We start from the raw sequence: 46,555 nt of genomic DNA on the forward strand, positions 1-46,555 counted from the left end.
GGCGGAGATCTGGGCTGCTCAGGAGGTCCTACACTGGTTGGAAGCATATCAGGAAGCTTTGGGGAAAATTTAAGACTTGGGATTTTGGCAGGTACTGCTTTTCCGGTACTGCTTTTGGCGGGGATATTGCTTTGCAGCCAGTGCAGTTCACGCTCTTAAAAACAGGTGCCCATCAGAAAATGTGAAAGCGGCGATGGATGCAGCGCTGAGGGATTAGGGGTAACAGAAATTTTTAAGTGGAAAAGGGCTGCTCTTCTGTATGAGTTAGAAGAGCAGCCCTTTCATTTTTTATACCTGTGACATACGAAGCCCTTGCAAAAGAACCATAGGCTTAGCCTCTTCAATCAATGCTTCTATGGGCGGAATTTCCCCTTCCACATTATCCAAAAGCCAATCCATAGTAATAATTTCCTCAGGAGAAAGGCTTTGTCCGGTCTGACTTCGCAAGGTACCATCCTGAGAATAGAGGTCGCCAAAGAATGGATTAAAGCCGGAATCAGAAAACTCCCGTTTGATGAGATCGAGAAGCCATCCGGAACCAGCAGGAAGCTCTTTGGAACAGATTACATCAATCATGCCGGAAGAAATGCCCCACCAGTAATGGACAGCCTTCGTCTGAGCCTCTTTTTTCTTCCAGGAACTATTTAAAATTTCCCGAACAATGCGTTCGTAGAACTTTCCCCAATGCCAGATAGGAGAAGCTACGTTTATCATGTGCCCGTTCCGGATGTCGTATAGTCCGAATTTTCGGGAAGCATATTTGGGAGTAATCAAATCCTGGCCGGATATATAGGAGATATTTTTGGCCCGGAAGATCTCATCCGGATTCCTCTCCTTGACAGTAGACCATTCCAGGTGGATTTTTGCTTCCGGATTGGTCATTTTTACACCCAGAGCAAAGGCATTGATGTTGGCTGTCATACCATAGATGGGATAATCGGCCAGATAGCCTACATGGGGAGTATCTGTCAGAATACCGGCTAAAGCTCCTGTCAGGAATTTTGCTTCATAGAGACGGCCATAATAAGTCCGCAGATGTCCGCTGTAGGTGTGAAGAGAGCAGTTTAAAAGCTTTACCTCCGGATAGTGGATGGCGGCTTTGATGCTTGCTCCCAGGAGTTTCGGGGTAGTGGTAAAGATAACCTTACACCCTTTGACAACTGCTTCCTCTATAGCTTTCAATCCCAATTCTTCTGAGTTGATATTGTCATAGCACAGAGTTTCCGCCTGAGCGCCGAACACTTGGTTCAGATGCTGCCGGCCCAGTTCATGTCCGTAAGTCCAGCTTGAGGTTTCCGCTGTTTTATCGTGGAGAAATGCAATTTTTAAGGGAGCAGGAGCAACTGGAATCAGACGGCTGATTACAGGCTTTCCGGTCTCGGCATCAGGCTGCATACTAAACTCCAAAGGTACTTTGCCAGGATAAAGCTGAAAATCTTTCCAGAGCTTGGTTATTTCACTTCGGATCTGGCTGTGAGATTTATCCCACAGGTTTTCATATCCATAGAATTCCAGATAGAGAAGGAAAGCATCGCCGGAGGTAAGAGACAGCTTTCGTCCTCCTTTTTCTTCAAATACATCTGTAAAATGAATATAAGCAGAATGAAAATCCAGCTTTTCATCATCACTCCAGACATGATCCGATTGTTTTCCCATAAGCTTTAAGAGCTTCGGAAAGCTTCCTTCCTGACTGAACCAGAGATAGTTGATGGCAGTCAGCTTGTAGAAGTCCAGGAATTCATAGTAGATACAAACTTCTTTGGAATCATTTTTTTCAGGAAGAATTCGAGTTACCTGTCCGCTAACGCTGACAGCGCCGGAATATTTCAGGACACTGACACGTTTGTTTCCTTCGATGACGTAGAAACGATTCATAAATTCACAGGCTTTAATGGGATCCCGAATTCCTTCTTCCAGGTGGGAGTGGTAGAGTGAGCTCCATTTGGATGCAAATTCGGAATCTTCAGGTAGAAGAGGCATAAAGTTGCCGGCAAATGCCTGAGTTCTTCCGGCAGTTTTTGTACCTGCAATTTGATCCAGAGGAATTTCCACCAAGCCCAGATCCACCTCTGAGCTGGTTTTGGTAAAGGAGAGGATTTCATCCAATACCTGCAGATAGGGATAGCTGCCCTTTAGCAGAGAAGTCCGGTATGCTTTTTGCGCTAATTTTCTTGCTTTTGCGTATTCTTCCATATTATTTAAGATTCTCCTTTCCTTATCTATGGGGTATTTCGAGGAAATTCAAAAACAGTCCGTTCATAAGCGTTGATCACTGTAGTATTTTGATAAGTGCAGGTTCGAGGAACACGATAATTGTAGGACAAATGCACATGTCCATGAACGAAATAGGAGGGGGAATAACGCTCCATAAGTCCTAAAAACCCCTGAAATCCCTGATGGGGCAGATTTTCCTCATCATTGAGATGATATGCAGGGGCATGAGCCAGCAGAATATCAAATCCTTTGTGACGCTTCAGAGAGTACCACAGACGCCGGATGCGGGCATTCATCTGCCTTTGCGTATACTGGTGAGGACCGTCCTTATAGCGCATGGAACCGCCAAGGCCCAGAATGCGGATACCCTCATGTACATAGATTTGATCCTCCACACAAATGCAGCCATAAGGAGGAGAAACCTCATATACGGCATCGTGATTCCCATGAACATACAACACGGGTCCTTTAAAAAAGGTGGCCAGAAAGGAGAGATAGAGAGGGCTGAGATCGCCGCAGGAGAGGATAAGATCAATCTTCGAGAGCTTCTCCTTACTGAAATCATCCCATAGATATTTGGATTCCGTGTCTGAAATTGCTAAAATTTTCATAGAGCTTCTTCCTTTGTCCAAGGGATTAAAAACAGAGCTGCGCAAGACAAGCCCCTGGCCTTTCATACTTTAGAAATTTTATTGGAAAAGCCTATTATCTTACCTTGCGACAGCCCTGTTCCCTAAGAGTTCTTCTATTAACCGCTGCTGCTTAATTCCTGAACAGTAACTATTAACCTTTCCCGAATTTCCATCCGGATTTTGGAAGGCTATTTTGATCATGAGTACTGAAGTATCGGCTTACCGTGACTGCTTCGCAATCAGCTTGCGGATTTTCTCGGTAGGCGTATTAATGCTGTCTGCGGAAAAATCATGATTCAAAGTATCAATGATTCTCGCTAAAAATTTTGTCATATCTGCCTCAGTGTAATAAGGCTTGGAAAGAAGCTCCGGAGAGCGGTAATTCAGATTCGTAGTCACAATACGGGTAATAAACCCTTTTTCATAATAATCATCGAATTTTTCAAAACCATCCGTAAACAAACCGAAGGTACAGCACACGTACACATGCTCTGCCCCCCGTTCTTTCATCTGCTTTGCCACATCCAGCATACTTCCGCCGGAGGAAATCATATCATCAATAATGATAACATCCTTGCCGACAAGGGAATCGCCCAAGAACTCATGTGCCACAATGGGATTCTTGCCATTGATAATCGTGGAGTAGTCCCGGCGTTTGTAGAACATCCCCAGATCAATCCCCAGTACATTGGAAAAGTAAACGGCACGCTCCATGGCACCTTCATCGGGGGCAATAATCATCAGATGCTCATTGTCAACCTTTAATTCCGGCTCCGTGCGAAGAAGTGCCTTGATAAACTGGTAAGGCGGCTGGAAATTGTCAAAGCCATTTAAGGGAATCGCATTCTGTACTCTTGGATCGTGGGCATCAAAGGTAATGATATTATTCACACCCATATTGCGCAGCTCCTGAAGAGCGATAGCGCAGTCTAAGGATTCCCGGTTGCTGCGTTTGTGCTGACGGCCTTCATAGAGGAAGGGGACTACCACATTGATCCGGTGAGCTTTCCCGGTAGCGGCGGAAATCATACGCTTTAAATCCTGGTAGTGATCATCCGGTGACATGTGGTTCTCGTGGCCGCAGACCTTATAGGTGATGCTGTAATTGCATACATCCACCATGATAAAAAGGTCGCTTCCCCGGACAGACTCTTCATAGCGCCCCTTGGCTTCGCCTGTTCCGAAACGAGGGCAGGAGCATTTGACCAGATAAGAATCTTGGGCATATTCCTGAAAATAGATATTATCCCGATGCTGCTTGTTGGCTGTTCTACGGAACTTTACCAGATGCTTGTTCACCTTTTTTGCAAAATCTATGCAGCTGTCCAAAGCTGCAATTTTCAAAGGGGCTACTGGTAAAATATTATCAAACTGATTGGTTTCCGACATATTGATCCTCCGAATAGGGGGTATCCGACTGGCACGATATCCCGGCTGATATAATTGTGTAAAATATTCTAATAATTTTATAACATCTTTCAGGGGGGAACGTCAAGATAATCAGAAAATTTTTACGGCAAAACACAATTGATTCGGTGAAATGGAAATGATATACTGCTTGTAGATGAAAGGAAACGGAGGAGGTTTCGAAACGATATTCCTGACAAGATTAACATGGTATTCGGATACCGGACAAGCATGTCTATGAAAAATAAGAATACTTTGGAAATTGCACATAAGTATTGCTAAAAGCTGCGGCATGAGAGGAAAGCGGAATTATGGATTACAATTCGAATATTAAGTATATCATACGACAGATGCACCGGGAAGAATATCCATTGCTAAATGACTTCCTGTACGAAGCAATTTATATTTCGGACGGAATGGAACCGCCGCCCAAAAGGATCAGAAATACTCCGGAATTACAAGAATATGTTGTTGATTTTGGAACAAGGGAGCATGACAAGGCTTTTGCTGCGGAGATCGAGGGAATGATTGCGGGCGGTGCCTGGGTGCGGATTATGCATGATTACGGACATATTGATGACGACGCGCATTCCATTGCAATAGCGGTACGCAAAGCATACAGAGGCTTGGGAATCGGGACGACAATGCTGAAAGAATTGTTTGAATCATGAAAAAGAATGCGGAAAAAACAAATGTTATGAGAATACTGGAACAAAAGAAAATAAATTATGTAAGCCATTGCTACGCAGATACCGGGGTCATTAGCGGCATTGAGGTTGCCGCCGTTCTTAAGCAGGATCCGAACCAGGTGTTTAAAACGCTGGTGACTATTGGAAGTTCCAATAACAATTATGTGTTCTTAGTTCCTGTTCAAAAAGAGCTGAACTTAAAAAAGGCGGCGAAATCCGTAGGTGAAAAAAGTATCGGCATGCTTAAATCAAAGGATTTACTGCCACTCACAGGATACATTCATGGCGGCTGTTCGCCCATTGGAATGAAAAAGCAGTTTCGAACAGTCATTGATGCATCAGCAAAGAACCTTGACACCATTATTTTCAGCGGAGGAAAGATAGGCTATCAGGTGGAAATGTCTTTGGATGAGCTTAAAAAGGCTTTAAGATTTGAAGTGGAAGACATTGTTGAGACTACCTAGTCGGATGAGGTACTTAAGCTTTAGATGAGTGAGTATTTTAGAGATTCTTGCAGTAAAGGAGTATGAGATGACAATCGAAGAAATTGTTCATGGTGAATCTAAAAATATCGAGTTTAAGGTAATGCTTCCAAAGGATTCGGAAAAATATACAAAGACGATTGTGGCGTTTGCCAATACCCAGGGGGGCCGCCTGATTATAGGCATTGATGATGAGACACATGAAGTGGCGGGGGTGGACGGTGATGCTGCTTTTCAGATTATGGACAAAATTGCCAATGCGGTTTCCGACTCCTGTATACCGCAGATTGTTCCGGATATAGAACTTCAGACAGTGGACAATCGAACGGTTGTTGTTGCCACGGTCATACCTGGTCCGAACAGGCCGTATTATCTGAAATCGAAGGGAAAAGAAAATGGGACGTTTATTCGGGTCGCAGGTACATCCAGGCCTGCACATCCTGAAAAGATTAAAGAGCTTGAAATGGAGGGTGCTCGAATTTCCTGGGATGAATTGACCTGTGTGGGCTATGAGGCGACAGAAAAGGAAATAAGAAAGCTTTGCAGAGATATTATGAAGTATCGGGAGAGGGCAGGTCTGCCGGGACATAAGGTGACACGCACTCAGCTTGTTAATTGGAAGCTTTTGAAAAATGGGGAAGATTCTTTTCTTGCGTCAAATGCCTTTGTTTTGCTGACATCTGATTATTTTCCTTTTTCCAAAACCCAGTGTGCCGTATTTAAGGGGAAGGAGAGAAGGGTTTTTCTTGATAAGCGTGAATTTACGGGACCCATTTATGAGCAAATTGAAAATGCAGCGGCATTTGTTTTACGAAATATTCAGTTGGGTGCAAGGATTGAAGGTCTAATCAGGAAAGAGGATTATGAGCTTCCGGTGGAAGCGATTCGTGAAATGATCATCAATGCACACTGTCACCGCAACCTGTCTGATTCTTCTTGTGTGCAGGTGGCGGTATATGATGACCGGCTGGAGGTTACATCTCCGGGCGGGCTTTATAATGGCATTACTTATGAAGAGGTAATGAATGGACGTTCAAAGCTTCGGAATAGGGTGATTGCACATATTTTTAATCAGATGGGGCTTGTGGAAGCTTGGGGAACCGGTATAAAGAGAATTATGGAAGCCGCAGAAGAATACGAACTTCCGACTCCCAAAGTACAGGTTTTTGACGATATGTTTCGAATTAATCTTTATCGCAGACGTTTATCGGAGGCTTGGGTGAGCTACAGTGATTTGCTGCGGGATCGTCCGTCTGGCATCAGAGAGTTCGGCGAAAGAATCGAGGAAAGTTCGGAGAAAGTTCGGAGAAAGTTCGGAGAAAGTTCGGAGAAAGTTCGGAGAAAAAAGGGAGAAAATTCGGAAGAGAATGTGGTTTTGTTAAATGAGACCCAGAGTAAGATACTGGAATTGATTCGGAAAAACAGCAGAATATCAGCTAAGGCACTGGCGGAATTGCTTTCTGTCTCTTCACGAGCTGTTGAGAAGAACATAAAATTACTAAAGAATCAGGGATTTTTGATTCGGCATGGTTCCCCCAAAAGCGGATACTGGGAAGTTATAAACAAATAGCAGATTAGTCAATGCGGTAAGAAGTGAAGTCGTAAAGGAGTATACGAATCCATGATAAAAAGGAAAGAGCACATCATCCATCAAATAGAACCAGGAAGTATTGCAGAGGAATTGGAGTTAGAGCCGGGGGACGTTCTGGTATCGGTAAACGGCCAGAATATACATGATATTTTTGACTATCATTACCTTATTAATGAGGAATATTTAGAACTTTTGATCCGCAAACCAGACGGGGAAGAGTGGGAGCTGGAGATTGAAAAAGAATATGAGGACGATTTAGGTATTGTGTTTGAAAATGGTCTGATGGACGAATACCGTTCCTGCCGAAATAAGTGCATGTTCTGTTTTATTGATCAGCTTCCCAAGGGGATGCGTGATACTCTTTATTTTAAAGATGATGATTCCCGCCTTTCCTTTTTACAGGGGAATTATGTAACTCTGACAAATATGAGTGATGAGGATGTGGAGCGTATTATCCGCTACCATCTGTCGCCTATCAATATTTCCTTTCACACGATGAACCCAGAGCTTCGCTGCAAGATGCTGAATAATCGTTTTGCCGGGGATGCTCTTGAAAAAGTGGAGAAGTTTTACGAAGCCGGGATTTCCATGAACGGTCAGGTTGTGCTCTGCAAAGGTATAAATGACGGGGCGGAGCTGGAATACAGTATAGAGCAGCTTACAAAGTATCTTCCCCATCTTCAAAGCGTTTCCATTGTACCGGTGGGTCTGACGGATCACAGGGAGGGCCTGTATCCCTTGGAGCCATTTGACAAGGAGGATGCCTGTAAGGTGCTGGAACTGATTCACAGATGGCAGGAACGGCTTTATGCCAGGCACGGAACTCATTTTGTACATGCAGGGGATGAGTGGTATCTTCTGGCGGGGCAGGAGGTTGCCAAAGAAGAAACCTATGACGGATACCTCCAGTTGGAAAATGGTGTAGGCATGGTGCGGCTTCTCCATGAGGAGATAGGCCGTGAGCTCATGCTAAAGACAGGAGATGACAGGAAGCGTAAGGTTTCCATAGCCACCGGAGCATTGGCAGCACCTCTGCTTAAAAAGGAAGCGGAAAAAATCCGCAGGAAGTATCCCAATGTAGAGATTCAGGTATATTCCATTGAAAATGACTTTTTTGGCAGACGTATTACCGTGGCGGGACTTCTCACCGGTCAGGATTTGGAGAGGCAGCTAAAGAACCGGGAGTTGGGCGATGCGCTTCTGCTTACGGAGCATATGATGAAAAGCGGCGAGCGGATTTTTTTGGACGATATGACCGTAGAAGAGCTTTCAAGGTCTTTACAAGTTCCCGTAATTATTGTAGAATCAGACGGAAAAGCTTTGTTGGAGGCAGTGCTTGGAGATAGTTAAAAACAGTAATATCCTGGCAGTGCACAGAACAATTTACGGACGAATTTTTTACGGCCGGAAATTGTTCTATATAGAGGTATACTGGCAGGATATTACAGGACTTTAAATAGGAGAAAAAATATGAGTAAACCAATCGTAGCCATTGTAGGGCGGCCGAACGTGGGAAAGTCCACCCTGTTCAACGCTCTGGCAGGAGAGGAAATTTCCATTGTAAAGGACACGCCGGGCGTGACGAGGGATCGAATCTATGCAGATGTCACCTGGCTGGATCATTCCTTTACGCTGATTGATACAGGAGGCATTGAGCCGGACAGCAGCGATGTGATTCTGTCCCAGATGAGGGAGCAGGCCCAGATCGCCATCGACACGGCGGATGTGATTATTTTTTTGACAGATGTACGCCAGGGGCTGGTGGATGCGGATTCCAAAGTAGCCGATATGCTGCGCCGTTCCATGAAGCCGGTAGTTCTGGTGGTAAATAAAGTGGACAGCTTTCAGAAGCTGATGCCGGATGTATATGAATTTTACAACTTAGGTCTGGGAGATCCCGTTCCCATTTCATCTGCGTCCCGTCTGGGCTTAGGAGATATGCTGGATGAGGTCATCGGGCATTTCTCAAAGGATTTGGAGGAAGAAGATGAGGATGACCGCCCCAAGATTGCCATTGTGGGCAAGCCCAATGTGGGAAAATCATCTATTATAAATAAGCTGACTGGTGAAAACAGGGTAATTGTGTCGGATATTGCGGGAACTACCAGGGATGCCATTGACACCAATGTAGTTCGGGGTGAGCAGGAATACGTGTTTATCGACACGGCAGGACTGCGCCGCAAAAGCAAGGTGAAAGAAGAGCTGGAGCGCTTCAGCATTATCCGCACCGTGACAGCCGTGGAACGTGCGGATGTGGTGGTGCTGGTGATTGATGCAGTGGAGGGCGTTACGGAGCAGGACGCCAAGATTGCAGGCATCGCCCATGAACGGGGCAAGGGCGTGATTATTGCAGTCAATAAATGGGATGCCATTGAGAAAAATGACAAGACGATCTATGAGTATACCAACCGGATCCGCACCACACTGTCTTATATGCCTTATGCGGAAATTCTGTTTCTCTCGGCGCTTACGGGACAGAGACTTCCCAAGCTGTTTGATATGATTGACATGGTGATTCAAAATCAAAATCTGCGGATTGCAACGGGCGTTCTCAATGAGATTGTGACAGAAGCCGTGGCTCTGCAGCAGCCGCCATCAGACAAGGGGAAACGCCTGAAGATTTTCTATGTAACCCAGGTGGCAGTAAAGCCGCCTACCTTTGTGATTTTTGTAAATGACAAGGAGCTGATGCATTTTTCCTATACCCGGTATCTGGAAAATAAGATTCGGGAGGCATTTGGCTTTAAGGGTACGGCGCTTAAATTTTTTATACGGGAAAGAAAGGGGCAATAGAATATGGTACGCCTTGCTTGTGTACTGATTGGATATGTATTCGGATTGTTTCAGACCAGCTATTTGTATGGACGAATGAAAGGAATTGACATTCGGGAGCATGGAAGCGGCAATGCGGGGGCCACCAATGCACTTCGGACGCTGGGAAAAAAGGCCGGAGCCATTACCTTTTTCGGAGACTGCTTTAAATGTGTTTTTGCGGTGGTGGCGGTAAGACTTCTTTTTGCGGATTATGGTGATCCAAAGGAAAATATGGGAGTGCTTCTTGGCATGTATGCTTCCATGGGTGTAATTTTGGGACATAATTTTCCTTTTTATCTTGGTTTTAAGGGCGGCAAGGGAATTGCGGCTACGGCAGGCTTGTTTGTGAGCTTAGACCCGGTTTTGATGCTGATTGGAGCCACAAGCTTTGTGGTTTGTGTGGCAGTGACCAAGTATGTGTCTGCGGGATCGATTCTCGTTGTGATTGAGCTGCTGGCCGGGGTACTTATTTATGGGGGGCTTGGAAAATGGGGATTATCCCAGCCCTATCTGTATGAGCTGTACGGGATTACGGCGTTTTTAACCTTGCTGGCTCTTTATCGGCATAAGAAGAATATCAAAGGGCTTCTGCATGGGACAGAGCGAAAGCTTGGAGAGAAAGCGGATTAAAAATAAAAGGAATCTGAAAAAGGAGATGATGCTATGGCAAAGGTGAGTGTGATTGGTGCAGGAAGCTGGGGAACGGCACTGTCCATATTGCTGCACAAGAACGGACATGAGGTAACGCTCTGGTCAATTATGGAGGCAGAGGTTGCCATGTTAAATGAGCTTCATGAACATAAGGATAAGCTTCCCGGCGTGAAGCTGCCGGAGGATATGCGGATTACAACGGATTTGGAAAGCAGCGTGAAAGGGGCGGAGCTTCTTGTACTGGCAGTTCCCTCGCCGTTTACCAGAAGTACGGCCCACAGTATGGCCCCCTTTGCGGAGGACGGACAGATTATTGTAAATGTGGCTAAGGGGATTGAGGAAAGCACATTGATGACTTTGACGGATATTATTGAGGAAGAGATCCCGAACTGCCGTGCGGCGGTAATGTCCGGGCCGAGCCATGCGGAGGAAGTAGGCAGAGGGCTTCCCACTACGGTGGTGGCAGGAGCCCATGACCGGAAGACTGCGGAGTTTATTCAGAATATATTTATGAATCAGGTGTTCCGTGTATATACTAGCCCTGATATGCTTGGAATTGAGTTGGGCGGCGCTTTAAAAAATGTGATTGCTTTGGCGGCAGGTATTGCGGATGGACTGGGATATGGAGACAACACCAAGGCGGCATTGATTACCAGAGGCATTGCGGAGATGAGCCGTATCGGACTTGCCATGGGCGGACGGATAGAGACCTTTAACGGGCTGTCGGGTATTGGCGATCTGATTGTAACTTGTGCTTCCGTACACAGCCGGAACCGGAAAGCCGGGTATCTTATGGGTCAGGGTAAGACCATGAAGGAAGCTATGGATGAGGTGAAAATGGTTGTAGAGGGCGTTTACTCTGCCAAGGCAGCCGTGGCATTGGCAAGAAAATATCAGGTGGAGATTCCCATTATTGAGCAGGTGAATGCGGTTCTTTTTGAGGATAAGCCTGCCAGGGAAGCGGTGAATGAATTGATGCTGAGGGATAAGAAGATTGAGAATCCGCTTTTGCCTTGGGAATAAGCGGCAGGTTGTGTTCGCCCAAAGAAGGGCAGTAGGGCGCTTTGGATAGCAGGGCGTTTTCAGATAAGAACAAGTAAGGCCCGAGACTTTTGCTTGGGACGGAAGCACCGACGGCAAACTCGACGAGTTTTTCGATAAAAACTCGTCTCAAACAGTGCCGTCTTGCGTTCAAAGAACGCATGCTTCCTGATCGCAAAAGTCTCGGGCCAACATGTTCTAATCTGAAAACGCAGGCAATCCAAAGAGCCCTACTGCCCTTCTTTGGGCGGGATTTACGTTGCTGATGATCGTGTGTTGACAAAATCCGATCTTTTTTGTATACTGATGATAGAAAAAAATAAAAATCCAATCATTGGATGTGAAGGGAGATATTTTGAAAATTGAATTGAAGGATATTGAATTATATCTTTCTCAAGTGAAAGAGGCAGTTAGAAATAATAGGTATAGAATATCCGGAAATACAAAGCGTAAGGATAACATAGACCTTTTTTGAATTATGTTTTGGATGAGGCTAAGGCGAAAGAAATTTTGCTGAGCCTGACACCGACAGATTTTTCCGAAATTCTGCACAATGAACACAAGGGATTTGAGCATGAGTTACTGTATGTTTTTGGTAAGGATGTTTCCCTTTTGGAGAGGTATGGTTCAGAAGAAAGAATCGTTTCCCTGTATATCAAGTTTAACAAGTTGGACAACTGTTTCGTGATTGTAATTTCTTTCCACGAACAGAAGCACCCGCTTACATATTATTTTAAATAATAAGGAAAAGAAGATGGAGGCAGCATTATGATGGGGAAAGAAAGAATGGATTTTTGTGGGGAATGCAAAAGAGAGACCGAATATACATTGCAGAAGACATTTATTACAAAAACGATTAAGGATAAGGAATATCAATTTACAATAACAACAGCGGAGTGTACGGAATGCGGCGAAGAAATGAGTATTCCGGGGCTTATTGATAAGAATATCCGTGAGATTGATGAACAATTCCGGGCGGCAGAGGGGCTTGTTGCAGTAGACGATATTGAGAGATTGATGAAAATTTATAAGTTTGGCAAAGCCCCCATGTCTCTGGCTCTTGGGTTTGGCGAAGTGACAATTTCCAGATATCTGGCTGGCCAGGTGCCCTCTAAGGAATACTCGGACATTATACGTGCGGCTTTAAGCTCACCAGCCTATATGAAAAGGCTGTTGACAGAAAACAGGGAAAAGATAGCAGACACCGCATATAATAAGGCCATGGCTGCGGCAGTAAGCTTGGAGAAGCTTTTTTCCGTGTCCAAAAAGATGCTCCGGGTGATTGCATATGTGTTTGAAAGATTGGAAGAGGTTACACCTTTAATGCTGCAGAAGCTGCTTTATTTTATTCAGGGAATCTATTTGGGCCTGTATGGCATTCCTATATTTACGGAGGATTGCAGGGCCTGGGTTCATGGGCCTGTTTATCCGGAGGTTTACGATCTTTTTAGAGATTTCAAATATAATCCCATTGAGGATGCCCGCTTTGCAGTTCTTGAAAAATCTGCGGCTGAACTGACCAAAGAGGAGAAAAGGGTGATTGATCTGGTGGTAAATACCTTTGGAATCTATGGAGGAAAGGTTCTGGAAAAAATTACGCACAATGAAGAACCTTGGCGTAGTGCACGAAGAGGTTATGGGGATGGCATCTCATCTAATGTGATGCTGGGAAAAGATGATATCAGGATATACTATGAAGCTGTGAATAAAAAATATGGAGTTTCCACGGAAGAGGGAATTAGGAAATATATTCAGGATATGTTAAAGAAAACTTCTTAATCAGATAGACGAATAAAGTAATAGCAATTTTGGGGCTGTCGGGAAATAAGACATCAGCCATTTCTATACCCTGTGTTCGGACGGTTTGTGTACATTCTGTCTGCTCTGTACGGACATTAAAAAGCAATATCCGTACATATCAGACAGTCTATACACAAACAGCCGGACACTGGGTATTAGAAAAGTCTTCTGTCTTATTTCCCGACAGCCCCTTATAGTAATCTATATATTTCCCTTGTACCCATAGGGTATAGAACATTGGAACTTCCCAATTTTTTAAATTCCATTCCTGGTTCGATTCCTATATTCCTGAGGATTCATCCCGTAATACCTTTTAAACTTCTTATAAAAAAATCCAAGATTTTCATAACCAATACCATTCGCAATTTCATAGATTGGCAGATCCGTATTGGTTAATTGGAAACAGGCCTGAGACATTTTTTGAGCCATAATCAGCTCCGTAAATGTTTTGCCTGTTTTCTTTTTCAGATATGTACTCAAATAGGCAGTGCTGAAGCCAAAAGTCTCCGCCGTTGTCAGCAGGGTGGCAGTCTTAAAATTATCCTCCAGATATTGAAGAATTTTAATAGTAAGGTTCATTTTATTCAAAGAATAACGGTTCAGAGTGTTCTTTTGAAATAGTGTGGCAAGATGTGTGAAAATGATGACCATATAAGCATCAATAATCTCAGAACGGCGATACTGCAGCTCATAATATTCACACATCAGTTGCTGTATGTAAGTACGCAGCAGTAAATCATTTTCCGTATGAAAGATCAGATAGTGCTTGGAATTTGTCTGATCGGAAAGGATATGGCTGATAAACTGTGCAACAATACCCTGAGAAGACAGATTAGATAAAAAATGTGTCGTAAAAAAACATTTTCTCATAACAATATCCATATTGATATCATCTTCTCCTATATACCGGACTTCATGAGGGGTATTCGTATCCAGAATCAGTACATCTCCGGTGTTCAGATGTATTTCTTCCCCATTGATAACATGGGTAATAGCTCCCCGATACACATAATTAAATTCAATGATCGTATGCAGATGAAGGGGAATGCTTGTATAACGGGAATCTTTATTAATGCAGATATTATGGTTTTGGAGAAGATCTTCACAACGAAACAGATAAATTTCTTCGCTATTGTATGTAGTTTTGGCAATCTTTTGATAGCGTATGGATAAAACATCAGGGTGAGCGAGATGATATTTTTCACTTTCTGTTGTGGTATACAATAATTCTTCCAGTTCATTAACTGTCATAAACGGCCTCCCACATAAAAAGATATTGACTGTACTAATATTAAAATATTTAAATTGGTAAGTCAAATGAAAAAGAGGGGACATTGTTGAAAGTAATATGCCCCGGTATAATGTGGATATCAGAAGAGAAAACGAAGGAAAAAGAATATCATGGGAATTAAATGGAAAAAGAAAGATTTCGTCAGTCTGATATGTGTTATAACGGCAAGCTTTCTGATAGCTGTGAATCTGAATACATTTGTGGAACAAGGCGGTTTAATTCCTGGAGGCTTTAATGGAATCACCAAGCTGATTCAACGTGTTGCACTTGCCTTTTTGGGGATACGGATTCCATTTTCACTTATCAATTTTTGGCTGAATGCTTTTCCGGCTATTGTTTGTCTTCGGTGTGTAGGAAAAAAGTTTACAATATTTTCTATTGTTATGGTGCTTATGACGGGCTTTTGGACAGATATCCTACCGGTATACCATGTGACAGGTGATTTGCTTCTGATTTCTGTTTTTGGCGGAATACTGAATGGCTTTGCCAATAGCATTGCTTTGAATGGTGGAAGCAGCAGCGGCGGTACGGATTTTATCGCCATGTTTCTTTCAGAGAAATATAATATTGCAACCTGGAATTATGTACTGGTCCTTAATGCAGCAGTTATTGTTATATCGGGAATACTGTTTGGTTTTGACATAGCATTATATTCCATTATTTTTCTGTTTTGCCACACTCAGGTATTAAACCTGCTGGATAAGCGTTATCAGCGGAAAACCATATTTATTATAACAAAGCATCCCAAGACCCTGGCGAGAGAACTGATGACATTAACAAACCATGGAGTGACCCGATTTGAAGGGGTTGGATGCTACAGCGATGAAACGAAACATATGCTCTATACGGTCATTGGAGAGCGGGATGTGAAAGCCGTGCGAAAATTTATTCATGAGATAGATCCAAAGGCATTTGTTAATATTACGAATTCGGAGCAGCTGGAAGGAAACTTTTACATAAAACCACTAGAGTAGGAGAAAGATATGCTGAAACAATGGATTGAGGAACATCAAGAGCTGGAACGGGAGATTATAGAACACCGCCATTATCTTCACCAGCATCCGGAGATTGGCTCAAAGCTGCCTTTAACCAGTAAATATGTATATGATACATTGGTGTCCTATGGATATCAGCCAATTAAAATGGCAGTCAGCGGAATGTATGTTTTAGTAGGAAAGCCGTCAGAAAAAACATTGCTTCTCAGGGCGGATATGGACGGACTTCCGATGAAGGAGGAAACCAATGAGCCTTTTAAAAGTAAAAATCAGAATATGCATTCCTGTGGTCATGATATGCACACCGGCATGATGCTGGGAGTGGCAAAACTGTTAAAGGAACAGGAAAGTCAATTGAAAGGCTGTATTAAGATTATGTTTCAGCCCCACGAAGAGGGTCTGGTGGGAGCCGCAAACATGATAAAAGAAGGGATTCTGGAGAATCCCAAGGTAGATGCAGCCTTGGCTGTCCATGTGGAGGCAGGGATGGACGACAGCGGGATTCTCCGTTATCGGAAAAAAGAAACAACAGCAGCCTCCACAATTTTTGAAATTACGGTTACAGGTAAGAGTGCACATGGAGCACAGCCCCATTTGGGAATAGACCCTATCAATGTGGCGGTAAGAATTTATCTGGGATTTCAGGAGCTGATCGCCCGTGAGCTGCCTGCCTCATCTACCAATGTTTTGACCGTGGGAATGCTTCATGCAGGAAGCAGTCATAACATTGTTCCGGAGACGGCATTTATGAAATGTTCTCTTCGCTCATTTTGCGAAGAAGAGCAGCGGTATATTTTGAAAAGAGCGGAAGAGATCAGCAGCGGAATAGCTGCTGCATACGGTGCAAAGGTAAAGATAGAAGAAGTGAATTCCGCACCATGCACTTATAACGATCCGGCTCTGACAGAAGAAATTATCGGATACAGCAAGGAGATTTTTAAGGAAAGCTTACAATACAGGGAAAAACCATTGCCTGTATCTGAGGATTTTTCCAGAATCAGTGAACAGGTTCCCAGTTGCTTTGTTACCTTGGCAGCCGGATCGCCCCAAGAGGGCTACTGTTATCCGCAGCATAATCCGAAAGTCACTTTTGACGAAGGAGTTATGATAAAAGGCTGCTTTTTTCTATATCACAGTGCCGTACAGTGGCTTTTGCATCATAATCCTTAAATTGGAGAAGCAAGCAATGTGCTTTAAATAAAAATAAAAGAAAGGCAGGTATGAAAAGGTATGAAAAAAATTGTTTTACTGTGTTCCGCAGGCATGTCCACAGGGATGCTGGTGAAAAAGATGGAGGAGGCAGCGGCAGAAATGGGGTATGAAGCCGATATTCATGCATGGCCGGTTGCGGAGGCGGAAAGAGTGACAAAGGATGCGGATATTGTTCTTTTAGGACCGCAGATTCGCTTTCAGCTAAATCGGATGAAAGGAATTGCATCTTGTCCGGTGGAGGCTATTGATATGACTGCTTATGGGCTGATGAACGGCGAGAAGGTTATGAAGCGTGTAAAGGAAGTACTTGGAGAGTAATTTACAGGAGGGAAGGTTTGAAAATGAAAAAAGAAGAAATGCTTGATAAGGCGATGCTGGTGGCAGATAAAATACAGACGAATAAATATTTGATGTCCGTGTCGAACGGATTGATGGCAACACTTCCTCTTTTGATGGTAGGTTCCATCTGTATGGTCATCAACATTTTTCCGCTGGATGTCTGGAAAAATTTCCTCACTAATATTGGCATAAGTCCCATTCTGTCTCTGGGATCTACTCTGACAACCAGTATGATTTCATTGTTTGCAGCTTTTACGATTGCCTATCGCTTCGCAGAACTGGATGGAAAAAAAGCTGTTACGGGCGGCTTGATTGGCCTGCTGGGATTTTTAATTGTGACACCGATTTTTAATCTGAAAAATGAAGGAATTGATTTTAATGGATTAACCAATGTGCTGCCCTTTACATGGCTGGGAGCAAAGGGACTGTTTACAGCTATTATTGTAGCTCTATTGGGGGCTAAGGTCTACTGTGTATTGGTTGATAAAAATATTACCATCAAAATGCCGGAGGGTGTACCGGCCAATGTGTCCAGTACATTTGCAGGCTTGCTTCCTACTATTATTGCCTCCGCTATGTTTTTGGTGATTCATGGGATTTTTAATTTAACTCCATGGGGGAGCTTTGCAGATTTTATATATGATGTAATTTCTATGCCGTTAAATAATCTGTCAGACAGTGTTTGGTCTCTATGCTTTATTGTGCTGGTACAGATGCTTTTATGGTGCTTCGGACTGCATGGCTCTATTGTAGTATCAAGCTTTATCAATGCTTTATATATGCCAATGGATATGATAAATCAGGAAGCGGCTATGGCTGGAGCAGAGCTTCCAAATATTCTGGGCAAAACCTTTTATTCCATTTATTCAGGTATTGGTGGAGCAGGCGGAACCTTATCCCTGGCATTGCTGCTGTTTTTTGTAGCTAAATCAAAGAAGCACAGGATGCTGGGTAAGTTAACGCTGCCTCCGGGACTGTTTACAATTAATGAACCATTGGTTTTCGGACTTCCATTGATTTTGAATCCGGTTATGGCAATTCCTTTTATCGCCGTACCGTTAGTTCAGACATTGCTGGCTTATATGGCCACGTTGCTGCATTTGGTTCCTCGTTTAAATGGCGTTCAGATTACCTTTGGCGTTCCGGTTCTGTTTAATGGTTTTGTGGCCGGAGGATTCCGGGTTGTGCTTTTGCAGATTGTATTAGTACTGGTAGGGGTTGTAATATATTATCCTTTCTTTAAAGTGATTGAGAAACGGGCTCTGGAGGAAGAGAAAGCATTTGAAGAAAAACAGATAACACAGGGGTAGGATATGGCGATTTCAGTAAGCAGTGATAACAGAACATTTCAAAGAAACGGAAAACATTTTTTCTATCTGGCAGATACCTGTTGGAGTGCTTTTACAAATATCACATTGGAGGAATGGGAGTACTATCTGGAACTACGCAGGCAGCAGGGATTTAATGTCATTCAGATAAATGCTCTTCCTCAATGGGATGCCAGCGGGACGGAGCTGAACTGCTATCCGTTTCCAACAGAAAATAAGCAGAAATTTCATTTTACAGAATTAAAAAATGAGTATTTTATCCATGGGGCAAAAATGTGTGAAATGGCAAAGGCAAAAGGCTTTGAACTGGCCCTGGTAGTGCTTTGGTGCAACTATGTGCCGGATACCTGGGCCAGTGAAAAGGTGCCGGACAATATCATGCCTTATGACTTCCTGGATGGATACATAAAAAAGCTGCATGAAACATTCACCGGTTTTGATCCGATCTATGTAATCAGCGGAGACACGGATTTTGCTACGGAACGTGCAAAATCTTATTATAAAAAGGCCAGCGATATGTTAAAGCAGTTAGCTCCGCAGTGCTTACAGACATTCCATATCCGGGGACGTCTGGATTCCGTTCCGGAAGAGTTTCTGGGGAACATGGATTTTTATATGTACCAGTCCGGGCATAATGCACAGCCGGAGAATATGAGTATGCCCTATACATTGGCACAGACTTTTTACAAGAATTATCCGGAAAAGCCGATTTTAAACAGTGAGCCATGCTATGAGCAAATGGGGTATTCCCACCGTATGTACGGAAGATTTTATCCCTATGATATCCGCAGGGCGGGCTGGATGAGCCTGCTGTCAGGCGGATGTGCCGGGATTGCATACGGTGCTCATGGAATTTACAGCTGGCATCGGGTAGGGCAGAGATTCGGAGCCGGTTTGGGAGAGGGCTTTGATGCTCCTAATTCATGGAATGATGCAGTCAAATATCCGGGAGCGTGGGATTATGGATATATGAAATACATATTCCGAATATATGGAATTCAGTCTTTGATACCGGCAGATATTATTGCAAATCCAAGCAGGGACATCCGATGTGCCATGACGCCGGAACAGGAAAAATATCTGATCTATGTTCCGAATAATACTTGTGTCAGGCTGACAATGAATCCGAAAGATTTTGAAATCGTAACAATTGACCTGATGACCAGACAGGTGGCCTATCCGGAGGTTGGGGAGAAAAAGGGGCTGCATTTCATTGGAATGCATCGATTTGAACAGGACGCACTTGTTATTTTAACCAAAAAGAAAAAGGAGATCTGACAGATGGAAGGGATGGAACTGATTTGTTTTCAGATTATAACAGCTAACGGAAGTGCAAAGTCCTGCTATATTGAGGCACTGCAGGAGGTAAAAAAGGGAAATTATGCACGGGCCGATGAATTGATTGCGGAAGGCGATAAGATGGTCATAGAGGGGCACGATATTCATTTAAGCCTTTTAGCAAAGGAATCAGAGGGGAAAAAGACGGAAATCAGTCTGCTTCTGCTGCATGCGGAAGATCAGGCGATGAGTACGGAAGTAATAAAGATCATGGTATTGGAGCTGATAGAATTGTACAAAGAAAGGGATAGAAAGGGAACGAAATCATGAGAAAGGGATTTCCAAAGGACTTTCTCTGGGGAGGGGCTACGGCCGCTTCCCAGGTGGAAGGCGGATTTGATCGGGGTGGAAAAGGACTTGATACACAGGACTGCCGCCCGAATAATGCTCATCTGAGCAGAACAGAGAGAAATTTAAAAATAAATAAACAGATGACTACGGAAAAATTTCAGAAAGCAATTGCCTGTAGGGACAAAGGTGATTATCCTTTTCGCTGGGGAGCTGAGCAATACAGTCACTATAAGGAAGATATTGCTTTGTTTGCGGAAATGGGAATGAAGCTGTACCGGCTGTCCATAAGCTGGGCCAGAATCTTTCCAAATGGAGATGAGGAAACGCCCAATGAGGAAGGCTTGCAGTATTACAGGGATGTATTTGCCGAATGTAAAAAATATGGAATGAAGATTTTGGTAACTATGCTTCATTATGCGGTTCCGGTACATTTGGTGACGGAATATGGCGGATGGAAAAATCGAAAAATGATTGATTTCTTCTGCAGGTATGCGGAAACCCTGTTCGCTAATTTTGGAGATGTGGTTGATTATTGGCTTCCGTTTAATGAGATCAACGCAGGAAAATTTAATCCTTATAATGGCGTGGCATTGCTCAAAGATCAGGAGGAGCATTATGAAGAGGCGATCCAGCAGGCCCTCCATCATCAGTTTATTGCAAATGCAAGAACAGTGAAGCTGGCTCATGAGATGCTTCCGGGGAGCAAGGTGGGATGTATGATTGCCCGTTTCTGTCATTATCCGGCAACCTGTCATCCGGAGGATGTCATGCAGCAGATACATGATGAGCAGTATAGTAACTGGTATTTTACGGATGTTATGGTAAGAGGCTATTACCCGGAATATATGGATCGCTACTTTGAAAATAAGAATATCCATATACGGATGGAGGATGGTGACACAGAGCTGCTGAAGCAATACACTGTGGATTTTGTTTCCTTTTCTTATTATTTTACCCAGGTATCTACAACAGATTCCGCATGGGAAAAAACAGACGGCAACTTGATTGTGGCAGCAAAGAATCCATATCTGCAGGCCAGTGAATGGGGGTGGCAGAAAGATGCCATGGGACTTCGCATTACGTTAAATCAGGTTTACGACCGATACCATATTCCCATTTTTATTGCGGAAAACGGACTGGGAGCAGTTGATCAGGTGGAAGAGGATGGTTCCATTCATGATCCCTACCGAATTGAATATTTGAGGGATCACATTAAGGCAATGAGGGATGCTGTGGAGGATGGCGTTGATTTATTTGGTTATACTCCATGGGGGATCATCGACCTGGTTTCCTGCGGTTCCATTGAGATGAGTAAGCGTTACGGCGTGATTTATGTGGATTGTGATGATTTTGGCAATGGAACTTTTAAGCGGAGTAAAAAGGATAGTTTTTATTGGTATCAACGGTGCATTCGAACGAACGGAGAAGAGCTGGAATAAGGAAATTCCCATAGGGACTTGTATTGCGGTGTGCTCTTGGGTGTAATACATATACTTATAAGTGGAAATTTTAAGGGGATGTCATACATAACGGATTCTTAGTTATGGAAAGGCATCTCTTTTCCATATGCTTTAAAATTGGGAGACGCAGTAACGGAGCTTGCGAATGCAAAATATAGTTGAATTTTTACATAATTTACCATATAATGAATAACATCCCTAATATTTACAGCAGGGAATTTCTAATTCACAGCCAATTCGGCTAAATTTCCAGATGGAGCCATAACAGAGACAAAGGAGGCTTGAGACAAAGGCAGTTCTATGATTGCAAAAGATAAGAAATTTAACTATAATAGAAAGGAAATCATATATGACAGAAACAAGACAACTGAATAAGCGGATGCCAAAAGAGGAAAGTGCCTATAAGCCTTTAAAAGAGCTGAATCTAATGGATGACTTTCTCTTTGATGTAACCACAATGGATCTGGAGGCCTGCAAGATCATCATTGAGCTTTCCCTTGGGATGAACTTAAAAAGCATCCGATGGAAAGAGGGCCAGAAAGTAGTCCACAACCTGCCTGGAAAGCGTGGGATTCGAATGGACTTCTGCGTGGAGGATGGGGAGGGAAACTTCATAGACGTGGAAATGCAGAAGCGCAATGAAGGAAATCTACCCAAGCGCACCCGGTTTTACCAGGCACTCACAGATGCCCCCATTTTAAAAAGCGGGGAGAAGGGTTTTGACAATCTGCCGCCCTCATATCTGGTTATTATCTGCGGTTTTGACCTGTATCATCGTGGAAAGTACCGTTATACCTTTGAACATAGCTGCAAAGAGGTTCCGGGACTTCATCTGGGGGATGAATGCCTGAAAATTTTTCTGAATACCAAGGGAACAAACGATGACGAGGTAGACCGTACCCTGATTGATTTTCTTCATTACGTGGAAAACAGCAGTGAAGAGGAGCTTCCTGAGGATTGTGATGAGCGCCTTAGGCATCTGCATAGCAAGGTAACGCAAATTAAGCTGAGCGGAGAAATGGAGGCGGCATACATGCGGACAGAAGAGAGAGAACGTCTGATACGGGAAAAGGGAGAAATGGCAGGTATAAAGAAGGGAGAAAAAATAGGAATATAAAAGAAAGAGATTCAGATTATCTGCAGCAATCTTCAAAAAGGCAGAACCCCAGAGGAAATAGCTGACTTCCTGTGCAAAAATCTGACAGAAGTTCTGGAAATCTGTCGTATAGTAAAAGCATCTGCCCCGGAATATGACCTTGAGAAAATCTACAAAGAATTAGAAAGTGTTCAAAAATAGTAGAATAATAGTGGAAGAATAGCTTACATAAAGCGGCTATGGGAAAATAGACAGCAGATTTTTCCCATAGCCCTTTTTGATGCATCCGTTTTCTCAAAGACCACCTCAAAATTTTCTTTATTTCTGCGAGCAACGAGCCAAGCGGACATGCTGGCATGTCCATTTGGCGACTGCAGCAAGGATCAAATACTCCGCAGCTTGCTGCGTTACAAGCTTGATGCCCTGTCAGCTTGCTGTGGGGTATTTGACTAAATGAGGAACAAAGAAAAGGCAGCATATTTAAATTGACACTTGACATATGAGACTACTTATAGTAGTCTGTAATTGAATATATGAGACTACATAGAGTAGTATGAAAGAAAGGAAAAGCTATGGCAGAGATACAGTTAGGCGTGATTGAGGCACAGTTTGCAGATATGATTTGGGAACGAGAGCCGGTTACTTCTTCAGAGCTGGTAAAGCTGGCAGCAGAGGCGTTTACCTGGAAACGGACAACAACCCACACAGTCCTAAAGCGGCTCTGCGAAAAAGGATTGTTTGAAAACAATAAGGGAACAGTGACCAGCCTGATTTCCCGTTCGCAGTTCTATTCCATCCAGAGCAGACGGTTTGTGGAGGATACCTTTGAAGGTTCCCTGCCTGCGTTTATTGCGGCCTTTACGAAAAACAGCAGGCTGACTTCTGAGGAAGCGGACAAGATCAGAAAGATGATTGATGAAGCGGAGAGTGCGGAACTGGAATAGTCCAGCTAAGAAATGTCAAGTGTTTTAAGAAATATTTTATGCTGGACGGTAAAGTCGCAAAGGCACACGAGAGGAACTTTCATGAGTGCCCTTTCGAATGAAAGTTTCTCTCATTATAGGTGTGCCGAAGTGACTTTACCCTTTCGTACCGCCCGGTAGCAACTTAAGATAGGAGGTCTATAGATGGACAGGATATTTTTAAGCTTGTTAAATCGAAGCATTGCCGCAGGTTGGCTGATTCTGGCAGTGCTGATGCTTCGGCTGCTGCTGAAAAAGGCACCCAAATGGATCCCTTGCATCCTTTGGGGAATTGCAGCTGTCCGCCTGATCTGTCCTTTTTCCCCGGTAAGCGCATTCAGCCTGATTCCCAGTGGGGAAACGTTAAGCCGCACGACTGTCATGTATGCCCAGAGCCCGGAGATTACCAGCGGCGTTTCCGTTCTTAACCGTGCACTGAATCCTGTTATCCGTGGGACCTTTGCGCCGGCCCCCGGCGCCAGTGTCAATCCTCTGCAAGTCTGGATGTTCCTTGGCGGAATCCTGTGGGCGGTTGGATTGACAGCCCTGCTTTTGTACGCTTTGGAAAGCTTTTTACGCCTACATATCCGGCTTCGGGAATCAGTGCCCCTAGAGAGAAACATCCGCCTTTGCGATGCGATAGAATCCCCGTTTATTCTGGGAATTGTGCGTCCGAGGATTTATCTGCCATCCGGCATTAAGGAAGAGGAAATGAAGTATGTTCTGGCCCATGAGCATGCGCATTTGAAGAGGAAGGATCACTGGTGGAAGTTCCTGGGCTACTTTCTGGCGGCAATATACTGGTTTCATCCCCTTGTGTGGGCAGCTTACATTCTGTTTTGCCGTGACATGGAGCTTGCCTGTGATGAAAGGGTGATTAAAGGGCTGGATATTGAAGGGAAAAAAGCTTATTCTCATGCCCTGGTTACATGCAGTGTGTCAAAGAGGACCGTTATGGTCTGCCCAGTGGCCTTTGGCGAGGTTGGGGTAAAAAAACGGGTAAAGGCAGTTTTACATTATCAAAAACCTGCTTTCTGGGTGATACTTGCCGCCATTTTTGCCTGTGTTATAGTTGCCGTATGCTTTTTAACCAATCCCAGAAAAGACACCTACGAGGTGAGGATTGTAATTCCCGCAGGCAGCGAGGGAGAAATCTACTATTCAGATGCAGAGATTTCACCCTATGGAAATAAGATTACGCTCTGGGCAGGGGAGGGCTTAAGCGACACAGAGGTTGTCCTGATGCCATTGAATTCCGACGGAGAGTGGGCTCCGGTGCCTGTTTATATGACGCCGGGAATGCCTGTGAGTATGGAAGCTGCAAAAGACGTATGGTACCGTATCGGCGTAAACGTGAGCAATCCCTCCACGGAAGAGAAGGATGTGTATGTAAAGGCAGAGGGCATAAAGATACGGATTGCTTCCGGCATAGAGGATAATGTAACATATGATATCATCCCCATGGTTATGGTAAATGGCAAATATTATTATGATACCGGCCGGACGAGCAGCAAGACAGAGCACAGTACGGAAATGGATGGAGAGATCACTTCCGCCGTAGACGGCTCCCAAAAGCCAACGGAAAATAATCAGTCCAATTTTGGCACAGGATATGGCTATCAATGGGGAGAGGATGATACCATTGAAGTTCATATAGATGGAAAATGGGTGATTTTTGAATACCGCAGCGGGGATGGAAGCCTGATTCGCTATGGGGATCAGTGGTACAGTCAGGGTGATTTGTCCAAGGAAACCATAGAGTGGCTTTATTGGTATAACGGTCTTACCAAAGAAGAGCAGATGGCTGTAAGTGCTGTCCCCTCTGATCTATATGATTTAATTTATACCGGAAATGAATCTGATCTGCCGGCAAAGACGGAGGATGCAAATGGAGATCCTCTAAACGAAGCCATTCAAAAGGCAATTCTTGAGGAAAATGCTTCCTCCTACGGCGATACGTATGATTTGGCATGCTGTGATTTCCTTGCATTGGCAACAGAGGTTATGGGGCCTGCGGCAGAAGATACAAAAAGCAGCATTGTTGCCCACTATGGCTGGGCCTTGTATCAGGAATATCAGATTACCAATGAGGGAATAAAGGACGTAGGCGGCAGCCATATTCCGGTTGTATTGACCTTTGAAGAAAAGGACGGAAACTATGAATTAAAGGAATACTGGAAGCCCCGTGAGGGAAGCTATTTTGTCTCTGATATCCGCAGCAAATTTCCGGCGGAAATTGCGGAAGACGGAATTGACAGTCAGAAATTCGGCATTTCACAGATCCAAAGCTGCTACAGACAGGCAGTGGAATTTTCCGGCCTTGACACGGATAAAGTGATTGAAAGATTATTGGACGCCATTTGTTCGGGGCCAAATGCTTCCTCCAATCCCCGGGACTATATGGAGGCTCATTTTATAGAATACCGGGAGCTTTTGTATTATGGAGAGTACACCCTCCGTTATTGCCTGAACCGTTTTCGGCAGGGAAATGAAACAGGCTTGGAAGGGAAGATAATGGCTCTTATATGTGAGGAGCTTATGCAGACAAAGGGAACCATTCCGGCGGACGCCCAGACAGCGGAAACAGGGCAGTTTTGGTATGATACCCTCTACGCCCATGGGAGTAATCGGGTAGATCCGTATCTGGAATGAGTTTACGCCAGGCACTGAATTCGATTATCCGAATTCTAAGGCCCTGTTACACAAAGCACAAACACAAAACAGTATCCTCTTCCCTGCTTGAATTGCTCAAAATATAGTGCTATACTTTCAATAGAAAGATATTCTGGTGGTGAGATTTATGTGTATAAACAAGAAAAGAAAGAATAAAGCCTGGCTCCATGCAAAGCCAGTATAAGCGACGCTTGCATGGAGTAAATATTAGTCGCTGACATATATTGCTGGCTTTGCTGCTTGACTAAATCAATCAAGGAGAAAGCCGCATATGAAATACATGAATGCAAATGAGATTCTCCCTGCCTGGCTGGTTGAAGAATTGCAAAGGTATATGCAGGCAGGTTATATCTATATTCCTGCAAAAACTGAACAACATAAATCTTGGGGAGAATTATCCGGCTACCGGAAAGAGCTTGAAAAGCGTAATAAAAAGATTATTTCAGAATATAAGCAAGGGGTATCTATGGAGGAGCTTGCTGAATATTACCATCTTTCGGTTTATGCCATTCGAAAAATAATATATCAAAGATAATTATAGGGAGCTGCTTAAAAAAGTGGCTCTCTCTTTTTATACACATTACGTCTGTAATGTTTGGTGTATGGAAAATACCGCAGCAGATGAATAAAATTGTGTTATACACGAACAACAGGAGGGAAAAAATGGCTGATTCAAAGAAAATATACCCACGTACAGGAGATACGCAGACAGTTTATCTTAAAAATGTGATTACAAAACCCAATATTGAAGTCGGCGATTATACAATGTACAACGATTTTACAAATGACCCTGCAGGGTTTGAAGAAAATAATGTATTGTATCATTATCCAATCAATCATGACAAGCTTATAATCGGAAAGTTCTGTTCAATTGCCTGCAAAGCGAAATTTCTTTTCAATAGTGCCAATCATACGTTGTCTTCACTAAGTACATATCCCTTTCCGCTCTTTTTTGAAGAATGGGGGCTGGAAAAAAAGAACGTGGCAGAGAGCTGGGATAATAAAGGCGACATTATAATCGGCAATGATGTATGGATTGGCTTTGAAGCTGTTATCTTAGCAGGAGTTACCATTGGCGATGGGGCAATCATCGGCACCCATGCCGTTGTCACAAAAGATGTGCCGCCATATACCATTGTAGGAGGCATTCCGGCAAAGCCAATTAAAAAACGGTTTGATGAAGATACTATTTCTGATTTGCTTCGTATCAAATGGTGGGACTGGTCAAGTGAAAAAATCTCCCGAAATATAGCGGCAATACGGTCGGGAAATATCAAAGAGCTTATGGAGGATTAAATATGTGCACGAGATTTGTATATAACGGAGACAATACCGTTGTCGGATTTAATTTTGACATTGACCTTTCCGTATGGACACATACGGTTATTGCAGAAAAGGACAGATTTTTTATTGGCATTAAAATGCCGGATAATAAATATCACTCTTTTCATGGAATCAACAGAAACGGAAATGTCGGGACTTTGCTTTATGTACATGGAAATAAGAACGGTGAATATTGTGACGGTGAGGGATGTATTACAGTTGCTGATTTGACAGAGAGCTACATTAAGGGTGAAATTTTATTCGATGATGCGCTCAATATTGTCCAAAACAAAAAAATTGTATATGCAAAAGACGCTGCCATGCAGACGATGCTTTCTGATAAGAACGGACGTGTCCTTATTATTGAACCGGGGATAGGATACCGTTTGGAGCATACAAAGTATTCACTGATTACCAACTATTCGATATTGAATCCCGAAATAACCAGACCCTACATTGTATCCGGAGATGACAGATTTGAGCGGGCTGATGAACAGTTAAAAAAGCAGAATGATCATTTTTCAGCTGCTGATGCGTTTGGCATATTGAACGCAGTAAGGCAGGAGGGACTTTGGGCAACACGGGTTTCTTTTGTATATTCTGTGGAAGAGAATCGGGTTTATTATGCTTTAAATAATGATTTTAAAAATATTAAGGAATACGGGTTTGACAGGAATCAGAAATAAAAAAGCGGGTTGATTTGGTGAGTGATTCTTATGCCTGTATGACGGATTGACATTCCTAACCTCAAGTTTGGAGTGATTTTATTATTCTTCGTAGTAAAAAGAAAGGGGATGAGGGCTGACGGCAACCCAAATCCCCGATCCTTGTTTTGCATGTTTTGAACCGGCAGTATGACAGAACCGGCTGCGATTTATCAAATGATCCGCTTATTTGGCCGGAATAATCTCTATCCAATAGCCGTCCGGATCTTCGATAAAATAGATCCCCATATCCGGATTTTCATAACAGATGCAGTCCATATCCTGATGTTTTTTGTGGGCGGCATCCATATCGTCCGTGGTAAAGGCCAAGTGGATCTCATTGTCACCCAGATTATAGTGATCCGCCTCCCAATCACGAAGCCAGGTAAGCTCCAGCTGAAAGCCGGTCTGGCCGTCCGTAAGGTAAGAAAGGATAAAGCTGCCGTCCCCGGCCTCCTTTCTCCGTGCTTCCTTAAGCCCTAAGGCTTTCTCATAGAAGCGTAAGGATTTCTCCAGATTGATAACATTGTAGTTGTAGTGTGCAAATTGAAAATTCATGGTTATTTCTCCTTTTTAAGTTGCTGCGCAACGGTACTAAAGGGTAAAGTTACTTCAGCACACACCTATGAGAGAAACTTTCATTCGAAAGTACACTCATGAAAGTTTCTCTCATGCGCTTTCGCAACTTTACCGTCCAGCGGAAAGTATTTCTTTTAAGCACTTGACATTTCTTAGCTGGACTTCTATTGTCTGAACATCTCTCCACGTCCCTGAATCCGTACAATTCTATCCCGATCCGGATGTTCGGGATGTTCCCTGAGCCAGCGGTCAATAATGCTGTAATCCTCCCAGCAGTGCATGGGATAGATCCGTTCATATTCCCCTCTGCTGGTATTCAAAGACAGAAAATAATCCATTCCCAAAGCGTAATAATCCTCCTGTCTTGGGTCCAGAGGGATAAAGGCGGCGTCTATCTGCATATCTCGAAGAGGCTCAATATAGCTTCGATAATTCTCCGCCATCTGCCGGTTCCAATTCTCAGGCTCCCCCATCCAACGCCAATCATTCAAATCCCCGGCATGGTAAATGGTTTTTCCCTCACATTCCACCAGAAAAGCCACGCCCTCATCCGTGGATTTGAACGTCCGAACGGTTATATTTTCGGGAGAATAGCTTTCATTTGGCTTCAGTCGTACAGTATGGGCCCGCAGTTCCTTTGGAACCCGGCATTCCCAGATATCATCGGACAGAATAAAGAAAATACTTTCTGTCTCCTGTGACAGAGAAAAAATTTCCGGATTAAAATGATCCGGATGGCGGTGGCTTGCAAATACATAAAGCCTTTTTCCATGAGGAAATTTGGGCAGTGAGCCTTCGTAATAGTCAAATAGCAGCAGAGTTTCTTTAAGCTCCACCAGAAAACTGCTGTGTCCAATGTAAGTGATTTGCATAAATGCTCATTCCTTTCCTGCATTTTACTATATCGTTTTCAGGATAATTGTGCAAGCTTAAAAATAATTTGTATATTGTTATAAAGTGCAGTGCTCTATAATTCATATATGGAAATAAAATGAAAGCTTTGAAATAGAACTTTCAAACTGTCATTTTCATATTTCGGTAGGAATATTACTGCTGCTATGGTAAGATATAAGCAGTGGAGGAATGAAGGATGAAGTGTTTCAATTGCGGTAAAAATTTTGACTACGAAAAATATTACGGAATCTGTCCCAAATGCGGAAGCTTTAACAAGACGGAGACGGCCCAGGAACAGCATCAGAGGTATCACGATGCTTATGACGGAGGCTATCAGCATTTGGAGCATACATATTCCAGCTATGAGCAGCAGGAGAATACTCAGGAGACTCACTCCTATGGGACATTCGATGATTTTACCGGCTCTGTCTATGCACGACCGACAGAGGAAAAAAAGAAAAGCGGCAGAGGAAGCACCATTTTTCTGATTGTATCGATTGTGATTTGCGTTTTGATTTCCTTCGGCGGAACGTCTATGAGCGTGTTTTACAGCAAAAGCCAGGTGAGGAAGCTTCAAATGGAGGTTGTGGAGGCTCCGGCAGACTGGGAGGAACATGTGCTGGGAGTGACATTTTCTTTTCAGGGCATGGAGCTGACCGTAGATGAGGCGTGGACGCTGGATGCAGACTGGGAGACGAATCCGGAGCTTTTGGAAGGAGAAAAGCTGGTGGCAGTGAGGCTTTCCGGAAAAAGTGACGGGGAATGGGCAGATAGAAATCAGCTGTCAAATGCTTATATTCACTGTGATGGCCGCTTTTACTGGCAGATTCCGGCCTATGAATTTCGTGAATATACGGAACAGTATGGAATCCGGCAGTTTGAGCGGTATGATCTCTGCGGCGCTGCAGAAAGCGAAGGGTGCCTGGTATTTTGCCTGGATGAAAGCGCACAGGAATTTACCCTGTGCCTGGAGGAACGGGTGGATGAAAATCTTATATTTATTCAAACGATTCATTCTATTGATATTCATCTAGACGGAGGGCAGGCAGATGAGCAGAATCATTAAAATTATAATTGGAACCATTTTACTGGGAATATCGGCCTTTTATTTTTTGGGGATTTGTCTTGTAGTGGCAGATGCAAAAGAGGATGCGGTTTACGGTCTGCGGTCTTATATACGGCTGGAGCAGGCAGATTGTGAATATCTGGGGCAGAATACAGTGATAGACGGTGAGGAGCATACTGCCATAGAGGGGTACGGATTTTATAAAATAGCCTTTAAGGCTGAGAATCTAAGCAGCCAGCCCCATTACGGGGAGATTGTGTATTTGCTTGATATAGACAGGGGCAGGGATGCTCGGGAGGTGAGGACGGTGATACTGCCGTCCAATAAGGACTACAGCCAGACCGGATTTTCTGCGGCAGCAGATTCCGGGCTTCCGGGGAAAAGAGATACGGAGGTTGTCTGTTATATAGAGGTACAAGAAGGCGTAGACATGGTTCGTGCCAGTTATCAGCCGACTTGGGATGAGAAGCAGATAGAGTTGGAGATTGTTTTAAACGAAAGGTGATGTCACTGTTCACTTACAATGTCATTAAGTTAAGCTTCAACAAATGTTCGGCGTAGGGGAGGAGGGCCGCCCCGGCCAGGGGTGGCGGTTCTTGCCCGAAGCCTTCACAAGCTTTTAGGTGCTTAACTTAATGACATTGGTTCACTTATCAAGGTGATTTTTGGATATAAATTTTTTTCATGGATGGATTGACAAAAAAGTCTCTTTGTTATACAATCTTTAAGGTGGGTTAACACTTTAACGCGCTACAGCGTTGTGGCGAAAAAGTGGAAACCGCTGTAAATTGTAAGCAGGAGGAAAAAAGTATGAAAAAGTTATTGGCAATGATGCTGGTGCTGACTATGGCAGTATCCATGGCGGCATGCGGCAGTAAGAGTGAAGATCCGGCGTCAGCCCCATCAGAATCAGGGGAAGAGGCTTCCGGTGAGGAAGCGGAAGGTGAGACCGAAGCAGCGGCTCCGGCAGGAGATGGAGAATATGTGGTAGGTATCTGCCAGCTGGTACAGCATGACGCTCTGGATGCTGCTACAAAGGGCTTTATGGACGCCCTGAAGGAAGAACTGGGCGATCAGGTAAGCTTTGATGAGCAGAATGCATCCGGTGATCCGGCAACCTGTTCTACGATTGTAAATCAGTTTGTATCGGATGAAGTGGATCTGATCCTTGCGAATGCAACTCCGGCGCTCCAGGCAGCGCAGGCAGGAACCGGAACGATTCCGATTCTGGGAACCTCTGTAACCGAGTACGGCGTGGCTCTGAATATCAGCGATTTTGACGGAACCGTGGGAGGCAATATCTCCGGCACATCCGACCTGGCTCCCCTGGACCAACAGGCACAGATGGTGAAGGAGCTTTTCCCGGATGCAAAGAATGTAGGACTTGTATATTGTTCCGCAGAGGCCAATTCCCAGTACCAGGTTGATACGGTTCAGGGCTTCTTAGAGGAACTTGGATATACTTGTAAGCAGTATTCCTTTGCGGATTCCAATGATTTGTCATCCGTAACGCAGACAGCCGTAGATGAAAATGATGTTCTCTACATCCCTACGGATAATACGGCCGCAAACAATACGGAAGTTATCCGGAATATCTGCGAGCCGGCTAAAATGCCTGTTGTAGTAGGAGAGGAAGGCATCTGCGCAGGCTGCGGTGTTGCTACACTGTCCATCAGCTACTATGATCTGGGTGTTGCTACCGGTAAGATGGCAGCAAAGATTTTGACGGGTGAGTCCGATATCTCAACTATGCCCATCGAATATGCTCCGCAGTTCACTAAGAAGTATAATGCGGAGATCTGTGATTCCCTTGGCATTACCATTCCGGAGGGATATGAGGCTATAGAGTAAGCAAAGAAGCAGTTTTTAGGAAACTGCGGTTAAAAGACTTGGTTCTCCTTGAGAAAATTATATAGAAAGCGGCAAAAAAAGACTTTCCTTTTTTGCCGCTTTTTGTTATACTTATGAAAGCTGTGTGCCTTTTGATGGGACATGGAACTGGAGTCAGTAATATTCTGCCGGTACGCAAATCAATTTGCAGACGCATAGCCTTGCGGCTGGGAATTGATTTAGATAAAGGTGTATCGGAAGAATATTACGGAACTGGAATAGAGGAGGAATGGTTATGGAGATTTTGAAGCTTTTAAATGCTCTGCCAGGAGCCTGTGCCCAGGGCCTTATCTGGGGGATTATGGCGATTGGAGTCTATATTACCTACAAGGTTTTGGATTTGGCGGATCTGACGGTGGACGGAACTATGGCGACCGGAGGGGCGGTCTGTGTCATGCTGATGCTGCAGGGACATTCCGCCGGTTTTTCTCTGCTGATTGCAACGGGTGCAGGAATGCTTGCGGGACTGACAACAGGAATTTTACATACGGTAATGGGAATTCCTGCGATTTTGGCAGGCATTTTGACACAGCTTGGACTTTATTCCGTCAATCTGCGGATTATGGGAGGAAGAGCGAACCAGTCCATTGGCGTGGATCAGTATGAATTGTGGGTTTCTCTGCGTTGGGTAAAGGATGTGCCTTTTTATAAAAATCCTATCTTTGTGGTTGGAATTTTTGTAATTCTTCTGATTGCGGTTCTCTACTGGTTCTTTGGAACGGAGCTTGGATGTTCCATCCGGGCTACGGGCTGCAATGCAAGTATGTCCCGTGCTCAGGGAATTAATACGGATATCAGCAAGATTTTGGGCTTGGTGCTTTCAAACGGCATTGTGGCTTTTTCAAGCGGACTGTTTGCCCAGTATCAGGGGTTTGCGGATGTGAATGCGGGCCGTGGCGCTATTGTAATCGGTCTGGCGGCTGTAATTATCGGGCAAGTGGTATTTGGAAAGATTCGAGGGAATTTTGCCTTTAAGCTTTTGTCGGTGGTGTTCGGATCCATTATTTACTACCTGGTACTTCAGGTTGTGCTGAAGATGGGGCTCGAACCGAATGATTTGAAACTGCTGGCAGCAGTTGTGGTTGCGATTTTCCTGGCGATTCCTTACCTGAAAGGAAAATATTTTGCAAAACCGGTGAAAAGAGGAGGTGCATCCAATGCTTAGGATTGAACACATTTGGAAGACCTTTAATGTTGGTACGGTAAATGAGAAGACGGCTCTTAAGGATTTGTCGCTGGAACTGAACGAGGGAGATTTTGTAACGGTTATCGGCGGAAACGGAGCAGGAAAGTCTACGATGCTCAATGCGGTGGCCGGGGTTTGGCCGGTAGATGAGGGAAAGATTTTTATTGATGATATTGACGTGACGAAGCTTCCGGAGCATAAGCGTGCGGCTTACCTGGGGCGGGTATTCCAGGATCCCATGACGGGGACAGCGGCGAATATGCAGATTCAGGAGAATCTGGCTCTGGCTTTAAGGAGAGGCTCTTTTCGGTTTTTGAAGTCCGGAATTACCAGGGAGGAACGGGAGGATTATCAGGAAAAACTTAAGGTTTTGGATCTGGGTCTTGAGGATCGGATGACCAGTAAGGTGGGTCTCCTTTCCGGCGGACAGCGTCAGGCTTTGACGCTTTTGATGGCTACCTTGAAGAAGCCGAAGCTGCTGCTTTTGGATGAGCATACGGCGGCCCTTGACCCGAAGACAGCGGCGAAGGTACTGGATGCTACGGAGCGGATTGTGGGACGGGATAATCTGACCACCCTTATGATTACACATAATATGAAGGATGCCATTGCTCACGGAAATCGGTTGATAATGATGTATGAGGGAAACGTTATTTATGATGTGTCCGGAGAAGAGAAGAAGAAGCTTAAGGTTGCGGATCTGCTTGCCAAGTTTGAGCAGGCCAGCGGCGGAGCTTTTGCAAATGATCGGATGATGCTTACTTAAAGGATATGATTATGCGGACGCCCTTCAGACAGAAACAATAGTTTATGTCTGCATCCGCTTTGCTGACACATCTGCCGGGAACTATTGTTTTTATTTGGCGGCCGGCATTGAGAAGCGGCAGTTTGCAGGTTCCTTATGTGCGTGTTAAGCAGATTATTTGGTTTTGGACTTCATTGGATTGACAAGGACAGGGGAAGTTGCTAAAATTGAAAAAGCGGAAAATGCAGAAAGGTGAGTAATTATGAGAAAAGTAGTTTTTTCTATGCTGGTGGACAATACCTCCGGTGTTTTGAGCCGGATTGCCGGGCTGTTCAGCCGGCGAGGCTATAATATTGACAGCCTGACCGTAGGCGTGACGGCGGATCCCCGATATTCCAGAGCGACGGTTGTGGCCAAAGGTGATCGGATTATTTTAGAGCAGATTGAGAAGCAGCTTAACAAGCTGGTGGATGTGATTGATATTAAGCGTCTGGAGCCGGAGAGCTCTATTTGCCGGGAGCTGATTATGATTAAGCTGAAAGTGAATGAGGAGAACCGGCAGTCCGTTATCTCTGTGGCGAATATTTTCCGGGCGAAGATTGTGGATGTGTCAAAGGAATCCCTGCTCATTGAGCTGACGGGCAATCAGTCTAAGATTGAGGCTTTTATCGATCTCCTGCACGGCTATGAGATTCTGGAGCTTGCAAGGACTGGAATCACGGGCTTGTCCAGGGGCGTCTTTGATGTGAAGATGTATGATGAGGATGGACAGCTGATGGATTATGATTTCAGCTGATTTGGAATGTGTTTGATGGTATAGTCCGCAGGGTGGCCTACATCCTGCTCGCAGCTATAAAAACAGCAATGTCCCGAGTGGACCAGAAGGATTTACAGACGCATGCTTTAAGCGGCTGGAAATGCTTCTAAGAAGGCGGTCCGGGAAAGGACATTGCGGAACTTAAAACAGCAATGTCCCGAGTGGACCAGAAGGATTTACAGACGCATGCTTTAAGCGGCTGGAAATGCTTCTAAGAAGGCGGTCCGGGAAAGGACATTGCGGAACTTAAAATAGGAGGAATGAAAAAATGGCAAAGATTTATTATCAGGAAGACTGCAACCTTTCCCTGCTGGAGGGTAAGACGATTGCAGTGATTGGTTACGGAAGCCAGGGCCACGCACATGCGCTGAATGCAAAGGAATCCGGCTGCAACGTGATCATCGGACTTTATGAGGGAAGTAAGTCCTGGGCTCGTGCGGAGGCACAGGGGTTTGAGGTGTATACGGCTGCCGAGGCTGCAAAGAAAGCGGATGTTATTATGATTCTTATTAATGACGAGCTGCAGGCAGCTATGTATAAGAAAGATGTTGAGCCGAATCTGGAAGAGGGCAATATGCTGATGTTCGCTCACGGCTTTAATATTCATTTCAATCAGATTGTACCTCCCAAGAATGTGGATGTTACCATGATTGCTCCTAAAGGACCGGGACATACCGTAAGAAGCGAATATCAGGCAGGCAAGGGCGTTCCCTGTCTGGTAGCCGTACATCAGGATGCTACCGGAAAGGCTTTGGAGAAAGCTTTGGCTTATGCACTGGCTATCGGCGGCGCAAGAGCAGGCGTTCTGGAGACTACCTTTAGAACAGAGACTGAGACTGACCTCTTTGGTGAGCAGGCTGTTCTCTGCGGCGGCGTATGTGCTCTGATGCAGGCCGGATATGAGACTCTGATCGAGGCAGGCTATGATCCGAGAAATGCTTACTTTGAGTGTATTCATGAGATGAAGCTGATTGTAGATCTCATTTATCAGTCCGGCTTTGAGGGAATGCGTTATTCCATCTCCAATACGGCAGAGTACGGCGACTATGTAACCGGACCAAAGCTGATTACCGAGGAGACCAAGAAGACCATGAAGAAGATCCTGAAAGAGATTCAGGATGGTTCTTTTGCAAAGGAATTTCTGTTGGATATGTCCTCCGCAGGCGGACAGGCGCACTTCAAGGCTATGCGTAAGCTGGCGGCTGAGCATCCCTCAGAGAAGATCGGCAAGGAGATCCGGAAGCTGTATAGCTGGAATGGCGAGGATAAGCTGCTGGATAACTAGTGATTTGTATAATTGGTATAAAGATAGACATAGAATAGATTGTAACTGCGAAAAGGATGAACAGCTACAATAGATTTAAGAATGGGGGCATTTCAAAGGGAGACTTTTGGAATGTCCCTTTTTGGTATAAAGAAGATAGAAAAGTTCTTTTTTAGAATTGTGCTTCTGCTTATAATTGATTATAATTACAGTAAATTGAAGTAGAAAAGGACAATACGGCATGATTATTACCTATGATTTTCTTCTTGGAAGCAGAATAGAGAAATTATTATTTCACTAACCGGCGAAGATAGACACAAAGCAGTTTTTTTCAGAGGAGAGGGCTTTTTTCCATTGGAACAAAAGGAATTTCAAAGGGGGAAATAAAGATATCTGGGCGGAAAGGGGCAGCGTTATTAATTGGGACGCTTTAATTTCGTTTGACTGCGCAAGTCTATATTGATTTCTAAATCTGAACTGTCTGAATTCAGCCGGAATGGAAATGTACAGGAATATTTAAAATGTCTGGAAAGGACGGAGGGGAAAATTGTAAAATATACGTTGTTGGCGCAGGGAAGTCAGGAGGATTTTACGGACAAGGAGCTTTTGTGGAATTATTTGTATGGAGGAAATATGCCTGAAGAGGAAAAAAACGGGTATTGTCAGGAATCCGCTGCCGATCCATGTACGGAAGTCTTACGAAGGAATTGGCTAAAAAGATTCTTTCGGCTCTAGAGGAAAATAGAGAAAAGCTTCCAGACGGGGTAGAGAAAGGGATTCTGTTTGATATGAAGTTTCTTGTAAAGTGACAAGAAAAAGCGGGAGTTAAATGGGAATTTGTGCCAAGGCTCATATCTGGTAAGGATGTGTTTTTAATGAATCGTTTTAAAATCAACTTTCAATTACAGGAATTGGATAAAGTCATGCCTTTTGGGGAAAGGCTTCATTGGTTTGCTCTAACAGACGGCTTACTTTGGATTGATGCCGGAACACAAACAATATATGAATATAGTGAAGCAGCACAGGCGTATTTTGGAAGTGATATAAAATACAATGATTATCAAATAGCTCGTTTCTTAGAAGATTTTTTTGGTATATTCAGATATGTCGGAGAATCTGTACCAAAAGAATTGTATAGCATTCTTGAACAATTTAATGTTAAAACAGAAAAATGGAGAGATTGTCACATAGAGGAAGAAGATGAAGTATTTGACCGGTTTTATTTTAATGAGTATTGCGAGTTAGGTGAGTGGTATTCAAATAGATTATTTGATTCCGGGCATCTTGTAGGAGGACCGCATATTGGCTGCTTCAGATGTGGAGAAAAAATTAAAATTATATGGAAAAGCAGCTTTAAGCTTGATAATGGAAATAGTATATGGACAGCTCCGGAGGGCTGCTATGAGATGCCATATAACGAGTTTGTTTCATCAGTGACAGAATTTTTTCATGCATTTTTTGCCCGGATGGATAAGCAGGTTGAAAATGCCGTGATGAAAGATTGGGGAAATATTTTCCTTGATAAGCAGAGACTTGCAGCGGAAAATGATGAAAGAAAAGCAGGCCTTTTACAGGGAATAGGATTTCTTGGAAATACCGATTGGAATACGGATTGGGATAGAGTAATGATGCTTTATTCTAAAATGGAAGATGAGTTGAATATGGCGAAAAGAGCAATGAGACGCATGTAGGTTTAAGGAGAGATTATGAGCAGAAAAAAGCATAAGAAAAACAGAATAGACAATCGCCGGATAATAGGAGGCGTTTTGATTGGGGTGTGGATTCTGGCCTTTTCCATTGCAGTATTCTATTTGCTCTCTTCCGGAAAAAGCGGTGGAGGGGATGCGGCGGATACCGAGTCGGTTTCACAGGAAGATAACGTGACGGCAAAAGAACAGGGAACTGAAAATCCGGAGGCGGAACAGGAAGAAAAAGAAGACCCTCAAAGCGAGGAAAACAGAACGGCAGCAGAAGAGGGGGCGAAAACAGAGATTACACAGATCCTGATTTCCCAGAATGCGGCGGAGACAGACAAGGTGACATTGGGGATCGATGTATCAAAATTTCAGGGAACCATAGATTGGAAAGCCGTAGGGGATGCCGGGATTGAATTTGCTATAATTCGAGTAGGCTACCGTACCCAGAGCAGCGGCGAGATCCGTGAGGATACCAATGCAAGATACAATATGCAGGAGGCCACAGCCAACGGAATTCAGATAGGCGCCTACTTCTTTTCCACGGCAGTTACAAAAGAGGAAGCGGTGGAGGAAGCCCTGTGGACAGCTAATTATATCTCTCAGTATGCAGTAACCTACCCGGTGGCGTATAACTGTGAGGGCTTTGAGAATCCGGAAAACCGGCAGTATGAACTGACCGTGTCAGAGCGCACAGACTGTGCAGCCGCCTTTTTGAAAGAGATCTACGAGCAGGGATATACTCCCATGTTTTACGCATCCAAAAGTGAACTGGAGTATGGTACAAAGTGGGAAACCTCCCGTTTGGAGAACCAGTTTAAAATATGGGTCTCCCAATATCCGGATCTGCCCTATCCTCAGACTGCGGCTTCCAGCTATAGCGGCGCTCATGCCATGTGGCAGTATACAAACAATGGCAGCATTGCAGGCATCTCAAGGCCCGTGGATGTAAATGTGGCATATTTCGGTTATGAGGACAGTGCGGATGCACGGAACCAGGTCGCTCCGGAGACGGCGGAGGCTGATGTGGAGGCACTGATGAACTTTAAGGAAGTGGACGAAACCGTTACGGCAAAGGAGACCGTAAATCTCCGTGACATTCCAAGCCAGGGAACAGACAGCACGGTTTTAAAGCAGCTTAATAATCAGGAGACAGCCAGAAGAACCGGTATCAGTGACAGCGGCTGGTCCAGGCTTATCATAGACGGAGAACGCTATTATGCAGTGTCCAATTATCTGACTGCGGATCTGTCTTATACGCCCCCGGTCAAGGAGGCTGATGACGGCCTGAAAACCAAGTTCCAAAAGGTTTCCGAAAATGTAACGCCAAAGATAGAAATCAATCTGCGGATGCTTCCAAGCGTCACTAATCCGGATGCCGTAGTGGCAGCCACAGTCAAGGCGGGCGAGGTCTTCCTGCGGACAGGAATTAATACGGATTACGGATGGTCACGGGTGGAATATAACGGGCAGACGCTGTACTGTGTAAGCAGCTATCTGACGACAGTGGAATAATGGCTATGATGCAGGCATTCCTGGCATTCGGCCTTACGCCGGCGGCGTACTTTGCGTTAAAGTGAAAGGAGAAAGATATGTCTGAATTAACAACCACGAAAAATACAATTATTTTTGATCTGGATGGTCTGTTGATTGACAGTGAACTTGTCAGCTGCCGGATCTGCCAGGATTTGACAGAGGACTGTCAACAGCATATTTCTATGGAGACATATGCTCAGAATTACAGCGGAAAAACAGAAATTCATAACATAAGCACCTTAATAGAAGAGTTTAACCTCCCAATCTCTGTGGAAGAGGGCATGGCCTTTGTAGCCCTTAAGGAAAAGGAATATCTGAAAGAGCTCGTTGCTTTAAAACAAGGGGCAAGGGAATTATTGACCTATCTAAAAAACAATCAATACAAAATGATACTGGCTACCTCCAGCACCGGAGAACGTGCCCTGGGCATTTTAGATCAAAATGAAGTAACCGCTTATTTTGACTACATGGTATTTGCCACTGAGGTAAAAAAGAGTAAGCCGAATCCGGATATTTTTCTGAAAGCCTGTGAATACGCCAAGGAGCCCCCGGAAAATTGCCTGGTGCTGGAAGACAGTGAGGCCGGAATACAGGCCGCATAATCAGAAACGATTTCTACAGCTATTTCCCTTGCCTTGGCGCTGGACACGTTTTGATTGTCTGTCTCACCCAAATACACGCAAAAGTAAATTCTTTTGTCAGCAGCGTCCGCAAAGCCTGTAAACCATGCGTCTACAACAATGCCATGAGCCATTCCCATTCCCGTTTTTCCATAAATGGGAATATTGGCTTCGCCTGGATCTGACAGCAGCATAACCTGCTTTAATTGATTTTGGGTTTCTTTAGAATAATCGGAATGCTCGCCAAAGATGCGTTCCAATACCTCTACCTGTTCCCTGGGAGAAATCAGCAAAGAGGATTCAATCCAGAATCCGGTTAAAGCAGGGTTGTTATTATTGGTATTTACTTGTCCCTGCCAATCGGAAATATCACAATTACCATAGGAAAGCCTGTCTAATTCCTCCTGCATCGTATCTTTTCCAATGGCATCAACTACTTCCCGAAAGTACCAGACACAAGAAGCACGAAACGCTTGGGGAAAATCAATATTCTGGTTCCAATCCTCATTCCAGAATATTTCCCCGCTCCATGTATGTGTAGAATTGTCCGGTACAATGATTCCATGCTCCAGAGCAATTAAGGAAGAAATGATTTTAAAAGTAGAGCATGGTGAACGACGGGTAAGGGCTAATTCCTGGTTATATATTTGACAGCAGTTCCCGGCAGAATCGTAAATAACAGCGGAACCATTGATTCCGTCAAAATAGTCTGACCAATCGATTTCTGTGATAATCGGTTCCGGGGGTTTTTCCTGAATGTCATTTGCTGTTGGGTTTTCGGCTTCTTCCTCTGTTTGCATTGGCTCTTTTGGTGTCTGTATTTCGTCTTGCTGTGTATCAGTCAGGGGAGTGTTTTCATTGGAACAACCCATCAAAGCCAAAAGTGAAGTGATTAATATATAATTGAAAATTTTACAGTGTAAATATAGTTTTCTCATAAATTTCCTCATCATAGATTCCATTTTTTTCCCTGATTCTACCACAGGAGCCTATTTTGTTCAAGATGCATGAGATAGGTTATCACGCAATAAAGAACTTATTATACTGACAAATGGAAACAAATTGGTGCAGATAAACTCCTTATATGAAATCAAATCTGGCGCCGGTGCGCCTTGCGGTAAGTGTTGGGGGTTTTTCCGGAGATCCGCTTAAAAACTTTACAAAAATAAGCTTCATTGGAAAATCCGGTCTGCAAAGCAATATCAAGAATCGGAAGACTGGAAGTGCGCAGGAGCCTTTGGGCGGTTTCAACCCGGTAATCCAAGAGGTATTCAAAAGGCGATTTGTGGATAAGGCTTTGAAAACAGCGCAGGCACTCCCGTCTGCCCACGGCTGCAGACCGGGCAATATCCTCCAGTGAAATCTTTTCCTGATAATGCTCATGGATATAGGACATCATAGTCCGGATGCGGTCCTGCTGAATGGAACTGACCGGGAGATCCGGCAGCTTTTGCTCCTGAATCTCATCCAAAAGCAAAAGCCAGATTTCAGACAGGAGATTCCTTGTCTGAAGCTCCGTATTCTCATTTTTTTGCAGCTCAGATAATCTTCTTAATTTGGACAGAATCAATTGCTGCTGTTTTGTTTTGCCCCGAAGCTCCAGAATCCGGAGCTTTTTGTTTTGGGACACTGGCTGGATATATTTGGTTTCAAAGATGCTTTTAAAATGGCCACCCAGTAAAATGGGATGAAAGAGAAAGGAGTCTACGGTAACAGCCCCCTGTCCCCCGGCACATCCCATGGTGCACAGAACATTGGAATTGAGGAAAACGGCTTCATTTTCATGGAAAGTGTAGGTTCCGGCGGAGGTTGTAAGCTCCATGGTGCCCCTTAGGATATAATCGAATTCAAATTCCTCATGCCAGTGCCAGGGAACAGAGGTTTCTGGCAGGGTGACATGATGGAGGACAAAAGGATATTCCGAAGAAAGCCCCTCGATTTCTTCTGCCTGATTCTCTCGGATTCGGATCTTCATCGTATAACTCCTTAATTATATCTTAATATTATTGATGTCTATATAGTTATATAATTTGTCCCTATATAGATATAATTAAGCAATAATTTTGATTATAATTATATTACAAACAACAAGAGATGTAAAGCGGAAAGGGGCATAGCCATGAAATCTGAATTGTATGAGGCGCTGCGGTTATATGGGGCCATGTACCCGGATAAGCTGGAGACTCTGACGGAAAAAGAATTTTGGATGATGAAAGAGCAGGAGAAAAGGAGGAGAGAGGATGGAAATTTTCGTAATGGCAGGATGTATTGTCAGTGTGCTGGTGCTCTGCGTGTTTGAGCATAGGATTCAGCAGGGATAATCATATATCAAACGTATCATTATTCCCCAAAATGGTTTTTATGAAAAATTTTTAACCGGAAAAGTATTCCGAATCAGCGGTAAGAAAAACGTGTAAGTGTATGCGTTAATCAGGCTGAAGCTCCGCTGATTTTGGAAAATATTTGCGATAAGTAAATACAAACAGTATAATCGCAAGGGCCGTGGACAGATAGTCCGTAATGGGCTGAGCCGCCGCCAGCATCCTTGCGGAATCAAAAATGTTCCGGAATAGAAACAGAACCGGAAGATAAATGATTCCCTGACGGCTGACGGAGAGAATCAGCGCCGGAAGTGCGGCCCCGGTAGACTGGATGGCGTTGATAAATACAAACAGCAGGCCCATTGCAGGTCCGGAGTAGATATAGATACGGGCAAATGACATGCCATAAGTAAATGCTCATGTACGGTAAAGAAGTAAGCAACCGAAAACAAGAGATAGACCGCCAGCACCACACTATTCCAACCAAAGAAGCTAAAGACTAAAAGGCAAGCACCGTGGAAATGTGTATAACTTGCTATTCCGTCATGGAAAAGTCCGTTCACAGAACATGGAAAAGCTAAAGTGCAGCTTTCCCACATTCTGCAAACAGACTTTCCCACAACTCCATAAGACAGCAAGTTATGCACATTACGCACAGTGCCGACTACTATGGAATCCCCATCATTCATACTTATTTTTACAATTTGTTCTATACTTATTCTTGACAAAGCGACACAAATGACGCATAATAGAAAGCGACACAAGTGTTGCAAAAGAAAAGAGGTGATAATGTGAGCTTGAAAGGAGATAAGACAAAACAGGACATTCGAGAAAAGGCATATCAACTGTTTGCGGAAAAGGGATTTAAAGATGTAACTATGAAAGATATTTGCGAGTTTACGGGACTTAGCCGTGGAGGACTATACCGCCATTATGAAAGTACCGAGCAGATATTTTTGGAGATAGTTAATGCTTTTTCCAATAAGCAAAAAAGTGAAGTATTTACTAAAATTGAGCAGCACGTTCCAGCTACCACGATATTAGAGGAACTTCTTTCAAGATATGCAACAGAAATGATTGATTACGAAAATTCTCTAAGCCTTGCTATTTACGAATTTTATAGTAATCCAGCGGTTTCTAAAGAAGATAATTCAGTGAAAAAACAGTACAAAATTTCAAAATCAACATGGATAGAGCTTATCAACTACGGAATTGATACGAAAGAATTTAATTCCGTGAACCCGGAATCAATTTTCAATGTAATTATTTTTGCATATCAAGGAGTACGAATGTATAGCAAGTTGATGAAAATGGATAAAGATATTCCCAATCAAATAATAAATGAAATAAAGCGGCTATTATTGCCGGAGGAGGTTCAGCATGAAAAATGATATTGTTTTGGTAAGACCAACTTTAGGGCTAAAAGAAAAAGCACTTGATTATCGAAAGGAACATTTTCAACATGGAGAAGAAATTATCTACGGAAGTGAGCTTTTTGACAAGACAGAAAGTTACGAGGAATGGCTATCCTCTGTAACGCTAAACACGAATCCCAAAACGGTAAATGAAAATTGGGTAGTTACGGATACTTTTTTTGCTTTAAGAAAAAGTGATGACAAGATAATCGGAATTATTGATTTAAGACATACGCTGAATGAATTTTTGAAAGATTTAGGGAATTGTGGGTATAGTGTACGTCCATCTGAAAGAAAAAAGGGATATGCGACAGAAATGCTATATCAACTTCTCCAAGTGGCTAAAGAAGCAGAAATGAAAGAACTTCATATATCTGTTGAAAAAGAAAATGCAGCGTCAATAAAAGTTATACAAAAAAATGGCGGCGTGTATGAACGGAGCTTTTCTTTTGAAAATGAAGTAGCAGATATTTATAAAATTAAATTATAAATTTTTGAGTTTAGAGTTTAGCGGGGGCGACAGCTTGAGTGCTATTGCCCCTCTGAATTATAAAAAAGTAACAGTAAACCATGCAACGCCCTATGTGGGAGAAAGGGGGAATCATTTATGCCTTGCACAGAAGCATACAGAGAACACATCATGTATACTTTCAATGGTTATTGCAAGACCGTCATACGCTTTGCGGCTATCAACGCATGGCGTGACAGGAGCAGACGGCGGCAAAAGGAAATATCCCTTGAATACCTCACAGAAGAAAAGTTTTACCCTTTAGGCACAACAGACGAATATTTTGAAGCACCCTATGAAGAATACCCCGTTACGATATGCGGTCAGACAGTTATCCTCACCAATGGGGAGCTTGCCGCTGCCCTGTTATCTCTGCCAGAGAGAAACCGGGAAATGATTTTCCTTTACTTTTTCGGAGATTACACACAACAGGAAATCGGGAAAATGTACGGGCGCTGCCGAAGTACAACCGGGTATCAAATCCGCAGGACGTTAAAGCTCTTGCAAAGAAAAATGGAGGTGCTTTCGCATCTTATGAAATCCGACTGCTAATTGATAATGAATTTTTTGAGACAACATTTTATTCCTGCGGGCAACGAGCCAAGAGGACATGCTGGCATGTCCATTTGACTTCATCGTGCAAGGTATTCATCTTAAATACATAGCAAGCTATATAATGAAACAAAATCCAGCAATTGTCAAGATGTAAAATGAAGATATTTTACAAGACGAAGTAAAAAATAAGAGGTAAAATAACTGTAATAAGCAGTAACATCCAGTCAGCTTATAGAAGAATTTACAAATGCAGGCTGCAGTGACCGGCTGATACGGAACTGGAATGGAGATTTACATGAAAAAAGAGATTAGGACAGTGGTCTATGATGACGAGCTGAGGCTTGAAGCATACCGTTTTGAGGGAATTGTACAGCCTTTTCCCAACCATTTCCATGAGCATTATGTCATAGGATTTGTGGAGGACGGCATGCGCAGGCTTTCCTGCAGAAATCAGGAATATTCCATAGAAAAGGGCAGCATCGTGCTTTTTAATCCGGGGGACAATCATGCCTGTGCCCAGAGTGACGGCGGGACTTTTGATTATCGTGGTTTTAATATCCCCAAAGAAACCATGCTTGTTCTGGCAGAGGAGATTACCGGAAAAAGAGAGCTTCCGGGCTTTTCGGAGAATGTTATTTCTGATCAGGAGGCTGCCTGCTACCTGCGTCCGCTTCATGAGATGGTTATGAAAGGGACCGGGGATTTTGGAAAAGAGGAAATGCTGCTTTTTATGATTTCTCTGCTGATTCGGAAGCATGGGCAGCCCTTTGAAAGCTGTATTCCCGAGTGCAGGCAGGAGATTGAGAAAGCCTGTGAATACATAGAGCAGCATTTTATGGAGCACATTTATCTGGATCAGATCTGCCGCCATGCGGGGCTCAGCAAATCAACACTGCTGCGTGCATTTACAAAGTCAAAGGGGATTACGCCCTATCGCTATCTTGAGACGATCCGCATTAATGAAGCCAAAAAGCTGCTGGCAGAGGGAATTGCGCCTGTGGAGGCCGCTATGCGGACAGGATTTTCCGATCAGAGCCATTTTACGAATTATTTCAATCAATTCTTAGGGCTGGCTCCAGGTATTTATCGAGAGATATTCGACCAGAAACTTAGCTAGGAAGTGTCAAGTGTT

47 protein-coding genes and 1 pseudogene (1 of these 48 running past the window's edge) are annotated in these 46,555 nt (G+C 43.8%); 39 read left to right on the forward strand and 9 right to left on the reverse strand.

The features are described from left to right. A protein-coding gene (locus VSQ61_RS12240) for an MFS transporter (RefSeq protein WP_334344712.1) crosses the window boundary here: on the forward strand, nucleotides 1-159 show its end. Its footprint begins 1,026 nt before the window's first position; the window shows 159 of its 1,185 coding nt (coding positions 1,027-1,185); the start codon falls outside the window, past its left edge; the stop codon is at nucleotides 157-159. Between the two features lie 129 nt (nucleotides 160-288). On the opposite strand, the gene VSQ61_RS12245 is transcribed toward VSQ61_RS12240, so the two are convergent. From VSQ61_RS12245 to VSQ61_RS12255, 3 genes are all read right to left on the reverse strand, one after another. Then, complete coding sequence (locus tag VSQ61_RS12245) at nucleotides 289-2,193, reverse strand: BMP family ABC transporter substrate-binding protein (RefSeq protein WP_334344713.1); 1,905 nt, start codon at nucleotides 2,191-2,193, stop codon at nucleotides 289-291. Nucleotides 2,194-2,219: 26 nt separating this feature from the next. Continuing rightward, the gene (locus tag VSQ61_RS12250; RefSeq protein ID WP_334344714.1) at nucleotides 2,220-2,825 is read right to left on the reverse strand and encodes a metallophosphoesterase family protein; all 606 of its coding nucleotides are present in this window, start codon (nucleotides 2,823-2,825) and stop codon (nucleotides 2,220-2,222) included. Nucleotides 2,826-3,065: 240 nt separating this feature from the next. Further along, nucleotides 3,066-4,235, reverse strand: coding sequence for a ribose-phosphate pyrophosphokinase (locus VSQ61_RS12255; protein WP_334344715.1), 1,170 nt, complete (start codon nucleotides 4,233-4,235; stop codon nucleotides 3,066-3,068). A gap of 329 nt (nucleotides 4,236-4,564) precedes the next feature. On the opposite strand from VSQ61_RS12255, the gene VSQ61_RS12265 reads away from it, so the two are divergent. From VSQ61_RS12265 to VSQ61_RS12305, 9 genes are all read left to right on the forward strand, one after another. Next, nucleotides 4,565-4,924 carry a GNAT family N-acetyltransferase gene (locus tag VSQ61_RS12265; protein WP_334344716.1) on the forward strand — a complete coding sequence of 120 codons (360 nt, stop codon included), beginning with the start codon at nucleotides 4,565-4,567 and terminating at the stop codon, nucleotides 4,922-4,924. Beyond that, nucleotides 4,921-5,406: a Cys-tRNA(Pro) deacylase gene (gene ybaK / locus VSQ61_RS12270; protein WP_334344717.1), complete on the forward strand. Its 486-nt coding sequence runs from the start codon at nucleotides 4,921-4,923 to the stop codon at nucleotides 5,404-5,406. Before VSQ61_RS12265 ends, ybaK begins: the two co-directional genes overlap by 4 nt. 67 nt (nucleotides 5,407-5,473) lie before the next feature. Next, nucleotides 5,474-6,994 (forward strand): ATP-binding protein, encoded by a 1,521-nt coding sequence (locus VSQ61_RS12275; RefSeq protein WP_334344718.1) that lies wholly within the window; start codon nucleotides 5,474-5,476, stop codon nucleotides 6,992-6,994. 51 nt (nucleotides 6,995-7,045) lie between these two features. Further along, nucleotides 7,046-8,365 carry a DUF512 domain-containing protein gene (locus VSQ61_RS12280; protein ID WP_334344719.1) on the forward strand — a complete coding sequence of 440 codons (1,320 nt, stop codon included), beginning with the start codon at nucleotides 7,046-7,048 and terminating at the stop codon, nucleotides 8,363-8,365. Between the two features lie 120 nt (nucleotides 8,366-8,485). Then, complete coding sequence (gene der, locus VSQ61_RS12285) at nucleotides 8,486-9,808, forward strand: ribosome biogenesis GTPase Der (RefSeq protein WP_334344720.1); 1,323 nt, start codon at nucleotides 8,486-8,488, stop codon at nucleotides 9,806-9,808. A gap of 3 nt (nucleotides 9,809-9,811) precedes the next feature. Further along, a complete protein-coding gene (gene plsY, locus VSQ61_RS12290) occupies nucleotides 9,812-10,459 on the forward strand; it encodes a glycerol-3-phosphate 1-O-acyltransferase PlsY (RefSeq protein ID WP_334344721.1) in 648 nt (215 codons plus the stop codon). Nucleotides 10,460-10,492: 33 nt separating this feature from the next. Further along, entirely contained in the window at nucleotides 10,493-11,503 is a 1,011-nt protein-coding gene (locus VSQ61_RS12295; protein ID WP_334344722.1) for an NAD(P)H-dependent glycerol-3-phosphate dehydrogenase, read from the forward strand. Nucleotides 11,504-11,992: 489 nt separating this feature from the next. Beyond that, entirely contained in the window at nucleotides 11,993-12,262 is a 270-nt protein-coding gene (locus tag VSQ61_RS12300) for a hypothetical protein (protein WP_334344723.1), read from the forward strand. Nucleotides 12,263-12,289: 27 nt separating this feature from the next. Then, complete coding sequence (locus VSQ61_RS12305; protein ID WP_334344724.1) at nucleotides 12,290-13,300, forward strand: type II toxin-antitoxin system antitoxin SocA domain-containing protein; 1,011 nt, start codon at nucleotides 12,290-12,292, stop codon at nucleotides 13,298-13,300. 276 nt (nucleotides 13,301-13,576) lie between these two features. Here VSQ61_RS12305 and VSQ61_RS12310 read toward each other — a convergent pair whose 3' ends face one another. Continuing rightward, on the reverse strand, nucleotides 13,577-14,572 hold the full coding sequence (locus VSQ61_RS12310; RefSeq protein WP_334344725.1) for an AraC family transcriptional regulator: 996 nt from the start codon (nucleotides 14,570-14,572) through the stop codon (nucleotides 13,577-13,579). A gap of 150 nt (nucleotides 14,573-14,722) precedes the next feature. On the opposite strand from VSQ61_RS12310, the gene VSQ61_RS12315 reads away from it, so the two are divergent. From VSQ61_RS12315 to VSQ61_RS12375, 13 genes are all read left to right on the forward strand, one after another. Next, nucleotides 14,723-15,586, forward strand: a complete 864-nt coding sequence (locus VSQ61_RS12315) for a YitT family protein (RefSeq protein ID WP_172540457.1) — start codon at nucleotides 14,723-14,725, stop codon at nucleotides 15,584-15,586. Between the two features lie 9 nt (nucleotides 15,587-15,595). Beyond that, nucleotides 15,596-16,777 (forward strand): M20 metallopeptidase family protein, encoded by a 1,182-nt coding sequence (locus VSQ61_RS12320; protein WP_172540458.1) that lies wholly within the window; start codon nucleotides 15,596-15,598, stop codon nucleotides 16,775-16,777. A 60-nt stretch (nucleotides 16,778-16,837) separates the two neighbouring features. Next, nucleotides 16,838-17,137, forward strand: coding sequence for a PTS sugar transporter subunit IIB (locus VSQ61_RS12325; protein ID WP_172540459.1), 300 nt, complete (start codon nucleotides 16,838-16,840; stop codon nucleotides 17,135-17,137). Nucleotides 17,138-17,160: 23 nt separating this feature from the next. Next, nucleotides 17,161-18,468, forward strand: coding sequence for a PTS sugar transporter subunit IIC (locus VSQ61_RS12330; RefSeq protein WP_172540466.1), 1,308 nt, complete (start codon nucleotides 17,161-17,163; stop codon nucleotides 18,466-18,468). Nucleotides 18,469-18,471: 3 nt separating this feature from the next. Beyond that, nucleotides 18,472-19,764: a glycoside hydrolase family 140 protein gene (locus VSQ61_RS12335; protein ID WP_334344726.1), complete on the forward strand. Its 1,293-nt coding sequence runs from the start codon at nucleotides 18,472-18,474 to the stop codon at nucleotides 19,762-19,764. Between the two features lie 3 nt (nucleotides 19,765-19,767). Beyond that, nucleotides 19,768-20,094, forward strand: a complete 327-nt coding sequence (locus VSQ61_RS12340; protein ID WP_172540460.1) for a PTS sugar transporter subunit IIA — start codon at nucleotides 19,768-19,770, stop codon at nucleotides 20,092-20,094. Further along, nucleotides 20,091-21,554 carry a family 1 glycosylhydrolase gene (locus tag VSQ61_RS12345; protein ID WP_334344727.1) on the forward strand — a complete coding sequence of 488 codons (1,464 nt, stop codon included), beginning with the start codon at nucleotides 20,091-20,093 and terminating at the stop codon, nucleotides 21,552-21,554. The genes VSQ61_RS12340 and VSQ61_RS12345 overlap by 4 nt, the downstream gene beginning before the upstream one ends. Before the next feature lie 370 nt (nucleotides 21,555-21,924). Next, nucleotides 21,925-22,692, forward strand: a complete 768-nt coding sequence (locus VSQ61_RS12350; RefSeq protein WP_334344728.1) for an Rpn family recombination-promoting nuclease/putative transposase — start codon at nucleotides 21,925-21,927, stop codon at nucleotides 22,690-22,692. A 551-nt stretch (nucleotides 22,693-23,243) separates the two neighbouring features. Beyond that, nucleotides 23,244-23,615 (forward strand): BlaI/MecI/CopY family transcriptional regulator, encoded by a 372-nt coding sequence (locus tag VSQ61_RS12355; RefSeq protein ID WP_334344729.1) that lies wholly within the window; start codon nucleotides 23,244-23,246, stop codon nucleotides 23,613-23,615. Between the two features lie 183 nt (nucleotides 23,616-23,798). Further along, nucleotides 23,799-26,285, forward strand: a complete 2,487-nt coding sequence (locus VSQ61_RS12360; protein WP_334344730.1) for a M56 family metallopeptidase — start codon at nucleotides 23,799-23,801, stop codon at nucleotides 26,283-26,285. Nucleotides 26,286-26,577: 292 nt separating this feature from the next. Next, entirely contained in the window at nucleotides 26,578-26,841 is a 264-nt protein-coding gene (locus VSQ61_RS12365) for a CD3324 family protein (protein WP_334344731.1), read from the forward strand. A 128-nt stretch (nucleotides 26,842-26,969) separates the two neighbouring features. Continuing rightward, on the forward strand, nucleotides 26,970-27,602 hold the full coding sequence (locus tag VSQ61_RS12370) for a CatB-related O-acetyltransferase (protein WP_334344732.1): 633 nt from the start codon (nucleotides 26,970-26,972) through the stop codon (nucleotides 27,600-27,602). A 2-nt stretch (nucleotides 27,603-27,604) separates the two neighbouring features. Then, on the forward strand, nucleotides 27,605-28,315 hold the full coding sequence (locus VSQ61_RS12375) for an Ntn hydrolase family protein (protein WP_334344733.1): 711 nt from the start codon (nucleotides 27,605-27,607) through the stop codon (nucleotides 28,313-28,315). Nucleotides 28,316-28,519: 204 nt separating this feature from the next. On the opposite strand, the gene VSQ61_RS12380 is transcribed toward VSQ61_RS12375, so the two are convergent. Then, a complete protein-coding gene (locus VSQ61_RS12380) occupies nucleotides 28,520-28,891 on the reverse strand; it encodes a VOC family protein (protein WP_334344734.1) in 372 nt (123 codons plus the stop codon). 185 nt (nucleotides 28,892-29,076) lie between these two features. Next, complete coding sequence (locus VSQ61_RS12385; RefSeq protein WP_334344735.1) at nucleotides 29,077-29,784, reverse strand: MBL fold metallo-hydrolase; 708 nt, start codon at nucleotides 29,782-29,784, stop codon at nucleotides 29,077-29,079. A gap of 218 nt (nucleotides 29,785-30,002) precedes the next feature. Between VSQ61_RS12385 and VSQ61_RS12390 the strand changes: the two genes are divergently transcribed. The 11 genes and pseudogenes from VSQ61_RS12390 to VSQ61_RS12440 form a co-directional block, all read left to right on the forward strand. Next, on the forward strand, nucleotides 30,003-30,872 hold the full coding sequence (locus tag VSQ61_RS12390; RefSeq protein ID WP_334344736.1) for a hypothetical protein: 870 nt from the start codon (nucleotides 30,003-30,005) through the stop codon (nucleotides 30,870-30,872). Beyond that, nucleotides 30,856-31,377, forward strand: a complete 522-nt coding sequence (locus tag VSQ61_RS12395) for a hypothetical protein (protein WP_334344737.1) — start codon at nucleotides 30,856-30,858, stop codon at nucleotides 31,375-31,377. The genes VSQ61_RS12390 and VSQ61_RS12395 overlap by 17 nt, the downstream gene beginning before the upstream one ends. Before the next feature lie 305 nt (nucleotides 31,378-31,682). Then, the gene (locus tag VSQ61_RS12400) at nucleotides 31,683-32,723 is read left to right on the forward strand and encodes an ABC transporter substrate-binding protein (protein ID WP_334344738.1); all 1,041 of its coding nucleotides are present in this window, start codon (nucleotides 31,683-31,685) and stop codon (nucleotides 32,721-32,723) included. A 274-nt stretch (nucleotides 32,724-32,997) separates the two neighbouring features. Further along, a complete protein-coding gene (locus VSQ61_RS12405; protein ID WP_334344739.1) occupies nucleotides 32,998-33,927 on the forward strand; it encodes an ABC transporter permease in 930 nt (309 codons plus the stop codon). After that, entirely contained in the window at nucleotides 33,920-34,714 is a 795-nt protein-coding gene (locus tag VSQ61_RS12410) for an ABC transporter ATP-binding protein (protein WP_334344740.1), read from the forward strand. The genes VSQ61_RS12405 and VSQ61_RS12410 overlap by 8 nt, the downstream gene beginning before the upstream one ends. Before the next feature lie 241 nt (nucleotides 34,715-34,955). Then, nucleotides 34,956-35,489 carry an acetolactate synthase small subunit gene (gene ilvN / locus VSQ61_RS12415; protein WP_334344741.1) on the forward strand — a complete coding sequence of 178 codons (534 nt, stop codon included), beginning with the start codon at nucleotides 34,956-34,958 and terminating at the stop codon, nucleotides 35,487-35,489. Nucleotides 35,490-35,778: 289 nt separating this feature from the next. After that, complete coding sequence (gene ilvC / locus VSQ61_RS12420) at nucleotides 35,779-36,795, forward strand: ketol-acid reductoisomerase (RefSeq protein WP_334344742.1); 1,017 nt, start codon at nucleotides 35,779-35,781, stop codon at nucleotides 36,793-36,795. 638 nt (nucleotides 36,796-37,433) lie between these two features. Next, nucleotides 37,434-37,583, forward strand: coding sequence for a hypothetical protein (locus VSQ61_RS12425; RefSeq protein ID WP_334344743.1), 150 nt, complete (start codon nucleotides 37,434-37,436; stop codon nucleotides 37,581-37,583). 66 nt (nucleotides 37,584-37,649) lie between these two features. Next, entirely contained in the window at nucleotides 37,650-38,465 is an 816-nt protein-coding gene (locus VSQ61_RS12430; protein WP_334344744.1) for a DUF5984 family protein, read from the forward strand. A 15-nt stretch (nucleotides 38,466-38,480) separates the two neighbouring features. Continuing rightward, nucleotides 38,481-39,983: a GH25 family lysozyme gene (locus tag VSQ61_RS12435; protein WP_334344745.1), complete on the forward strand. Its 1,503-nt coding sequence runs from the start codon at nucleotides 38,481-38,483 to the stop codon at nucleotides 39,981-39,983. A gap of 77 nt (nucleotides 39,984-40,060) precedes the next feature. Then, nucleotides 40,061-40,543, forward strand: a pseudogene (locus VSQ61_RS12440) (HAD family hydrolase); the annotation flags it as partial. On the opposite strand, the gene VSQ61_RS12445 reads toward VSQ61_RS12440, so the two are convergent. Continuing rightward, entirely contained in the window at nucleotides 40,468-41,562 is a 1,095-nt protein-coding gene (locus tag VSQ61_RS12445; RefSeq protein WP_334344746.1) for a penicillin-binding transpeptidase domain-containing protein, read from the reverse strand. The pseudogene VSQ61_RS12440 and the gene VSQ61_RS12445 sit on opposite strands and share 76 nt — an antisense overlap. A 152-nt stretch (nucleotides 41,563-41,714) precedes the next feature. Continuing rightward, nucleotides 41,715-42,599, reverse strand: coding sequence for a helix-turn-helix domain-containing protein (locus VSQ61_RS12450; RefSeq protein ID WP_334344747.1), 885 nt, complete (start codon nucleotides 42,597-42,599; stop codon nucleotides 41,715-41,717). A 144-nt stretch (nucleotides 42,600-42,743) separates the two neighbouring features. Between VSQ61_RS12450 and VSQ61_RS12455 the strand changes: the two genes are divergently transcribed. Further along, nucleotides 42,744-42,923, forward strand: a complete 180-nt coding sequence (locus VSQ61_RS12455; RefSeq protein ID WP_334344748.1) for a hypothetical protein — start codon at nucleotides 42,744-42,746, stop codon at nucleotides 42,921-42,923. Nucleotides 42,924-43,050: 127 nt separating this feature from the next. On the opposite strand, the gene VSQ61_RS12460 is transcribed toward VSQ61_RS12455, so the two are convergent. Next, complete coding sequence (locus tag VSQ61_RS12460; protein ID WP_334344749.1) at nucleotides 43,051-43,347, reverse strand: hypothetical protein; 297 nt, start codon at nucleotides 43,345-43,347, stop codon at nucleotides 43,051-43,053. Between the two features lie 389 nt (nucleotides 43,348-43,736). Here VSQ61_RS12460 and VSQ61_RS12465 point away from each other — a divergent pair, with 389 nt between their 5' ends. The 4 genes from VSQ61_RS12465 (at nucleotide 43,737) to VSQ61_RS12480 (ending at nucleotide 46,540) form a co-directional block, all read left to right on the forward strand. Continuing rightward, nucleotides 43,737-44,336 carry a TetR/AcrR family transcriptional regulator gene (locus VSQ61_RS12465; protein WP_334344750.1) on the forward strand — a complete coding sequence of 200 codons (600 nt, stop codon included), beginning with the start codon at nucleotides 43,737-43,739 and terminating at the stop codon, nucleotides 44,334-44,336. Continuing rightward, on the forward strand, nucleotides 44,326-44,850 hold the full coding sequence (locus VSQ61_RS12470) for a GNAT family N-acetyltransferase (RefSeq protein ID WP_334344751.1): 525 nt from the start codon (nucleotides 44,326-44,328) through the stop codon (nucleotides 44,848-44,850). The genes VSQ61_RS12465 and VSQ61_RS12470 overlap by 11 nt, the downstream gene beginning before the upstream one ends. Before the next feature lie 117 nt (nucleotides 44,851-44,967). Next, entirely contained in the window at nucleotides 44,968-45,420 is a 453-nt protein-coding gene (locus VSQ61_RS12475; protein WP_334344752.1) for an RNA polymerase sigma factor, read from the forward strand. 298 nt (nucleotides 45,421-45,718) lie between these two features. Beyond that, nucleotides 45,719-46,540 (forward strand): helix-turn-helix domain-containing protein, encoded by an 822-nt coding sequence (locus VSQ61_RS12480; RefSeq protein WP_334344753.1) that lies wholly within the window; start codon nucleotides 45,719-45,721, stop codon nucleotides 46,538-46,540. Nucleotides 46,541-46,555 lie beyond the last annotated feature (15 nt).

Source organism: Candidatus Merdisoma sp. JLR.KK006 (assembly GCF_036941035.1).
In the GTDB taxonomy this organism is placed as follows: domain Bacteria; phylum Bacillota; class Clostridia; order Lachnospirales; family Lachnospiraceae; genus Laedolimicola.

Excerpts from the sequence above, each read along its gene's own strand:
- VSQ61_RS12410 (WP_334344740.1), top strand. The coding sequence starts at position 33,920 with ATGCTTAGGATTGAACACATTTGGAAGACCTTTAATGTTGGTACGGTA.
- VSQ61_RS12335 (WP_334344726.1), top strand. The coding sequence starts at position 18,472 with ATGGCGATTTCAGTAAGCAGTGATAACAGAACATTTCAAAGAAACGGA.
- VSQ61_RS12405 (WP_334344739.1), top strand. The coding sequence starts at position 32,998 with ATGGAGATTTTGAAGCTTTTAAATGCTCTGCCAGGAGCCTGTGCCCAG.
- VSQ61_RS12255 (WP_334344715.1), bottom strand. The coding sequence starts at position 4,235 with ATGTCGGAAACCAATCAGTTTGATAATATTTTACCAGTAGCCCCTTTG.
- VSQ61_RS12460 (WP_334344749.1), bottom strand. The coding sequence starts at position 43,347 with ATGTCATTTGCCCGTATCTATATCTACTCCGGACCTGCAATGGGCCTG.
- VSQ61_RS12360 (WP_334344730.1), top strand. The coding sequence starts at position 23,799 with ATGGACAGGATATTTTTAAGCTTGTTAAATCGAAGCATTGCCGCAGGT.
- VSQ61_RS12315 (WP_172540457.1), top strand. The coding sequence starts at position 14,723 with ATGGGAATTAAATGGAAAAAGAAAGATTTCGTCAGTCTGATATGTGTT.
- ybaK (WP_334344717.1), top strand. The coding sequence starts at position 4,921 with ATGAAAAAGAATGCGGAAAAAACAAATGTTATGAGAATACTGGAACAA.
- VSQ61_RS12380 (WP_334344734.1), bottom strand. The coding sequence starts at position 28,891 with ATGAATTTTCAATTTGCACACTACAACTACAATGTTATCAATCTGGAG.
- VSQ61_RS12385 (WP_334344735.1), bottom strand. The coding sequence starts at position 29,784 with ATGCAAATCACTTACATTGGACACAGCAGTTTTCTGGTGGAGCTTAAA.
- VSQ61_RS12250 (WP_334344714.1), bottom strand. The coding sequence starts at position 2,825 with ATGAAAATTTTAGCAATTTCAGACACGGAATCCAAATATCTATGGGAT.
- VSQ61_RS12345 (WP_334344727.1), top strand. The coding sequence starts at position 20,091 with ATGAGAAAGGGATTTCCAAAGGACTTTCTCTGGGGAGGGGCTACGGCC.
- ilvN (WP_334344741.1), top strand. The coding sequence starts at position 34,956 with ATGAGAAAAGTAGTTTTTTCTATGCTGGTGGACAATACCTCCGGTGTT.
- der (WP_334344720.1), top strand. The coding sequence starts at position 8,486 with ATGAGTAAACCAATCGTAGCCATTGTAGGGCGGCCGAACGTGGGAAAG.
- VSQ61_RS12310 (WP_334344725.1), bottom strand. The coding sequence starts at position 14,572 with ATGACAGTTAATGAACTGGAAGAATTATTGTATACCACAACAGAAAGT.
- VSQ61_RS12295 (WP_334344722.1), top strand. The coding sequence starts at position 10,493 with ATGGCAAAGGTGAGTGTGATTGGTGCAGGAAGCTGGGGAACGGCACTG.
- VSQ61_RS12305 (WP_334344724.1), top strand. The coding sequence starts at position 12,290 with ATGATGGGGAAAGAAAGAATGGATTTTTGTGGGGAATGCAAAAGAGAG.
- VSQ61_RS12280 (WP_334344719.1), top strand. The coding sequence starts at position 7,046 with ATGATAAAAAGGAAAGAGCACATCATCCATCAAATAGAACCAGGAAGT.
- VSQ61_RS12370 (WP_334344732.1), top strand. The coding sequence starts at position 26,970 with ATGGCTGATTCAAAGAAAATATACCCACGTACAGGAGATACGCAGACA.
- VSQ61_RS12430 (WP_334344744.1), top strand. The coding sequence starts at position 37,650 with ATGAATCGTTTTAAAATCAACTTTCAATTACAGGAATTGGATAAAGTC.
- VSQ61_RS12455 (WP_334344748.1), top strand. The coding sequence starts at position 42,744 with ATGAAATCTGAATTGTATGAGGCGCTGCGGTTATATGGGGCCATGTAC.
- VSQ61_RS12365 (WP_334344731.1), top strand. The coding sequence starts at position 26,578 with ATGAAATACATGAATGCAAATGAGATTCTCCCTGCCTGGCTGGTTGAA.
- VSQ61_RS12375 (WP_334344733.1), top strand. The coding sequence starts at position 27,605 with ATGTGCACGAGATTTGTATATAACGGAGACAATACCGTTGTCGGATTT.
- VSQ61_RS12470 (WP_334344751.1), top strand. The coding sequence starts at position 44,326 with ATGAAAAATGATATTGTTTTGGTAAGACCAACTTTAGGGCTAAAAGAA.
- VSQ61_RS12320 (WP_172540458.1), top strand. The coding sequence starts at position 15,596 with ATGCTGAAACAATGGATTGAGGAACATCAAGAGCTGGAACGGGAGATT.
- VSQ61_RS12450 (WP_334344747.1), bottom strand. The coding sequence starts at position 42,599 with ATGAAGATCCGAATCCGAGAGAATCAGGCAGAAGAAATCGAGGGGCTT.
- VSQ61_RS12265 (WP_334344716.1), top strand. The coding sequence starts at position 4,565 with ATGGATTACAATTCGAATATTAAGTATATCATACGACAGATGCACCGG.
- ilvC (WP_334344742.1), top strand. The coding sequence starts at position 35,779 with ATGGCAAAGATTTATTATCAGGAAGACTGCAACCTTTCCCTGCTGGAG.
- VSQ61_RS12355 (WP_334344729.1), top strand. The coding sequence starts at position 23,244 with ATGGCAGAGATACAGTTAGGCGTGATTGAGGCACAGTTTGCAGATATG.
- plsY (WP_334344721.1), top strand. The coding sequence starts at position 9,812 with ATGGTACGCCTTGCTTGTGTACTGATTGGATATGTATTCGGATTGTTT.
- VSQ61_RS12445 (WP_334344746.1), bottom strand. The coding sequence starts at position 41,562 with ATGAGAAAACTATATTTACACTGTAAAATTTTCAATTATATATTAATC.
- VSQ61_RS12330 (WP_172540466.1), top strand. The coding sequence starts at position 17,161 with ATGAAAAAAGAAGAAATGCTTGATAAGGCGATGCTGGTGGCAGATAAA.
- VSQ61_RS12475 (WP_334344752.1), top strand. The coding sequence starts at position 44,968 with ATGCCTTGCACAGAAGCATACAGAGAACACATCATGTATACTTTCAAT.
- VSQ61_RS12350 (WP_334344728.1), top strand. The coding sequence starts at position 21,925 with ATGACAGAAACAAGACAACTGAATAAGCGGATGCCAAAAGAGGAAAGT.
- VSQ61_RS12480 (WP_334344753.1), top strand. The coding sequence starts at position 45,719 with ATGAAAAAAGAGATTAGGACAGTGGTCTATGATGACGAGCTGAGGCTT.
- VSQ61_RS12400 (WP_334344738.1), top strand. The coding sequence starts at position 31,683 with ATGAAAAAGTTATTGGCAATGATGCTGGTGCTGACTATGGCAGTATCC.
- VSQ61_RS12325 (WP_172540459.1), top strand. The coding sequence starts at position 16,838 with ATGAAAAAAATTGTTTTACTGTGTTCCGCAGGCATGTCCACAGGGATG.
- VSQ61_RS12390 (WP_334344736.1), top strand. The coding sequence starts at position 30,003 with ATGAAGTGTTTCAATTGCGGTAAAAATTTTGACTACGAAAAATATTAC.
- VSQ61_RS12275 (WP_334344718.1), top strand. The coding sequence starts at position 5,474 with ATGACAATCGAAGAAATTGTTCATGGTGAATCTAAAAATATCGAGTTT.
- VSQ61_RS12340 (WP_172540460.1), top strand. The coding sequence starts at position 19,768 with ATGGAAGGGATGGAACTGATTTGTTTTCAGATTATAACAGCTAACGGA.
- VSQ61_RS12245 (WP_334344713.1), bottom strand. The coding sequence starts at position 2,193 with ATGGAAGAATACGCAAAAGCAAGAAAATTAGCGCAAAAAGCATACCGG.
- VSQ61_RS12435 (WP_334344745.1), top strand. The coding sequence starts at position 38,481 with ATGAGCAGAAAAAAGCATAAGAAAAACAGAATAGACAATCGCCGGATA.
- VSQ61_RS12395 (WP_334344737.1), top strand. The coding sequence starts at position 30,856 with ATGAGCAGAATCATTAAAATTATAATTGGAACCATTTTACTGGGAATA.